The organism is Cryobacterium sp. TMT1-2-2 (assembly GCF_004403505.1).
In the GTDB taxonomy this organism is placed as follows: domain Bacteria; phylum Actinomycetota; class Actinomycetes; order Actinomycetales; family Microbacteriaceae; genus Cryobacterium; species Cryobacterium flavum.
Genome location: NZ_SOGS01000016.1, coordinates 1 through 55,554, shown reverse-complemented (window position 1 = coordinate 55,554; position 55,554 = coordinate 1). Strand labels below are relative to the sequence as shown.

General features: G+C 64.5%; 61 protein-coding genes and 1 pseudogene (1 of these 62 only partly in view). 43 read left to right on the top strand and 19 right to left on the bottom strand.

The genetic code is table 11. The annotated features are described in order from the left end of the window. Positions 1 to 598 carry the end of an NAD(P)/FAD-dependent oxidoreductase gene (locus E3T35_RS10205; protein ID WP_134378918.1) on the top strand. It extends 812 nt beyond the left edge of the window, so only the last 598 of its 1,410 coding nucleotides appear in the window; its start codon lies off the left edge, out of view; it ends in the stop codon at positions 596 to 598. A gap of 17 nt (positions 599 to 615) precedes the next feature. Here E3T35_RS10205 and E3T35_RS10200 read toward each other — a convergent pair whose 3' ends face one another. The 3 genes from E3T35_RS10200 to E3T35_RS10190 form a co-directional block, all read right to left on the bottom strand. Further along, complete coding sequence (locus tag E3T35_RS10200) at positions 616 to 1,269, bottom strand: Pr6Pr family membrane protein (protein ID WP_134345739.1); 654 nt, start codon at positions 1,267 to 1,269, stop codon at positions 616 to 618. A 72-nt stretch (positions 1,270 to 1,341) separates the two neighbouring features. After that, positions 1,342 to 1,611, bottom strand: coding sequence for an acylphosphatase (locus E3T35_RS10195; RefSeq protein ID WP_134345741.1), 270 nt, complete (start codon positions 1,609 to 1,611; stop codon positions 1,342 to 1,344). A gap of 35 nt (positions 1,612 to 1,646) precedes the next feature. After that, entirely contained in the window at positions 1,647 to 2,867 is a 1,221-nt protein-coding gene (locus E3T35_RS10190; protein ID WP_134378916.1) for a CdaR family transcriptional regulator, read from the bottom strand. A 105-nt stretch (positions 2,868 to 2,972) separates the two neighbouring features. On the opposite strand from E3T35_RS10190, the gene E3T35_RS10185 reads away from it, so the two are divergent. The 6 genes from E3T35_RS10185 to rraA all read left to right on the top strand — a co-directional run bounded on the left by E3T35_RS10185 (position 2,973) and on the right by rraA (position 8,214). Continuing rightward, entirely contained in the window at positions 2,973 to 3,839 is an 867-nt protein-coding gene (locus E3T35_RS10185) for a chorismate synthase (RefSeq protein WP_134345745.1), read from the top strand. Continuing rightward, positions 3,836 to 4,945, top strand: coding sequence for an o-succinylbenzoate synthase (menC, locus tag E3T35_RS10180; RefSeq protein ID WP_134378914.1), 1,110 nt, complete (start codon positions 3,836 to 3,838; stop codon positions 4,943 to 4,945). The genes E3T35_RS10185 and menC overlap by 4 nt, the downstream gene beginning before the upstream one ends. A 26-nt stretch (positions 4,946 to 4,971) precedes the next feature. Beyond that, positions 4,972 to 5,907 carry an ABC transporter substrate-binding protein gene (locus E3T35_RS10175; RefSeq protein WP_134378912.1) on the top strand — a complete coding sequence of 312 codons (936 nt, stop codon included), beginning with the start codon at positions 4,972 to 4,974 and terminating at the stop codon, positions 5,905 to 5,907. A 4-nt stretch (positions 5,908 to 5,911) separates the two neighbouring features. Further along, positions 5,912 to 6,883, top strand: coding sequence for an amino acid ABC transporter permease (locus tag E3T35_RS10170; protein ID WP_241987798.1), 972 nt, complete (start codon positions 5,912 to 5,914; stop codon positions 6,881 to 6,883). A gap of 62 nt (positions 6,884 to 6,945) precedes the next feature. Continuing rightward, the gene (locus tag E3T35_RS10165; RefSeq protein ID WP_134346029.1) at positions 6,946 to 7,698 is read left to right on the top strand and encodes an amino acid ABC transporter ATP-binding protein; all 753 of its coding nucleotides are present in this window, start codon (positions 6,946 to 6,948) and stop codon (positions 7,696 to 7,698) included. A 48-nt stretch (positions 7,699 to 7,746) separates the two neighbouring features. Next, the gene (gene rraA, locus E3T35_RS10160) at positions 7,747 to 8,214 is read left to right on the top strand and encodes a ribonuclease E activity regulator RraA (RefSeq protein ID WP_134345752.1); all 468 of its coding nucleotides are present in this window, start codon (positions 7,747 to 7,749) and stop codon (positions 8,212 to 8,214) included. Positions 8,215 to 8,234: 20 nt separating this feature from the next. On the opposite strand, the gene E3T35_RS10155 is transcribed toward rraA, so the two are convergent. Next, the gene (locus tag E3T35_RS10155) at positions 8,235 to 8,807 is read right to left on the bottom strand and encodes a PepSY domain-containing protein (protein ID WP_134378910.1); all 573 of its coding nucleotides are present in this window, start codon (positions 8,805 to 8,807) and stop codon (positions 8,235 to 8,237) included. Between the two features lie 154 nt (positions 8,808 to 8,961). Next, positions 8,962 to 9,840 carry a hypothetical protein gene (locus tag E3T35_RS10150; RefSeq protein ID WP_134345756.1) on the bottom strand — a complete coding sequence of 293 codons (879 nt, stop codon included), beginning with the start codon at positions 9,838 to 9,840 and terminating at the stop codon, positions 8,962 to 8,964. Between the two features lie 265 nt (positions 9,841 to 10,105). Between E3T35_RS10150 and E3T35_RS10145 the strand changes: the two genes are divergently transcribed. Beyond that, positions 10,106 to 10,906, top strand: a complete 801-nt coding sequence (locus E3T35_RS10145) for a nuclease-related domain-containing protein (RefSeq protein ID WP_166789913.1) — start codon at positions 10,106 to 10,108, stop codon at positions 10,904 to 10,906. 76 nt (positions 10,907 to 10,982) lie between these two features. Here E3T35_RS10145 and E3T35_RS10140 read toward each other — a convergent pair whose 3' ends face one another. Beyond that, the gene (locus tag E3T35_RS10140) at positions 10,983 to 11,372 is read right to left on the bottom strand and encodes a hypothetical protein (RefSeq protein WP_134378906.1); all 390 of its coding nucleotides are present in this window, start codon (positions 11,370 to 11,372) and stop codon (positions 10,983 to 10,985) included. 157 nt (positions 11,373 to 11,529) lie between these two features. On the opposite strand from E3T35_RS10140, the gene E3T35_RS10135 reads away from it, so the two are divergent. Continuing rightward, complete coding sequence (locus tag E3T35_RS10135) at positions 11,530 to 12,204, top strand: response regulator transcription factor (protein WP_134345761.1); 675 nt, start codon at positions 11,530 to 11,532, stop codon at positions 12,202 to 12,204. A gap of 76 nt (positions 12,205 to 12,280) precedes the next feature. Further along, positions 12,281 to 13,720 carry a HAMP domain-containing sensor histidine kinase gene (locus tag E3T35_RS10130; RefSeq protein ID WP_166789912.1) on the top strand — a complete coding sequence of 480 codons (1,440 nt, stop codon included), beginning with the start codon at positions 12,281 to 12,283 and terminating at the stop codon, positions 13,718 to 13,720. An 11-nt stretch (positions 13,721 to 13,731) separates the two neighbouring features. On the opposite strand, the gene E3T35_RS10125 is transcribed toward E3T35_RS10130, so the two are convergent. Further along, complete coding sequence (locus E3T35_RS10125) at positions 13,732 to 14,670, bottom strand: DUF1524 domain-containing protein (protein ID WP_134378904.1); 939 nt, start codon at positions 14,668 to 14,670, stop codon at positions 13,732 to 13,734. Positions 14,671 to 14,829: 159 nt separating this feature from the next. Here E3T35_RS10125 and E3T35_RS10120 point away from each other — a divergent pair, with 159 nt between their 5' ends. Together E3T35_RS10120 and E3T35_RS10115 are read left to right on the top strand one after the other, a co-directional pair. After that, positions 14,830 to 15,510, top strand: a complete 681-nt coding sequence (locus tag E3T35_RS10120; RefSeq protein ID WP_134345767.1) for a hypothetical protein — start codon at positions 14,830 to 14,832, stop codon at positions 15,508 to 15,510. A gap of 52 nt (positions 15,511 to 15,562) precedes the next feature. Further along, complete coding sequence (locus tag E3T35_RS10115) at positions 15,563 to 16,036, top strand: heme-degrading domain-containing protein (RefSeq protein ID WP_134345769.1); 474 nt, start codon at positions 15,563 to 15,565, stop codon at positions 16,034 to 16,036. Between the two features lie 4 nt (positions 16,037 to 16,040). Here E3T35_RS10115 and E3T35_RS10110 read toward each other — a convergent pair whose 3' ends face one another. After that, complete coding sequence (locus E3T35_RS10110) at positions 16,041 to 16,250, bottom strand: hypothetical protein (RefSeq protein ID WP_134345770.1); 210 nt, start codon at positions 16,248 to 16,250, stop codon at positions 16,041 to 16,043. Between the two features lie 265 nt (positions 16,251 to 16,515). Here E3T35_RS10110 and E3T35_RS10105 point away from each other — a divergent pair, with 265 nt between their 5' ends. Then, on the top strand, positions 16,516 to 17,334 hold the full coding sequence (locus tag E3T35_RS10105; protein WP_241988826.1) for a nuclease-related domain-containing protein: 819 nt from the start codon (positions 16,516 to 16,518) through the stop codon (positions 17,332 to 17,334). On the opposite strand, the gene E3T35_RS10100 is transcribed toward E3T35_RS10105, so the two are convergent. Then, positions 17,331 to 17,993, bottom strand: coding sequence for a hypothetical protein (locus E3T35_RS10100; RefSeq protein ID WP_134378900.1), 663 nt, complete (start codon positions 17,991 to 17,993; stop codon positions 17,331 to 17,333). The genes E3T35_RS10105 and E3T35_RS10100 overlap by 4 nt on opposite strands. Before the next feature lie 54 nt (positions 17,994 to 18,047). Beyond that, entirely contained in the window at positions 18,048 to 18,527 is a 480-nt protein-coding gene (locus E3T35_RS10095) for a 2'-5' RNA ligase family protein (protein ID WP_134378898.1), read from the bottom strand. Positions 18,528 to 18,835: 308 nt separating this feature from the next. On the opposite strand from E3T35_RS10095, the pseudogene E3T35_RS10090 reads away from it, so the two are divergent. From E3T35_RS10090 to E3T35_RS10070, 5 genes and pseudogenes are all read left to right on the top strand, one after another. Continuing rightward, positions 18,836 to 19,456: pseudogene (locus E3T35_RS10090) on the top strand (alkaline phosphatase family protein); the annotation flags it as partial. A gap of 345 nt (positions 19,457 to 19,801) precedes the next feature. Then, on the top strand, positions 19,802 to 20,962 hold the full coding sequence (locus E3T35_RS10085) for an ROK family protein (protein WP_134378896.1): 1,161 nt from the start codon (positions 19,802 to 19,804) through the stop codon (positions 20,960 to 20,962). A 135-nt stretch (positions 20,963 to 21,097) separates the two neighbouring features. Continuing rightward, positions 21,098 to 21,577: a PTS sugar transporter subunit IIA gene (locus tag E3T35_RS10080; RefSeq protein ID WP_134378894.1), complete on the top strand. Its 480-nt coding sequence runs from the start codon at positions 21,098 to 21,100 to the stop codon at positions 21,575 to 21,577. Continuing rightward, positions 21,574 to 21,846 (top strand): PTS sugar transporter subunit IIB, encoded by a 273-nt coding sequence (locus E3T35_RS10075; RefSeq protein ID WP_104089755.1) that lies wholly within the window; start codon positions 21,574 to 21,576, stop codon positions 21,844 to 21,846. Before E3T35_RS10080 ends, E3T35_RS10075 begins: the two co-directional genes overlap by 4 nt. 48 nt (positions 21,847 to 21,894) lie before the next feature. Beyond that, positions 21,895 to 23,454: a PTS ascorbate transporter subunit IIC gene (locus E3T35_RS10070; RefSeq protein ID WP_092338887.1), complete on the top strand. Its 1,560-nt coding sequence runs from the start codon at positions 21,895 to 21,897 to the stop codon at positions 23,452 to 23,454. 70 nt (positions 23,455 to 23,524) lie between these two features. On the opposite strand, the gene E3T35_RS10065 is transcribed toward E3T35_RS10070, so the two are convergent. Further along, entirely contained in the window at positions 23,525 to 24,850 is a 1,326-nt protein-coding gene (locus E3T35_RS10065) for a helix-turn-helix domain-containing protein (protein ID WP_134378892.1), read from the bottom strand. Between the two features lie 143 nt (positions 24,851 to 24,993). Here E3T35_RS10065 and E3T35_RS10060 point away from each other — a divergent pair, with 143 nt between their 5' ends. Further along, on the top strand, positions 24,994 to 26,784 hold the full coding sequence (locus tag E3T35_RS10060) for an NAD(P)/FAD-dependent oxidoreductase (protein WP_134378890.1): 1,791 nt from the start codon (positions 24,994 to 24,996) through the stop codon (positions 26,782 to 26,784). A 45-nt stretch (positions 26,785 to 26,829) separates the two neighbouring features. On the opposite strand, the gene cycA is transcribed toward E3T35_RS10060, so the two are convergent. Both cycA and ald read right to left on the bottom strand, forming a co-directional pair. After that, on the bottom strand, positions 26,830 to 28,296 hold the full coding sequence (gene cycA, locus E3T35_RS10055; protein ID WP_134378888.1) for a D-serine/D-alanine/glycine transporter: 1,467 nt from the start codon (positions 28,294 to 28,296) through the stop codon (positions 26,830 to 26,832). A gap of 103 nt (positions 28,297 to 28,399) precedes the next feature. Further along, entirely contained in the window at positions 28,400 to 29,536 is a 1,137-nt protein-coding gene (gene ald, locus E3T35_RS10050; RefSeq protein WP_134378886.1) for an alanine dehydrogenase, read from the bottom strand. 284 nt (positions 29,537 to 29,820) lie between these two features. Between ald and E3T35_RS10045 the strand changes: the two genes are divergently transcribed. After that, on the top strand, positions 29,821 to 31,029 hold the full coding sequence (locus E3T35_RS10045; RefSeq protein WP_134378884.1) for a CdaR family transcriptional regulator: 1,209 nt from the start codon (positions 29,821 to 29,823) through the stop codon (positions 31,027 to 31,029). Positions 31,030 to 31,146: 117 nt separating this feature from the next. Here the strand turns inward: E3T35_RS10045 and E3T35_RS10040 are convergent, their stop codons facing one another. The 5 genes from E3T35_RS10040 to E3T35_RS10020 all read right to left on the bottom strand — a co-directional run bounded on the left by E3T35_RS10040 (position 31,147) and on the right by E3T35_RS10020 (position 34,805). Then, the gene (locus E3T35_RS10040; RefSeq protein ID WP_134378882.1) at positions 31,147 to 32,124 is read right to left on the bottom strand and encodes an NAD(P)H-quinone oxidoreductase; all 978 of its coding nucleotides are present in this window, start codon (positions 32,122 to 32,124) and stop codon (positions 31,147 to 31,149) included. A gap of 49 nt (positions 32,125 to 32,173) precedes the next feature. Then, the gene (locus E3T35_RS10035) at positions 32,174 to 32,668 is read right to left on the bottom strand and encodes a DNA alkylation repair protein (protein ID WP_134345794.1); all 495 of its coding nucleotides are present in this window, start codon (positions 32,666 to 32,668) and stop codon (positions 32,174 to 32,176) included. Positions 32,669 to 32,672: 4 nt separating this feature from the next. Then, positions 32,673 to 33,176, bottom strand: coding sequence for a hypothetical protein (locus E3T35_RS10030; protein ID WP_241988806.1), 504 nt, complete (start codon positions 33,174 to 33,176; stop codon positions 32,673 to 32,675). 45 nt (positions 33,177 to 33,221) lie between these two features. Next, positions 33,222 to 33,845: a LysE family translocator gene (locus tag E3T35_RS10025; protein ID WP_134378880.1), complete on the bottom strand. Its 624-nt coding sequence runs from the start codon at positions 33,843 to 33,845 to the stop codon at positions 33,222 to 33,224. Positions 33,846 to 33,932: 87 nt separating this feature from the next. Beyond that, entirely contained in the window at positions 33,933 to 34,805 is an 873-nt protein-coding gene (locus E3T35_RS10020; protein WP_134378878.1) for a hypothetical protein, read from the bottom strand. Between the two features lie 1,020 nt (positions 34,806 to 35,825). Here E3T35_RS10020 and E3T35_RS10015 point away from each other — a divergent pair. The 18 genes from E3T35_RS10015 (at position 35,826) to E3T35_RS09930 (ending at position 50,574) form a co-directional block, all read left to right on the top strand. Then, the gene (locus E3T35_RS10015; protein WP_166789910.1) at positions 35,826 to 36,959 is read left to right on the top strand and encodes an HNH endonuclease signature motif containing protein; all 1,134 of its coding nucleotides are present in this window, start codon (positions 35,826 to 35,828) and stop codon (positions 36,957 to 36,959) included. Positions 36,960 to 37,223: 264 nt separating this feature from the next. Further along, complete coding sequence (locus E3T35_RS10010) at positions 37,224 to 37,478, top strand: AbrB/MazE/SpoVT family DNA-binding domain-containing protein (RefSeq protein ID WP_134378874.1); 255 nt, start codon at positions 37,224 to 37,226, stop codon at positions 37,476 to 37,478. Then, entirely contained in the window at positions 37,475 to 37,870 is a 396-nt protein-coding gene (locus E3T35_RS10005; RefSeq protein ID WP_134378872.1) for a PIN domain-containing protein, read from the top strand. The genes E3T35_RS10010 and E3T35_RS10005 overlap by 4 nt, the downstream gene beginning before the upstream one ends. 76 nt (positions 37,871 to 37,946) lie before the next feature. After that, complete coding sequence (locus E3T35_RS10000) at positions 37,947 to 38,324, top strand: hypothetical protein (RefSeq protein ID WP_166789908.1); 378 nt, start codon at positions 37,947 to 37,949, stop codon at positions 38,322 to 38,324. Positions 38,325 to 38,414: 90 nt separating this feature from the next. After that, positions 38,415 to 39,230 (top strand): nuclease-related domain-containing protein, encoded by an 816-nt coding sequence (locus tag E3T35_RS09995; protein WP_134378870.1) that lies wholly within the window; start codon positions 38,415 to 38,417, stop codon positions 39,228 to 39,230. Positions 39,231 to 39,313: 83 nt separating this feature from the next. Continuing rightward, positions 39,314 to 39,712 (top strand): (deoxy)nucleoside triphosphate pyrophosphohydrolase, encoded by a 399-nt coding sequence (locus E3T35_RS09990; RefSeq protein ID WP_134378868.1) that lies wholly within the window; start codon positions 39,314 to 39,316, stop codon positions 39,710 to 39,712. Further along, positions 39,709 to 42,627, top strand: a complete 2,919-nt coding sequence (locus E3T35_RS09985; RefSeq protein ID WP_166789907.1) for a DUF3427 domain-containing protein — start codon at positions 39,709 to 39,711, stop codon at positions 42,625 to 42,627. Before E3T35_RS09990 ends, E3T35_RS09985 begins: the two co-directional genes overlap by 4 nt. Positions 42,628 to 42,797: 170 nt before the next feature. Further along, a complete protein-coding gene (locus tag E3T35_RS09980) occupies positions 42,798 to 43,145 on the top strand; it encodes a hypothetical protein (RefSeq protein ID WP_134378866.1) in 348 nt (115 codons plus the stop codon). Continuing rightward, the gene (locus E3T35_RS09975) at positions 43,145 to 43,702 is read left to right on the top strand and encodes a hypothetical protein (protein WP_134378864.1); all 558 of its coding nucleotides are present in this window, start codon (positions 43,145 to 43,147) and stop codon (positions 43,700 to 43,702) included. Before E3T35_RS09980 ends, E3T35_RS09975 begins: the two co-directional genes overlap by 1 nt. After that, a complete protein-coding gene (locus E3T35_RS09970) occupies positions 43,680 to 45,923 on the top strand; it encodes a UvrD-helicase domain-containing protein (protein WP_134378862.1) in 2,244 nt (747 codons plus the stop codon). The genes E3T35_RS09975 and E3T35_RS09970 overlap by 23 nt, the downstream gene beginning before the upstream one ends. Positions 45,924 to 46,080: 157 nt before the next feature. After that, on the top strand, positions 46,081 to 46,317 hold the full coding sequence (locus tag E3T35_RS09965; protein ID WP_134378860.1) for a hypothetical protein: 237 nt from the start codon (positions 46,081 to 46,083) through the stop codon (positions 46,315 to 46,317). Between the two features lie 98 nt (positions 46,318 to 46,415). After that, positions 46,416 to 46,664, top strand: a complete 249-nt coding sequence (locus tag E3T35_RS09960) for a type II toxin-antitoxin system Phd/YefM family antitoxin (RefSeq protein WP_134378858.1) — start codon at positions 46,416 to 46,418, stop codon at positions 46,662 to 46,664. Continuing rightward, entirely contained in the window at positions 46,661 to 46,918 is a 258-nt protein-coding gene (locus tag E3T35_RS09955) for a type II toxin-antitoxin system RelE/ParE family toxin (protein ID WP_092338846.1), read from the top strand. The genes E3T35_RS09960 and E3T35_RS09955 overlap by 4 nt, the downstream gene beginning before the upstream one ends. Positions 46,919 to 47,239: 321 nt before the next feature. Further along, positions 47,240 to 47,662, top strand: a complete 423-nt coding sequence (locus E3T35_RS09950) for a hypothetical protein (protein WP_166789906.1) — start codon at positions 47,240 to 47,242, stop codon at positions 47,660 to 47,662. A gap of 171 nt (positions 47,663 to 47,833) precedes the next feature. After that, complete coding sequence (locus E3T35_RS09945; protein WP_134345831.1) at positions 47,834 to 48,205, top strand: PH domain-containing protein; 372 nt, start codon at positions 47,834 to 47,836, stop codon at positions 48,203 to 48,205. A gap of 375 nt (positions 48,206 to 48,580) precedes the next feature. Then, complete coding sequence (locus E3T35_RS09940) at positions 48,581 to 49,666, top strand: ThuA domain-containing protein (RefSeq protein WP_166789905.1); 1,086 nt, start codon at positions 48,581 to 48,583, stop codon at positions 49,664 to 49,666. Positions 49,667 to 49,977: 311 nt separating this feature from the next. Further along, positions 49,978 to 50,271, top strand: a complete 294-nt coding sequence (locus tag E3T35_RS09935) for a type II toxin-antitoxin system RelE/ParE family toxin (protein WP_134378852.1) — start codon at positions 49,978 to 49,980, stop codon at positions 50,269 to 50,271. A gap of 12 nt (positions 50,272 to 50,283) precedes the next feature. Further along, complete coding sequence (locus tag E3T35_RS09930; protein ID WP_370449322.1) at positions 50,284 to 50,574, top strand: HigA family addiction module antitoxin; 291 nt, start codon at positions 50,284 to 50,286, stop codon at positions 50,572 to 50,574. A 20-nt stretch (positions 50,575 to 50,594) separates the two neighbouring features. Here E3T35_RS09930 and E3T35_RS09925 read toward each other — a convergent pair whose 3' ends face one another. Beyond that, positions 50,595 to 50,969, bottom strand: a complete 375-nt coding sequence (locus E3T35_RS09925; RefSeq protein ID WP_134378848.1) for a YccF domain-containing protein — start codon at positions 50,967 to 50,969, stop codon at positions 50,595 to 50,597. A 392-nt stretch (positions 50,970 to 51,361) separates the two neighbouring features. Here E3T35_RS09925 and E3T35_RS09920 point away from each other — a divergent pair, with 392 nt between their 5' ends. From E3T35_RS09920 to E3T35_RS09900, 5 genes are all read left to right on the top strand, one after another. Continuing rightward, positions 51,362 to 51,880, top strand: a complete 519-nt coding sequence (locus E3T35_RS09920; protein WP_134378846.1) for a hypothetical protein — start codon at positions 51,362 to 51,364, stop codon at positions 51,878 to 51,880. 25 nt (positions 51,881 to 51,905) lie between these two features. Continuing rightward, on the top strand, positions 51,906 to 52,118 hold the full coding sequence (locus E3T35_RS09915) for a hypothetical protein (RefSeq protein WP_134378844.1): 213 nt from the start codon (positions 51,906 to 51,908) through the stop codon (positions 52,116 to 52,118). A 77-nt stretch (positions 52,119 to 52,195) separates the two neighbouring features. Beyond that, positions 52,196 to 52,636, top strand: a complete 441-nt coding sequence (locus E3T35_RS19575) for a hypothetical protein (RefSeq protein ID WP_198421019.1) — start codon at positions 52,196 to 52,198, stop codon at positions 52,634 to 52,636. 139 nt (positions 52,637 to 52,775) lie between these two features. Next, entirely contained in the window at positions 52,776 to 53,318 is a 543-nt protein-coding gene (locus E3T35_RS09905) for a PadR family transcriptional regulator (protein WP_134345846.1), read from the top strand. Between the two features lie 55 nt (positions 53,319 to 53,373). Further along, entirely contained in the window at positions 53,374 to 55,023 is a 1,650-nt protein-coding gene (locus E3T35_RS09900) for an AarF/ABC1/UbiB kinase family protein (protein ID WP_134379237.1), read from the top strand. The last annotated feature ends 531 nt before the right edge of the window (positions 55,024 to 55,554 follow it).

Genomic DNA, 55,554 nt, shown 5'->3' with positions numbered 1-55,554 from the left:
CGAGATCGCCACGAAACTCAAGGTTGAGACCGGGGCCACACCGAGCCAGCAATCGGCCTGGTACACGACCGACATCGCGAGTACCGACGACGACCAGCTCGTTGTGGGCGGCTACTCCACCCTGCTCGCCCGTGACGCCGAAGGCCTCGAAATGCTGCTCTCGAGCGTGGTCAATCGCGTGGCCCACGACGACGGCGGCGTGAGCCTGCGCCTAGGTACCGGCGAGTCGCTGTCCGCCGATCGGGTGATCGTGACCGTGCCACTCGGTGTGCTGAAGAACGCGGCCATCGAATTCTCGCCGGCGCTGCCATTCGCCCACCGCGGTGCCATCGGCGCGCTCGGCATGGGCGTGGTCGACAAGGTCTGGTTGCGGTTCGACGTGCCGTTCTGGGATACCTCCGCCCGCCTCTGGACCATCGTCGGCGAAGACGCCGACTTCCCGGTCTGGATCAACATGATGCCGCTGACCGGCGATCCCGTTCTAATGGGTCTGGTGGCCGCCGAAAACGCGACCCGGCTGAGCGAGCTCGACGACGACGACTTTCTCGCGGCGGCGCTCACCGCGCTCGAGCCGTTCCTGGCGGTACCCGACCCGTAGTAGTGCAGCTGAACAGCTCAGGGGCGCCAGTACGCAAGTCGGTGGTGCGGCATCCGCTTGAGCCTTGTGATCCAGGTGAGCAGGGCCGCAATGCTCGTGATGATCACCACGATGATCAGGCAGTAGAACACGGTCTCGCCGGGGCCGCTCACCTGGCGGGCGTCGAGAAAGAAGTACGGGTACCAGCCCACGATGGGCCCGCGTAACAGGGTGAAGACCAGCCAGAACACCGGAAAGACGATGGCCCAGCCGAGATATCTCCACGGCAGGCGGGCCTTGAACGGGTCGACGATCCAGTCGATGAGGGCCAAGACCGGAATAACGAAGTGCAGCAGCTGGCTCGACCAGGGCACCTCGATGGAATAGTTCGCGCTCGAGGACTGCCAGACGATGATGCCGTAGACGACTCCGGAGACCAGAATGTAGGTCGTCACCATCGCTCGCAACATGTCGAGCCAGGCCGGGTCGGTCGATCGCCGCAATGCGACGACGGCGGCCGCCACGAAGACGAAAATCGACGCTATGGCGCTCTGCACCGTGAAGTAGCTGAAGAAATTCGCAATGGCGAAGGTAGTCACGCCGAGGGTGTACTGAAAGTAGCCGATCAAGGCCACGAGTTCGACCGCGGTCAGGCCGAGGCGCGCCACACCGAACGCGGTGCGCGCTCTCATTCCCGTACCCCGGCGGGGCTCGTGCGCGCGGTCATAGGCTAACGCTACGCCAGCGCCGGGCAGCCCCCGACCTCAACCGGTGATCTGAAACTCGCTCTCGCTGGTTGCCGCGACGTCACTCACCTCGAGGGCGGTCACGACGGCATACCGCGGGCCGGTTTCCAGCCAGTGCAGCATGCGCGCAACGGATGCCTCCCGCCCCTCGATTTCGAGTTCCACCGACCCGTCCGGCCGGTTCCGAACGTACCCGACCAGCCCCAGGTGCAGCGCTTGGGCCCGGGCATGGTACCGAAACCCGACGCCCTGCACCTCGCCGCGGGCGAGCACTCGTTTGCGAATCACCTGACTATTGTGCCCCGGGTGCGCTGGCACAACAGCTAGTCGGCCACGCGCAGGCTCAACCACAGCGTCAGGGTGTCGTCGGCGTTGTCGAGGTCGATGGTGAATAGGTCACGCACCCGGCGCAACCGGTAGCGCAGCGTGTTCTGGTGCACCGAGAGCAGGCCGGCCGTGCGAGCTGAGTCCCGCCCGCAGTCGAGGTAGGTACGCAGGGTGAGCGCGTACTCGGTGCCCGAACGCTCATCCAGGTCGAGCACCGCGCGCGCCTGGGACGAGAACAACCGCGGGGTGTCCCGCAGCACTTGCCCGAGTTCGAGCAGGCTCAGCCGACTGCCCACATTGCGCGCACTTACGACCGGGCCAGCCGGGTCCGTCAGCAACAGAACAAGATCGGCATCCCGCCGTGACCGGGCGATTGTGTCGACACGGCTCACCCGCGATCCAACGGATGCCCGCAGCGCGATCCGCATCGCAATGGTCGCCCGTGCGACCAGGCGGGCGGCCATCGCTTCGATGCTGACCAACTGTGCGTCATTCAGCTGCTGGCCGAAGAACAGTGCATATACAGTCGTGCCGATGGCGACACACTCGGTGCCGCTCTGGTGCGCCTCGCAGGCCATCGCCACGAGGTCGACCAGCCGGTTCATTCGCAGTTCATCGCCGGCGGAGCCGAACTGTGGTTGAAAAGCGAGGGCCACGTACTGACTGCCCGGGTCGAGGCCGAGCTGGGCGGCGACGAGGCGGGCATCCGTGTCACCGTCGAGCAGTCGGCGCAGCAGCACTGCGCGTTGCGCCCGGGCCAAATCGGCGGCGCTGCGGGCACGCAGAATATGCATCGCGGCGATGTCCGCTGCGCGTTCCAGTTCGGCGGCGGCAGCGGCGTCCAGCTCCCCAGTGGCGTCGACCACCCAGATCGATCCGAGCGGCTCGGTGCCCGCCCGCACGGCGACCGCCAGCCGAGCCAATCCCACCGGTACTGCCGGTTCACCGGGCAGATTCGGTGTCATGGCTCCGGGCAGCCGCACGGCGCCGCGCGCCCGAAACAGCGAGGCGTAGGCCTCGTCATTGTCGGGCAGGTCCGGCACCTGGCGGCCCAGAATGCCATCGCGCCGGGTATCATCGATCGGCTGGTCGGGCAATGTCGAATAGGCCAGCACGCGGGTCTGCACGTCTTCGATCGCGGTCGCTCCGCCGACCATCGCCGCGATGGCGTTGGCCAGCGCGAACAGGTCGCCGACCGGTAGTCCCAGGGAAGTCATCCGTCCACGGTAGCGAACCCGCACTGTGCTGGACAACCATAATTTACTGAGTTATTCGTGCTGAGCGCTAAAGATCGCGGCCTGCGACCCGGCCACACTGGGCAGATGTCGCCCTCACTCACCCTCGCCGCCGTCACGGAACAGGCTCAGGGCGCAGCCCGGGTGGCGGCCGAATCAGCCGGCGTGCGGGTGAGCGACGAAAACAGCCTTGCCGGCTTTCTCGAGATTGAGGCCCTGTTCAACCGGGTCTGGCTCCTGCCGCCCGGCGAGAGCGCAATCCCCTCCGAACTGCTGCGCAGCATCAGCCACGCCGGCTGTAACGTGACCGCTGCCCGCGACCCGGCCGGCCGGCTAGTCGGTGCCGCCGCGGCCATCGTCACGCCGCAATCGACATCGATGTATTCCCTGATCGCCGGTGTTCTCCCTGGAATCAGCGACCGCGGCGTTGGATTCGCCCTCAAACAGCACCAGCGTGCCTGGGGCCTGGCCCGCGACCTCACCGAGATGACCTGGACCTTCGACCCCCTGGTCAGCCGCAACGCCCGCTTCAACCTCACCAAACTCGGCGCTTACGCCAGCGGGTACGCCGTCGATTTCTATGGCCCTATGCAGGGCGAGATGAATGCCAACGATGAGAGTGACCGCCTGGTGGCCGTCTGGCCGCTCACCAGCGACGAGTCAGCGGCCTGCAGCGAAGACCGCCCGATCGCGGTCGAACGTCCTGACTTCGCCCCGAACGACGTGCTGAAACTCGGCCCAGACGGTGACCCCGTGCTCGTGGCAGCCGACGGCGACCTGTGGTGCCGGGTTCCCGCCGACATCGTGGCATTGCGCGGGCAGAACCCGCAGCTCGCGGCCGAGTGGCGGCGTAGCATCCGCTCTATTTTTACCGACATATTCGCTTCCGGGCATATAGCCCGCGGGGTCAGCCGTGACGGCTGGTACCGACTTCCACCAGGAGGAACAGCATGAAAATCGAGACCATCGAGCTACGCCGCGTGCACATGCCGCTGGTGCGGCCGTTCCGCACCTCGTTTGGCACGTCCACCGAGCGGGAAGTCACCGTGGTGCGAGTGATCACAGCGGATGCCGATGGCTGGGCCGAGTGCGCCGCCGACGCTCACCCGCTCTACAGCTCCGAATTTCTGGACGCGAGCGACCTGGTCATTCGCGACCACCTCGTGCCCCGGCTGCAGGCACTCGGCGACAGGCTCAGCGCCGAACTGGTCGCGACCGCGCTCGAACCGGTCAAGGGCCACATGATGAGCAAGGCCGTGCTCGAAACGGCTATCCTCGACGCGCAGCTCAAAACCACCGGCGTCTCCTTCGGCAGCCACCTCGGCGCTGTGCGCGACACCGTACCGGCCGGTGTCTCGGTCGGCATCATGGACTCGATCTCCGAACTGCTCGACGCTGTCGCCGGCTACCTCGCCGAGGGCTACCTGCGCATCAAACTGAAGATCGAACCCGGCTGGGACGTCGAACCGGTGCGGGCCGTGCGCGAGAAGTTCGGACCTGACCTGCTGCTGCAGGTCGACGCCAACACCGCATATACCCTTGCGGATGCCCGTCACCTCGCGCTGCTCGACCCCTTCGACCTGCTCCTGATGGAGCAGCCGATGAAGGAAGACGACATACTCGGCCACGCCAACCTAGCCAAGCTCATCAAGACCCCGATCTGTCTCGATGAGTCGATTGAATCGGCCCGCGACGCCGCGACCGCGATCGCCCTCGGTGCCTGCAGCATCATCAACGTGAAACCGGCCCGGGTCGGCGGCTACCTCGAGGCCCGGCGCATCCACGATGTCGCTGCCGCCCACGGTGTTCCGGTCTGGTGCGGCGGCATGCTCGAAACCGGCATCGGCAGGGCCGCGAATGTGGCCCTCGCCGCCCTGCCAAACTTCGTGCTGCCTGGCGATACCTCGGCCTCCAGCCGGTACTTCGCCCAGGACCTCACCGCACCGTTCGAGCTCGAGAACGGTCACCTGCGGGTGCCCACCGGCCCCGGCATCGGCGTAGAGGTACTGCCCGACGTCTTGGCCAGCGTCACCGCCAGCACCGACAGCATCCGTTTCTAGCCTTTCCACAACCAGAGGAGACCGCCATGACCCTGCACCTGAACACAGTTTCGCCCCGCCCGCGCTGGCAGCTGCTCGCGTCGGTCGGCCTCGTCGCCGGTCTGGCGCTGAGCGGATGCTCCGCCGCCGTTGACAGCGAAGAACCCGCCGCGGTGACCGGCGACGTCGACCCGGACGCGGCCGCCGCACTTCCCGAGTCGATCAAATCGGCCGGAATCATCAAGGCCGCCTCGGACATTCCCTACCCGCCGATGGAAATGTACGACGCCGAACAGAACATCACCGGCTTCGACCACGACCTCGCCGCCGCCCTCGGCGTGAAACTCGGCGTGCGGTTCGAACTGCAGAAGCAGGCCTTCGCCACCGCGATTCCGTCGCTGCAGGCCGGCAAGAACGACGTGATCATGTCGGGCATGAACGACACCAAGGAACGCCAGGGCACCCTCGACTTCGTCGACTACTTCCGCGCCGGCTTCTCAATTCTCGTGCTGGCCGGCAACCCCGAAGGCATCACCGGGGTGCTCGACCTGTGCGGCAAGGAGGTCGCCGTGCCCAAAGCCACCGTGCAGGCCGATATTCTGCGCAGTTACGACGAGGAATGCACGGCGGCCGGCCCCGGCCCGGTGGTCATCTCCGAGCTGCCCGGTGAGACCGAGGTGCAGACCGCGGTGCGGTCCGGCCGCGCGGTCGCTGAAGTCGTCGACTCGGCCGTCGCGGCGTACACCGCACAGACCGCCGGTGACGGAGAGATGTTCGAGGTGGTCACCGATGAGGCGAACCCGAACGGGTACAGCCCGGTCTACAGCGGAATCGGCATTCTCAAGGAGAACAGCGAACTGAGCGAAGCCATCCGCCTCGCCTTGGTAGCGACTATCGCCGACGGCACCTATGCCAAGATTCTGGCCACGTACGACCTCAGCAATTACGGGCTCGACGAGGCCGGCTTCAACCTCGGGTCGTGACCCGGTGCCGAATCTTCCGCTCGTGCGGCCCGGCGCGGAAGCGCAGCAGCGGCTGAACCGACCTGAAAACGAACGCGACCCCGACGACATCGACGCGGTGCCACTCCGGCACCCGTGGCGCTGGGTCATCGCGATGCTGCTCCTCGTCGTCTTCGCTGCAGTGGCCGTCTCGCTCTGGCAGAACGACAACGTGAACCATCCCACGATCAGCGAGTTCATCTTCGACCGGCGCATTCTCGACGGCGTCGTGCTCACCCTCGTGCTCACGATCGTGTCGATGGCCGTGTCGACCGTGCTCGCGGTGCTGCTGGCGGTCATGCGGCTCTCCAACAACCCGGTGATGAACGCCCTGTCCTGGCTCTACATCTGGGCCTTTCGCGGCACGCCGCTGCTGATCCAGATTGTCTTCTGGGGCTACCTCGGGCTGCTCTACGCGCAGATCACCCTCGGCGTTCCATTCACCGATTTCAGCCTGTTCTCCATGGACACCAACACACTCATTCCGGCATTCACCGCGGGACTGCTCGCCCTCACCCTGAACCAGGCTGCGTATTCGGCCGAAATTGTGCGGGCCGGCATGCTCTCGGTAGATGAGGGGCAGTATGAGGCCGCCTACTCGGTGGGGATGAGCCCCACCTTCACCCTGTTCAAGGTGGTGCTTCCGCAGGCGATGCGGGTGATCATCCCGCCGATGGGCAACGAGACCATTTCGATGCTCAAGAACACCTCGCTGCTCTCGGTCATCGCGGTGCTCGAGGTCTACACGGTCGCCACCCAGATCTCCTCGCAAAACCTGCGCCAGGTGGAACTGCTCGTCGTGGTCAGCTGCTGGTATCTGCTGCTCACCTCGGTGCTGTCGATTCCGCAGTACTACCTGGAACGCCACTACGGCCGCGGCAACGCCCGCACGCTGCCACCGACCCCGCTCGCCCGGGTCTGGGCGCTACTTCGCACCCAGAGAACGGATGCCCCGTGACCGACTCCACGCGCGTAACTGTCACGTCGGCATCCGCTGCCGGCACCGCAGCGGCACCGGCCCTGCTGAGTGCCCGCAAAGTGCGTAAGAGCTTTGGCGGCGTCGAGGTGCTCAAGGGCATCTCCCTCGACGTTGCGGCCGGTCAGGTTATGTGTCTGCTCGGGCCGTCGGGCTCGGGCAAGAGCACGTTTCTGCGCTGCATCAACCACCTGGAACGTATCGACGGCGGTCGCATCTCCGTCGACGGCGAACTCGTCGGTTACGCCGCTCGGCACGGCCGCATCTTCGAGATGAACCGCCGCGAGGTCGCCAAACAACGCCGGGGTATTGGCATGGTCTTTCAACGCTTCAACCTGTTTCCGCACATGACCGCCCTCGAGAACATTACGGCGGCACCGATTGGAGTGCGCGGGTTGCCCAAGCCCGCTGCCCGTGACCGTGGACGGGAGCTGCTCGACCGGGTCGGCCTGGCCGATCTGGCACAGTCCTATCCCGCGCAGCTGTCGGGTGGTCAGCAGCAGCGGGTCGCGATCGCCCGCGCCCTCGCGATGGATCCGAAGCTGCTCTTGTTCGACGAGCCGACCAGCGCCCTCGACCCCGAACTGGTCGGTGATGTGCTCGACGTCATGCGCGCCCTCGCGGCCGACGGCATGACGATGGTCGTGGTCACCCACGAGATCGGCTTCGCCCGCGGCGCCGCCGACGAGGTCGTCTTCATAGACGCCGGAATCGTTGTGGAGAGCGGCCCTCCGGCCAGGGTGCTCGACAATCCACAGAACCCGCGCACCCAGGCCTTCCTCGACAGCGTCATGTAGGCCGCCCGCCCGGGCCTACTCTGGAAGCAACGAAACCCTGGAGGAACAATGACCGTATTGACCGCCGATTTGTACGACGAGCGTGGCGACGAGCTGCAATCCGTACCCCTGCAGTTTCAGACAATCGGCGGGCGAGCCCGCTTCAGCGGCCCGATCCGCACGGTCACCTGCTTCGAAGACAACGCCCTGCTCAAGTCCATCCTGTCCACGCCCGGTGACGGTGCCGTGCTCGTCATCGATGGCGGCGGCTCCCTCAACTCGGCCCTCATGGGTGACTTGATCGCCGACCTTGCGGTCGCGAACGGCTGGTCCGGCGCCATCATCAACGGCGCGGTGCGTGACCGGGTCGCCATCGGCGCCCTCGACCTCGGCGTGAAAGCCCTCGGCAGCAATCCGCGCAAGAGTTCCAAGACCGGCTCGGGCACAGCGGATACCGTGGTCGAGTTCGCCGGTGTGACCTTCACGCCCGGGCGCACCGTCTACTGCGACGAAGACGGGATTCTGGTCGAACGCTAACCGTTGATCGAGTGCGGCTGTTACTGCTGAACGTCGTCGATGCGCACGACGACGAAGTTGGCGTCGAGCTCGACGTCGCGGTCGCTGCCGTTGTCGAGGGTGACCTCAACCTCGTAGACGTGGTCCCAGTCGTCGTCCCGGTCGAAGTCGGTCACGCGCCCGCTGCCGATCGCAGCGAGGGCTGCGGCTTCGGCGCTCGCGCGCTCGCTGGCAGCCTGGTCGGCGGCGCTCGTGTCGGTCGCCGCGCTCGGTGCCGACGAGCTGTTGTTCGACGAGTTGTTCGAGTTGTCATTGTCGAAGTCGCCGACCCAGACCACGTCGAAGGCGTCGTTGAGTTCCACGTCGACCGTGGTGCCGTTCTCGAGGCGCACCTCGAGGTCGTAGGCGCTGCCGCCGTCATCGTTGCGCTCCGCGCTCGTCACGGTGCCGGGGCCAACTTCGGCCAGGGCTGCGTTGCTGGCACGATCGAGCGTCTCGCCGGAGAGGGGCCCATCGTTATCGCCGATATCGCTGAGGGCCAGGGCGATACCGGCGCCGCCCAACACGAGTACGACACCGATGGCGCTGGCGATGAGAATATTCTTCTTGTTCATGGTACAGGTGCCTTACGTCGGTGCCCCCAGGCGAAGGGGGACCGAAAAGGCCATGCCTAAGTTGCTTAGCTTCAGCATATTCGAAGGAATATACGTCCCCTAATGGTCGCGCGCACGCTCAGGTAATTCACTGGTTGAGAGAGCGACCGATCGGTCAGAGGCGATTCAACGCATCCGTTGCGGCAAACTGATCGAGAACGGCCCGCACCTGGATCGACGCCTCGGTGCGCCCCGATCGTACGTCGGGAATGCGCAGAGCCGGCAGTTCGCTCGGCGTCGGAAAATTCGTGTAGGAGTCGCGCATGAACTGGTCGAGGCGCTCGCCCACCTTCGGATCCTCGGTCCACAACCGTGGCAGCCGGGCCGGGTCGGTGAGGGGATCGAACCCGAGCAGGGCCACCCGGTTAGCGAATCCGGCTGTTAGATCGGAGTCGTCGGTGGGTAGCGGGCGAGCCATTCGTGCTCCGGCGAAGACCACTCCGGCACCGAGCAGGAGCCAGGCGACGGGCAGAATAGCCTGCATGCTGACTTCACCGCCGGTGAGCAGAACAAAGAAGTAGGCGAAGACCCAGACCACGGGCGACAGCAACATGAGGGCAATTCCGCCTCGACGAATGGATCGCGAGCGCTTCGACCGGAGCGTGGTTGTGCCGGCCTGGCTGGCGGCGAAGGCCTCCTGCTCTGCCGGCGAGATAACTTGGCTGGCATCAAACCGCCAGGCGGCCAGGATGGCCTCGTCGCGAGCTGCGATAGCCTGGCTCAGCAGGGACGCCCGCGGGGCCCAATCGCAGTATCTCTGACCGTCTGGTGATTGCACCCACAACCGATAGTTGATGTGGCGTTGCTCACTGACACCTTGCCAGGTGGCATAGGACGTTGCCGAAGCCGCTGCGGTCGCCCGAGCAGTCGTTGTAAACGGAGTTTGGAGTCCCTCCGGCTGTTCCGGGGAGGTACTGGCATTGAATGCGGCGACGGCGGCCGTCGCCGCGGCCTGCGTATTGGTGACCGCGCGCGACAGATCATTGTCGATCATGAATTTCCCCCGGTCATTTCTACGACCAACGGCAACATGCCGGGCTGGTCGTGCCGTGGGGTTGCTGTCGAACAACCGGGCAATGTCATCGTGACACAACTCATTCGGTAAAAGTCCAGCCGAGCCGATGCCGCCCCCGTACTGGGGTGAACAAAGTCGTCCTCGTGCGATAAATCAGGCATCTGACCCGCGCGCAAGCTCCCGATCGGGGGCTGCTGGGACTGGCCGTCCGACGGCTAAGTTCAAAAACCCGGAGAGGAGAACCGTGACCATCGATGCTTCCATAATGAGACAGCGTTGCCCTGCGCAGTCGATCATAGAAGTGCTCCTGCTGGAGCAACACCTGGTTGCGCCCCGCAGCCCGGTGCAACGCCTGGTCGGTCGGTCGCCGCTCGGCGCGGACAGCGCGCGCTGCTTCGACGCCGCTCGCGCTGAAATTGCCGTGGGGCTGGCTCTGGCCGAACTGCCCCGGGAATGGATCGTCTTCCACTCCCTGCCGGTGGGTGAGCGCGGCGCCGACGTCGATCACCTCGTGATCGGGCCGGGCGGGGTATTTGCCCTGCACTCCGACCGTCAGGCGCGCAAGTCGGTACTGGTCGCCGGGCGCAGTGTGCTGGTCGGTGCCCGCAAGATTCCCTATATAAGGGAGGCCGAATTCGAGGCGGTCAGCCTCACCACTCTGCTGTCCGAGCGGATGCCGCGCGCCGCGTCGGTGCACGGAGTGGTCGTGCTCGTCGATACCAAGAGCGTGACGGTGAAGGCCCAACCGTCGCGGGTAAAGGTGATCGAGGCGGCCGATCTGTGCGCCTGGCTGCAGGGGCTCCCTCCGGTGCTTGCCCCCCTCGATCGGTTGGAAATTGCCGGGTTCGTCGAGAACCCCGCGCTCTGGCAGGCCCTCGTAGCGTTGGAACCGGCTGAGATTCTGCAGCGCTTCGGCGAGCTTGAGTCAAAAGTGGCGCGGGCGCGTCGTACCCGCCTGCTGTGGTTGCCGCTCGGAATGGTTCTCACGACGCTCGGGGCCCTGGAAATGCTGCTGACGTTGCCGCGGCTCGTCAGCGCGCTCTAACCCGCGCGGCGCGGTACGGCAGAAGCCGCTCGGCGCCGCGCAATGCACGGCTTCGAGCGGCTTCTGCTCGTGCTGGTTAGGAGGTCGGTGCGGTCGGGGCATCCGTCGGCGGGGTCGGTGCGACGGGTGCGGTGCCGTCATTGGTTCCCTGCGGGCCGCCCTGGGCCGGGCCGCGTCCGGGACCGTCCTCGCCGCCGGGGCGGCCCGCTCCGGGCTCCGTGGCCGAGTCGCCATCGGCTTCGGCGCCGGGACCGTTGGAGATGCTGGAGTTATTCGAGGCCAATTCGGTGTTCGAACCCACGCTGGTGCCAATGCCGAAACCGATCCCGGCGCCAACGAGGAGCAGCGCAGCCGCGGCGACGCTTCCGATGAGAACGGGTTTGCGGTACCAGGAGCCTCCCGTCTTTTTCTTCGGGGCGGCCGGGTCGTTCGGGTCGGTGGGCTGGGAATCGTTGGTGCGGGTCATAATGTCTCCTACGCGTGAGCTAGTGGGTGCCCACTCGGGGCTTCTCTCTTTTTCAGCCTCGGGGGCGAATCTGAAGACGAACTGAATCTTGCCGGGGGTCGCCAAACGGTCAGCAGGCGCATAGCAAACGCTCAGCTTGGCCCCGCACTGTTAGAGCGTGCCCACCGAACCTGCCCGCGTTCTCGTCGTCGAAGACGAGGAGACGCTGCGCAGTACGATCGGCCAGGCGCTCGTTCAGGCCGGTTTTGTCGTCGATACCGCGCCCGACGGTGAGAACTTCGCCGAGCGCATCGCCAGATTCCGGCCCGATGCAGCGGTGCTCGACATTATGCTGCCCGGCGAGAATGGGCTGCACCTGGCCCAGCGGCTGCGGGCTGCCGGCAACACACCCGTGCTCTTCGTGACCGCGCGCGACGCGGTCGACGATCGGCTTGCCGCGTTTCAGGCCGGCGCCGACGACTACATCATGAAGCCCTTCGTACTGGCCGAGCTCGTGGCACGGGTGACCGCCGTGCTCCGCCGCACCGGACGCCTGGTCTCCCCGACCATGCAGGTCGGCGACCTCGTCATTGACGAAGAGGCCGCGACCGCCACACGAGCGGGTGTGCTGGTCGACCTGACCGCCACGGAGCGCCGCCTGCTCACCTACCTCGCCCACAACCGCGGACGAACCCTCTCCAAGACCCAGATCCTCACCCAGGTCTGGGGTTACGACGATTACGACCCCAACCTGGTCGAGGCCTACGTGAGCACCCTCCGCCGAAAACTCGACGCCAACGGTCCGCGCCTCATCCACACCGTGCGGGGGATCGGCTACCGCCTCACCGCCTGACCGGCACCGATACCAGCGGATGCCGTCCGCTCGCCGCGCACGCGGCATCCGTTTCCCTTCTACGAAAGTACGCCCGATGCGCACCACCTCACTGCGACTGCGAGTCGTCGCCGCAGTTCTGGCGATGCTCACGATTGTGCTGGTGACGGTCGGTATTCTGATCAACCTCGTGCTCGGCGGTCAGCTGCGCGCCGACCTGCAGCAGCGGCTGATCGACCGGGCCGGGTACGCGCAGATTCTGGCCGAGCAGGGCCTGGAGGCGCAGAGCCTGGCGAACCGGCTCACCGGCGACGACGTCACCGTGACCTACTCGGTCGGCGGCGACACGGTCTACGGGCGGGCCGACCCCACTCCCGGCGCCGACCGTGGCCCTGGCGCGCCGCCGCACGCCGAATCGGTGCCGGGCGCCGTCGTCACGCAGAGCGGCGACCGCCTCTCGGTCACCCAGACGGTCGCCGGCGGAACCCTCACCCTCAGCTCGAGTGAGGCCGGCATCGACGCGGTGCTGGTGCAGCTGCGCACGATCGAGGTCGTGGCTGGCCTGCTCACCATCGTCGTGACCGGGCTGTTGCTGACCGGTGTGGTCGGAGTCGCGCTGCGTCCACTCACTCGCATGACCGCGCTCGCGCTCGCCATCACCCAGGGTGGTCGCGGCGGGAGGCTGCGTCCGAGCAATCCGCGCACCGAAATCGGGCGCACCGCCGGCGCCATCGACGACATGTTGCAGGCACTCGAAACCGCCGAGAATACGTCGCGTGAGGCCGTGGCCGATGCGCAGGCCGCCGAAGCGACGGCCCGCGAGGCCGCGCAGGTGGCAGCCGCCGCCGAAGAGCGGATGCGCCAGCTGCTCGCCGACGTCTCGCACGAACTGCGCACCCCCGTCGCCGGCCTGCAGGCCAGCGCGGAAACCCTGCTGCGCGACAATCCGCCTCGCGCCGAACGGGAGAGCCTCACCGTCGGCATGATCCAGCAGACCCAGCGGGCCGCCCGACTGGTCGACGACCTGCTGCTGATGACCCGGCTCGACCAGGGCGACCAGGGAACGGCCTTCGAGCGGGTCGACCTGTCGGAACTCGTCAGTGGTGTCGTGGCCGAGCAGCGGATGCTGGGCGCCAGCCGCGAGTTCGACCTCGCGGTCGATCCCGGAATCTGGGTGAGCGGTGACGCGCAGCGACTGGCGCAGATTGCGACCAACCTGCTCGGGAACGCGCGCAACGCGACCGCGGTGGGCGGCATCATCCGCACCGATCTGGCCGTTGGTGACGGCGCGGTGCAGCTGACGGTCAGCGACTCTGGAGCCGGTGTGCCCGAGGCCGACCGCGAGCGCATCTTCGAACGTTTTGTGCGCCTCGACCCGTCGCGGGCGAGTAACCGCGGTGGTTCCGGCCTCGGTCTGTCGATTGCCCGAGCTCTCGCCAGGGCGCACGGCGGAACCCTCGAGTGCCTGGGCCCGATCGCCACCCCTGGCGCGCTGCCCGGTGCTCGTTTCGCATTGACGCTGCCGCGCGCCGACTGAGCAGACTCGGCCTATTCGCAGCCGGTTCCGTCGCCGTCGCGGTCGAGATGGCGGCCGTAGCCGGGCTCGCCAACGTGCACCGGGGCCGCGCCGGCCTCCCGCGCGGCGGTGCAGTTCTGAAAGAAGACGTCACTCGGCGGGTCGGCCACCGGGGCCGGCGCCGGTGCGACGACGGGGTCGGTGGCCGTCGCGACCTCGTTCGGGCAGTCCGACAGGATGCGCGTCATCGCATCGTGTTCAGCCGTCGTCACCCACAGCGCATAGGTCGCCTTCACCGAAATCTGCCGAGCCACATAGGCACACCGATAGCTTTTCAGCGGCGGCAGCCAGGTGGCCGTGTCGCCATCCCCCTTGCGCGAATTGATGACGCCGTCGACGGCGAGCAGGTTGAGCGGATCGTTGGCCAGCGCCACCCGCTGCTCCTGCGACAGCTGCTGCGCTCCGGTCTGCCAGGCGTTTGACAGAGCGACGACGTGGTCGATCTGCACGAGCGACGAGGTCGTCTGGCCGCGCACGAAGTCGATGCTCAGTCCGGTGTACGGACCGAGCAGGACCCCGCTCTGCACCTCACAATCAGTGGCCACTACGAGCACGGTCAGGTCGCGGGCCAGGATATCGTTTCGGGTGTCGCATCCGTTTTGGTCCAGGTCCTGCCAGGCCGAACCGAAGCTTCCCTCACGGTCGTAGCCGGTCTTGGGCGCGCACCCCTTCACCGGCAGGGTCGCCAGCACGGCCAAGGCCGCGGTGTCGGGCCCGGGCGGCGGCGCGGTTGTTGCCGTTACCGTCGGCCTGGGCTCGACGGTCGCCGTCGGTGCCCCGCTGCTGGTTGGGTCGGCCAGATTCGACGAAACGGATGACCCCGCCACCGACGTTCCCACCAGGATCGCCGCGAGCACCCCCACGATCAACCCAATTAGCAGGAACGATCGGGTCGGGCGTCGAACGGTCATGGGGCTCCTTCTGGCCGCGCGGCACGACCCTTCGAATATACGTGGTGCGACCCGGTCGCCTCGAGACGTGGCGGCATCCGCTTGGTGAAAAGTCACCCATTCTGGGGGTCTTGCGGCGGGGGCGGCACTGGCAAGATATAGAACCCGGTGAGGAGCCCGATGACTCACATACTCTCCACGCGGCGGCGTCTGTCGACGCCCCCGGTACTGCCCGAATCGACGCGCACCGGAGCGCCTCGAATATCAACCGGCCCAACCTGGCTGCTCGGCCGCGCGTCCCGCCCCGCGGCGACGCCAACCGACTTGGCGCTGGCTCGCGCGCGGGTTGAATCCGCCGTCGACAGGCTGCTCGCGACGCTGCCCGAACACTGGGCCGCATTCACGTTGCCCACACTCGATGCTGATGGCCCGAGCGCGATGCGCCTGCTGGTCGGCCCCGGCGGGGTTCTCGCCCTGCACGCGCAGCTCTGCGACGGTCAGATTGCCTGGGTGCATCGCCAGAGCGTGCTCGTGGCCGGGCGGCGCTCGCCGGATCTCGCGGCGGCACAGGCCGACGCGAATCAGCTCACCACGCTGATTCGCGGGCGGCTGCCGCTGCGCACCGCGGTGCAGCCGGCGCTGGTGCTGCTGGGCGCCCGCGTAATGTGGGTCACCGGCCGTTCGGGAAGAATGACCCCAGTGCCGGTGCTCGGGGCGGCGACGCTCGGCGACTGGCTGGCCGCGCGCCCGCAGGTGTTGCGCCCGATCGAACGCATGGAACTCGCCGCCGTGATCGACAACCCGCTCACCTGGGGTCGTCGCCCGACTATTCTGCCCCGGCCCGGTAGCGTGGGGGACTAGCCACCCGGCGACCGCGGTGGCACGGCAATGACGCCCCCGGATTGGACCCTCGATGCACACCGACGACCTCGCCCAGCTGCAGATTCTGCTCGACCAGGAACGCACCCTGCAGTTCGACGCGTTCAGTCACGACGATGCGTGGGCGCTCGGCACCCGCCTCCGCACGATCGCCGCCGCCCAGGCGTTGCCGGTCGCGATCTCGATCGTGCTGGGTGACCAGCGGGTGTTCCAGGTGGGCCTGGCGGGAGCATCCGCTGATAATGACGGCTGGCTGGAGCGCAAGTTCGCCGTCGTGCGCCGCTACGGGCACTCATCGCTCGCCGTCGGCGTGGAATTTCGCAGCCGCGGTGTCGACTTCGACGTTGATGCCCGACTTGATCCCATGCGTTTCGCGGCGCACGGGGGAGCGTTTCCGCTGTTCGTGCGTGGGTCGATGGTGGGCGTGGTCGGCGTCTCCGGGCTGCCACAGCTCGACGATCATGCCCTCGTCGTCGAGGCGCTGCGGGCGCAGTTGGCGGCGGCCTGACCCGTTAACGTTTGGCTGGCCGGTGACCCTTGGCCGAGAGCAGTCGGGCCCGCACCGAGAACGCGCCGCCGATCACGAGCGACACCACGGCCGCCGGCAGAATGACGTCGACGAACTGGTTGCCCGAGAGCAAGTTGGCCAGCAGCAACAGAACGGCCAGACCGCTGAACGCGAGCCCTGAGATCGCGCAGACGTTGAAGGTCAGGTGTGACACGAGTGAATCCAATCAGTGGGGTGGCTCTCAGGTTAGCCGACGTTGCCCGGCTGAGTGGGGGAGGCCGTCGCCTCCGCAACACGAATGAGCATTACTTATTAATTGCTAACCAATGTTGCGACCCTGCCGATTGTTAACACTGAATCGACAGGTGCCGATGGCACGATAGTACGGGGGCGAACCCGTGGTGAGGCAAGTGAACGTGGCTATGACAACTCTTAGGCCTGGACTACCGTCTCGTGATCACGAGCCGGCTGCTTCAGTGATGCCCATCGCAACCCTGGTCCCGGCTGCTCCCGGTGGGTTTGCCGGGCAGTCCGTCGTCGAAGAACTGCTCCGCCAGCACGCCGATCGGCCGGCACGTTCTCGGATCGCGCGCACCCTGGGAGCCTCGCCGCTTGACGCGAACGAGCTCAGCTGGTTGCGCGCCGCGCAGGCCGAGATGATCGTCGGCGATATTCTCGGTCGGCTCCCTGGGGGCTACAGCGTTTACCATTCCCTGCCCATTCGCAATACCGCGTTCTGGGTCGACCACCTCGTCGTGGGCCCGGGTGGAATCTTCGCGATCAATTCCAAGACGCACTGGGATCGCGACCTGACCGGGGCGTTGCGCTCGATTCCGATCAATGATCACGCCATGCCGTACCTGCGCGATGCCCGGTTTGAATCGGCCCAGATCACCGCACTGCTCGGTGCTGTGCTGCCGGCCGCGACCGTGGTTCAGCCCGTTATTGTGCTGGTCAATCCGCACAAAATTCTGCTGGCTCGCAAGCCGGATGCCGTGACGGTCATCGATTCTCCGCGCCTGCGCCGGTGGCTTGTGGCTCGCCCGCGGGTGTTCAGCGCCAAGCAGCAGGCCGCGCTCACCGCCGCCATCGACGACCCGGCGACCTGGCGCGCAGCGGCCCAGCCGCTCGCTCCGGCGCACCTGCACGCACGATTCACCGCACTCGAACAGCAGGTTGCCGCAGCCCGCACCCGACGCACCACGTTCGCGGTGCTCGCCGGTGCGGCTGCTGCGACGGTGCTGGCTGTCGCCACCTTACCCCTGATCGCCGCCGTCGAGTATCTCGCGGTGCGCTAGGCGAGGCGCTCGAGAACCGTGCCCTCGCGCATCCGCTCGACGCGTACGACGTGGTCGCGCAGGTCGCGCACCCCGCGCGGTATGGCGAGTTCGGCGATATCCTGCCCCTTGGTCACCGCGTGCGACCGGGTCGGATGCTTGTAGTCCTCGATCGACTGAAAGGTGTCGCGCCCCCGCGGCTCCTTGCTGTGCCGCTGCGCGAAGCCGGAGTTGAGCGCGCTCAGCTCGATCTCGTTTTCGTGCGCGGCGACCAGACTCTTGGTGCTGAGGGTGATCACGGTGTGGGCGTCGTCCCGATAGGAGCGGGCGTTCAGCAGGTCGCGCAGCAGCCGCGGCTGCAGGTGAAAGAACACCCGGTCGTTCAGGGCTGCGTACCATTCGGCGAGGGTCATATCGTCGAGGGCGTCCTCGAGCGACGGCTCATGAATGGCCTTCTGATGACGGATGACCGCGAGACCGAATTCCGCATGCTCCAGCACGCGTGACTCACCTCGTCGCTTGCCGAGAATTGCCGCCTGAGGTGCACCCTGCTTGACGCCCCAGCGGGTCACGAGCGCGGCCGGACTGAGTAGCCCGTGCCGCTCGATGGCGGGCCAGCTGCCGTCGGCGGCCACGTGGTAGAGCTCGGGGTACAGACGAATCAGATCGCGGGACAGCACGGTTTCGAGCGTACTCGCCGCTGGAGTGGCCGCGAGCCAGACCGCCCGTTCAGGTCAGCTGCCGAGCTTGAGCGTCGCGAGCACCGTGCGGCCGCTCGATGACGCGCGCGGCACCATGTCCACAAGCGCGATCTGGGTCAGCCTGAGCGCGTCGCCCGCGTGCACTCGACCCTGCGACTTCACGGTGACGTGCGCCCGAAAATCCGGCCCGGAAAACGCCGGCTCGGCCGGAGACGTGGCGAGAAGCCGCAGCACGGCGACGAGCAGGTCGTGCAGCCTGGTCAACGCGGCGTTCTCGTCGATCAGCGTCACGGCAATGTCATGGTGCCGACCAAACAGCTCGTCCTGCCCGGCGACCACGGTGATAGCAGGGAATCCGGCCAGCGCGGCGGCGGTGACGCGTGCGATCTCGTCTGGGGAGGCATCCGTTTCAAAGGGCGCGAGCACGGTGATGTGCAGCGGCCAGGCGGCGACGAAGAAGCTCGCTCCGGTTTCGAGCGGCGTAAGCGGCAGAACGACAACAAGGCGGGGCATGCGCCGAGTCTAAACGGGCCGATGTGGTCGACTCGTCGTTCACAACTGCGGAGATCTCGACCAGACCTACGTGCTGCAGTGAAAATTTTGCCTGATTCTGGTGATCTATCCGCAGTTCTGCACGCCGGCCCAGCTTCGGGAAGCGGTTCTCCTAAGCGAATGCCCGCCGAGCCAGCGCGATGACGGCAGTCATGCCCGCCAGAAGAGCCAGGAGTGCGCCGGCTAGTGGCAGCGCGGGGTCGGAATGACTTCGATAGTGATCGATGTGCTCACTCCGTTGAGGGTCGCCGTGATGATATGCGGGGAAGATCTTTGATGATCACGACATTCGCGACGACTGGAACACGTCCCTGGCCTGGAAGCGCGACATGGAGGCGACGTCGTAGTGGCACGGCCGCATCGTGGCGGGGCTGGCCTCCTACTGGGTGTACCAGCATCTCGGCAACATGTCGCCGGCGGAACGCGCCGCCGACGAGATCTGGCGGGAGATCGCGGCCCACACCGCTGAGACCGAACTCGATCTCACCGCCCGGCTCGACGAGCGGATGCGCGGCGGCTTTCGGCACCTGCTGGTCGGCACCTCACTGCCCTTTCTCCTGCCGCCCGGCCTTCACCACCTCGAATCGTGGGATGAAGCAGTCTCCACAGGAGCGTGGGGCAGGCCCGCGGCCCGGGTAGGCGAGCGCCTGCGCCGGCTCGTCGATCTGGAGCATTGGGCCGCGTTTGAGCGCAGTTTTCGCCAGCTGGCACGAATGGCCACCGAGGTGGCCGACGGCCGCCGCGGCCCGGCTCCGCAGACCGTTACAGTCCTGTCAGACGACGTGCACGACTCAACGGTCTCCGAGGTTCAGCGCGCGACGGGGAGTCGCATCGTGCAGGCCGTCTGCTCGCCGATCCGCAATCCGCTGCCCATAATCAAGCGCTCGTTTGAGAATCGCGGCCATGGCGTGCTCGCGAATACCGAAATGAATGAAATCCCCGCCGGGGTTGGTCGCCGAAACGGCCGTGCCCGGAACGGTCACGTTGATGGAGCCGCTCAGGTCGGCCGATCCGCCCCAGAGCGTCAGCGCTGGCGTCAGCGCCTGAATGACCTGGCCGTTGGTCTTGCGACCTGCAGGCAGCCGTCGCCGGCCACCGCCCAAACGGTGCATCAGCAACCGCCCGAGCTTCAGCGGAGCGATCAACATCGGCATCGATGGTGACAGAACGAGAATTCTCAGTCATACTTTACACATTGGTATATAAATATACTTAAGTCAATCGAAGGAGCTGCGGTGGCCCACGCCATGTCGACCGGGTCCGGTGTCGTGCTCGATCTCATTCGCGCGGGCTGGGCGACCACTCGCCCGGCACTGATCGACGAGCTCGGCTGGTCGCGCATCACCCTCGCCCGCCGGCTCGACGAACTGCTCGCGGCCGGCATCATCATTGTCGCCGGCCAGAGTGATTCCCGTGGTGGCCGCCCCGCCGAAAGCTTCGCGATCAACACAGACGCCGGCCTGCTGCTCAGCGTCGACATCGGCGGCTCGCACACCCGCGTGGCGGTGACCGATCTGGTCTCCACGATTCTCATTGAAGATCAGGCTGATATCGGCCTCTGGGAAGGCCCGGACACCGTCTTCACCTGGGCCAACCAGGTGTTCGACTACCTGTTGCGCCAGCTCGGCAAGACCCGCGCTGACGTGCGGGGGATCGGCGTGGGCGTTCCCGGTCCAGTGGATGCCGCGACCGGCCGGCTCGCCGCCCCCCAGATCGACGCGCAGTGGAACGACGTGCTCGTGCAGGACTATTTTTCGGCCGACTACACCGCCATTTTCGCCGTCGACCGTGACGTGAACATCATGGCGGTCGCGGAATCCCGGCTCGGCTGGCCGGAGCATCGGGACCTCACCGTGCTCAAGGTTGGCCTCGGCATCGGCTGCGCGCTCGTGCTCGACGGCCGGGTCTACCGCGGTGCCCGCGGCGGTGCCGGCGACTTCTCCCACAGCTTTCGCTACGGCGACGAGCTATGCAGCTGCGGGCAGCGCGGCTGCCTCGAGGCCGTCGCGAGCGGTTACGCCATTCGCCGCGAGCTCAACGCTCTCGGCTACCGCATTCGCACCACCGGCGACATCGTTGCCTTGTCGCGCATGGGCTCACCCGATGCCGTGCGGCTGCTCGCTGCCGCCGGCGCCGAGATCGGGAACGCCCTCGTCGATGTCGCCGGGCTGCTGAACCCCGCCATGATCGTCATCGGCGGCCAGCTCGCCGAGGCCGGCGACCCCTACCTGTCGTCGTTGCGCGAGGCCCTCCTCGCGCACGTGCGCGCCTTCTCCGGCACCGGCCTCACCGTGGAGCCGAGCCGGCTCGGCAACAAGGCCGGCGTTCTCGGTGCCTCGCTCATCGCGCAGGATGCCCTGTTCGAGGCCGACCGCATCAGTCACCTCACGCGCTAAGGACTTTCGTCTCGACTTTAGATCACTTATAGACGAAAGTTCCGAATGCGCATTAGGCTCGGAGACACGGCACCAAACATTTTGGGGCAGACGACGTGGTCTTGCAGTTTGAGGGCCAGAACCAAGGAGTCAGGCATGGCAGTCAATCTCGCAGACGAACTCGACCAGGCCTCCATTCGCACCCACGTCGTCGCCGCCGACTGGCAGGCCGCGATCACCCTGGCCGGCGACGCGCTCGTGGCCGGTGGCGTCACGACCGACGACTACACGGCCGAGATGATCGCTGCGGTTGACAAGCTCGGCCCCTACATCGTCATCGCGCCCGGCCTGGCCATCGCTCACTCCCGCCCATCTCCCGCCGTGCTGCGCGCCGGTCTCAGCTGGGTCACCCTCGACGAGCCAGTGAAGTTCGGCCACAAGAAAAACGACCCGGTGTCGCTCGTTATCGGCTTGGCCGCCCCCGACCACGAAGGCCACCTCGAGATGATGCAGGCCCTCGCCGGGGTGCTGATGAACGCCGACCTGCTCATCGCGCTCAAGGCGGCCGATTCGCCGGCCGAGGTTCTCGCGATCATGTCCAGCCCCCAACTGCTCACAGAAAAGGCACTCTCATGAAGATCATCGCGGTCTGCGGGATGGGGATCGGCACATCCGTTCTCTTGAAAATGAACACCGAGAAGGTACTGCGCACACTCGGCATCGACGCCGACGTTGAGGCCGCTGACATCGGCGTGGCTCGCGGCATGGCGCGTGACGCTGAGATCGTGCTCACGAGCGAAGAGCTCGCCGAGGAGATCGGCGACGTCGAGGCCCAGGTCATCGTCATCGACAACTTCTTCGACCTTGAAGAAATCACCCAGAAACTCACCGACGCACTCGAATAATCCTGCTTCATCAACCGCACGTCTGAGTAAGAGAGGGAGCACCCCGACATGGAGTGGTTCTTAGTCATTCTGGATTTCATCGGCCAGCAGATTTTGAATGTGCCGGCCTACCTGGTGGGCATCATCACGGCCGTCGGGCTCATCGCCCTGCGCCGCCCGGTCGGAACCATCATCGGCGGCAGCCTCAAGGCAGCCCTCGGCTTTCTCATTCTCGGTGCCGGTGCCGGTGTGGTTGTCGCCTCACTCACCCCGCTCGGCGACCTGATTCTCAAGGTCACCGGCGCGCAGGGCGTGATTCCGACCAACGAGGTCATCACGGCCCTCGCCGCCGAGGAATTCGGAGCGACCAGCGCCTACGTGCTCGTCGTCGGATTCATCGTCATGCTGCTTCTGGCACGATTCACCCCACTCAAGTACGTGTTCCTCACCGGGCACCACATGGTCTTCATGGCCATGATGCTCGCGGTCGTGCTCTCGGTCGGCTTCGGTTCTGAGCTCAGCTGGCTCGTCGTCGTCATTGGCGGTGGCCTGCTCGGCGTGATCATGGTGGTCATGCCGGCCTTCGCCCAGCCGTGGACCAAGCGCATCACCGGCGACGACACGATCGCCATCGGCCACTTCGGAACCCTCGGCTACATCGCTGCCGGCGCCGTCGGCCAGGCCGTCGGCAAGCGCAGCAAGAGCACCGAGCACATCAACTTTCCGCAGAACCTGCGCTTTCTGCGCGACTCCATGGTGGCTACCTCGGTCTCGATGGTCGCCATCTACATGGTCTTCGCCATCTGGGGCCTCATCGCGCTTCCCCGAGCGGATGCCCTCGCTATTTTCGGCTCCGTCGACGGCGGCGCGTTCATCATGGCCGCCTTCGCCCAGGCGCTGCAGTTCGGCGTGGGTGTGGCCATCATCCTCTACGGTGTGCGCACCATCCTCGGCGAGCTCGTCCCAGCGTTCCAGGGCATCGCCGAAAAGGTCGTGCCTGGTGCCCGCCCCGCGCTCGACATTCCGATCGTCTTTCCGTTCGCGGCCAACGCCGTGCTCATCGGATTCCTGGCGTCCTTCGCTGGTGGCTTGATCAGCCTCGGTGTGCTGGCCATCTGGCTCGGACCGGTGTTTGGTCTCGCCCTAATTCTGCCCGGCATGGTGCCGCACTTCTTCACTGGCGGTGGCGCCGGTGTCTACGGCAACGCCACCGGTGGTCGTATCGGTGCCATGGTCGGTGGTTTCGTCAACGGAATCCTGATCACCATCCTGCCGGCCATTCTGCTGCTCGTACTCGGCAACTTCGGCTTCGCCAACAGCACCTTCGGTGACGCGGACTTCGGCTGGTTTGGCACGCTCATCGGCGTGAGCCTGCTCGGCGACAACACCGCCATCGGCGTGATGCTCACCGTGCTCATCGGCGTGGTGTTGGTCGTCGCTGCGATCATCTTCCAGGTCAAGGTCACCAACAAGGGCTGGATGCCCGGCGCCAAGCACACCGCTTTCGTCGACGCTATCGAAGCCGACGTCAAGGCGGCCGCTGCGGCAGCAAAGGCCGAGGCCAGGGCAGCACGCCTGGCCGCAGCCGAGACCGCGAAGACCGCCGAGCCGGCCGACAAACCAGCGTAACTTCGGCACGCAGGGGCCGCGCCGGTCGGAGCGGCCCCTGCGGGCATAACGCTCAGCGCAGGCGCCCCGGTTAGAGGCCGAGCTCGCTGTCGATGCGGCTGAGGCGAGCCAGTGACGACACATAGGCGGCATCGGCCTGGCCGGCTAGCAGCCCGAGGGCGTGTACGGCGGCGCGATCATCGCTGCCCATCTCGGTCGCGCACCACCGGCGCAGCAGCTCGGCATCTCCGCTGGCCCGAACGGATGCCCCGACCGCGCTCGTGATCTCGGCCCGCAGCGGTTCAATCGCCCGGGCGGTTGAGCGGGAGAGGAACGGGGCCGTATAGGCGGCGAGTGCTGCCGATACCTGTCCCTGGCGCACCAGGTGCAAGACCCGCGCCGCGTCAGACGTGCCGCGCAGGCCGGGGGCCAGGCGATACGGCGTTGACTGCAGCGCATCGCCGAGAACCTGCCGAATACGGTGCATTTCGATGCGGATGGTTGCCGCAGAACCGGTCTCACCGTGAATGGAGTAGGCGAGTTCGTCGGCCGTCCAGCCGCGATCCCGCGACTCCAACAGGGCCAGAATTTCCGCGCGCCGCGGCGAGAGGAGTACTCGGTGGCCGTCGGCGGTGAGAACCGCCGGGTGCTCACCCAATAAGTCGAGGGAGACCGCTGACGAGTGCCCGGCTGTCAGATTAACCGTGACCGCACCCACGGTTCTGGTTGTGCGGTCGTTCACCCGTTGTGCGGTCCGCAACAACTCCTCGGCAACGCGCACCCCACACTTGACCATGCGCACGCTGTCTGCCGTGACCGTATGGAGAGGCCCGGACACGGTGAGTACCCCCAGCACCACTCCGGTCTGCGGGTCTCGGATCGGCGAGGCCGTGCACGCCCAGGCATGATGCGAGCGCACGAGGTGCTCCGCCGAGAACAGCTGGGCCGCTCGGCCGCTGAGGACAGCTTCACTGATGGCGTTCGTGCCCACACCCGCCTCGGACCAGTCGGCCCCCTCCACGAACTCCAGCCGATCGGCCTGCCGCAAGGCCGCCCGGCTGCCGACTCGCCACAAAACCTCACCGTGGGCATCGGCCAGCACGAGCAGATGCTGACCCTGAGAGCTCTCATCAGCGAGAAGCTCACTGAGGGCCGGCATCACCGTCTGCAGCGCATGTCCGCGGCGGAGCGCCACGGCATCCGCTACCTCATGCAGGTGCCGGGGCAGATGGCGGTCGGGGTCAATGCCGGCGGCGAGTGAGCGCTGCCAGGAGTTCCACACGTCGCCGGTGATCGCGGGCGGTGGTGCACCGTCGCGGGTGTGATCGTGGGCAGCGCGGAGCATCCGCTCGTATTTGCGGGGCGAAGAAAAACGCAGGCCAGCAACGAGAACCGCGCCGCTGGGCTCTGTGGACATGCGCTGTCTCCCTCATTGGATACGACGATGAGGCCGAGCAGAGACCAGGTGTAACGCCTGTGCAACCCCTGCGGCCGTGTACTTGAACATACAGGTCGCGCCCGACAATGGGCCGATTCTTCGCTGGTTCACAAAGGAGTGACATGCCCGATACACCAATTACTATCGCCGAGAACTGGCTCGCCCGGTTCGATACCGCCCTGCAGCACCGTGACCTCGAGGGCGCCCTCGCGCTCTTCGCTGACGACTGCTACTGGCGGGATTTCATCTCGTTCACGTGGAATTTGAAAACCCTTGAGGGTAAGGACGACATAGAACGGATGCTCGCCGCCACCCTCGACCAGGTAAATCCGCATCGCTGGGCGCTCGCCGAACCGGCAACCGGTGTAGCCGGTGCCGTGGAGGCCTGGGTTACGTTCGAAACCGGTAGTGCTCGCGGATACGCCCACCTCCGGTTGAACGACGGATTGTGCTACACCCTGCTCACCACGATGCAGGAGCTCAAGGGTTTTGAGGAGAAGAAGGGGCGCACCCGGGAGCAGGGCGTGTCGCACGAAATCACGAAAGGACGCACCTCGTGGCTCGAGAAGAAGACGGCCCAGGAGGCTCGGCTCGGTTATGAGGAGCAGCCGTATTGCGTGATCGTGGGCGGGGGCCAGGGCGGCATCGGCCTGGCAGCCCGCATGAAGCGGCTCGGTGTTCCCACGATCGTGATCGAGAAGAACGCCAAGGCGGGTGACTCCTGGCGAAATCGCTACAAATCCCTGCATTTGCACGACCCGGTCTGGTACGACCACCTGCCATACCTCAAGTTTCCCGAGGACTGGCCCGTCTTTGCCTCGAAAGACAAGATCGGTGACTGGCTCGAGCACTACACCAGCATCATGGAACTCAACTATTGGTCGAGCACTGAATGCACCAAAGCGACTTTCGACGACGACGCCCAGGAGTGGCTGGTACAGGTCGTGCGTGACGGCACACCGGTCACCCTGAGACCCAAGCAGCTGGTCTTCGCACTCGGCGTCTCCGGGTATCCGAATACGCCGGTCTTCGCCGGCGCGGAGTCGTTCGCAGGGGAGCAGCATCACTCATCGCAGCACGGCGGCGGCGGTGACTACACCGGCAAAAAGGCCGTCGTGATCGGGTCGAACAACTCGGCCCACGATATCTGCGCCGACCTGTGGGAGCACGGAGCAGACGTCACCATGGTGCAGCGCTCGTCGACGCACATTTCACGCAGCGATTCGCTCATGGAGCTCGCACTCGGTGGGCTTTACTCCGAGCAGGCGCTCGCCAACGGGGTGACCACCGAAAAGGCTGACTTGCTCTTCGCGTCGTTGCCTTACCGCCTCCTGCCCGCCGCGCAGATTCCGGTGTTCGAACAGATGGCGCAGCGCGACGCCGAGTTCTACTCCCAACTCACCGCCGCAGGCTTCGACCTCGACTTTGGCACGGATGGTTCGGGCCTGTTCCTGAAATACCTGCGACGCGGCTCCGGCTATTACATCGATGTGGGAGCCTCGCAGCTGCTTATCGACGGTCGCGTCGCGGTGAAGTCGGGGCAGGTCGACCGCATCACGCCCGAGTCGGTGGTGCTCGCCGACGGTGCCGAACTCGATGCTGATCTCATCGTTTATGCCACCGGGTATGGCTCTATGAACGGATGGCTTGCCGATCTGGTCTCACCGGAGGTCGCCGACCAGGTGGGGCGCTGCTGGGGATACGGGTCCGACACGCCAAAGGATCCGGGGCCGTGGGAGGGTGAACTACGCAACATGTGGAAGCCCACGAACGTTCCTCAACTCTGGATTCACGGCGGCAACCTGCACCAGAGCCGGCACTACTCCAACTACCTTGCGCTGCAGATCAAAGCCCGCATGGAGGGGCTTAATACCCCGGTGTACGAGCTGCAGGAGTCTCACTACACGCGCTGAAGGCGCTGAGCCCGAAAGCGGCTTACTGGCGGCCGGTCACGGATATCAGCGGCGGAAGGCGAGTGCCGCGGCCCGATCGGCCTGCACATTTGCCCGGTGAAGTTCGTGGTGGGCGGCCAGTTCCGGGCGGCGGCGAATGATGAACCACACCGTGGCGAGCCCGATGAACCACACCGGCGTCACGAGCAGCGCCTGCAGGGTATCGGCCTTCTGGGTGAGCGCCCAGATCAGGAAGACGAAGAACGCGAGCAGGACATAACACATGTAGACGCTGCCGGGCATTTTGAACTTGGAGGCCGCGTGCAGTGCCGGGCGACGCTTGCGGTACACGATGTAGCTCACCACGATGATGGACCACACGAAGATGAACAGTACCGATGCCATGGTCGTCACCACGGTGAACACGGCGATGATCGACGAGCTCGCATACAGCAGAACAGCGGATACGAGCAAAAACATGCAGGAGAACAACAGCGCGTTGGCCGGCACCCGGTGGCGGCTCAGGCGTTGAAAACGCCCCGGTGCCGTACCCTCGACCGACAGCCCGAAGAGCATTCTCGATGTGGAATACAGCCCGGAATTCGCGGAGGATGTCGCGCTCGTGAGCACGACGAAATTGATCACGGCTGCGGCCGCGCCGAGCCCCGCGAGGGCGAACATCGCCACGAACGGGCTCACATCGGCGGTGACCTCACGCCACGGAGTGACCGCCATGATCACGATTAGGGCCAGCACGTAGAACAGCATGATGCGAATGGGGATCGAGTTGATGGCCTTGGGAAGGTTCTTCTCCGGGTGCTGCGCTTCAGCGGCCGTCGTGCCCACGAGCTCGACCCCGAGGAACGCGAACACAGAGAGCTGGAAGCCGGCGATGAACCCCATCGGACCGGTCGGAAACATCCCGCCGTCGTTCCACAGATTCGTGAGGCTTGCCGGGGAGCCGCCGGGGGACTGGAACTTTGTGAACACCATCACGAGCCCCACGATGATGAGCGTGACGATCGCGACGATCTTGATCAGCGCGAACCAGAACTCGGTCTCGCCGAACGCCTTGACGCTCGCGAGGTTGAAGCCAAGCAGAATCAACACGGCACCGAGGGCCGGAATCCACAGCGGCAGATCGGGCCACCAGAAGCTCGTATACAGCGCGATCGCGATCAGCTCGGCGATGGCGGTCACGATCCAGCAGAGCCAATACGTCCAGCTCGTGAAGAAGCCGGCCCACGGCCCCAGCAGGTCACCGGCGAAGTCGCTGAACGACTTGTATTCGAGGTTGGAGAGCAGCAACTCGCCCATGGCCCGCATCACGAAGAACAGCATGAAGCCGATGATCATGTAGACGAAGATCACCGACGGTCCTGCCAGCGAGATGGTCTTGCCGGATCCCATGAACAGGCCCGTTCCGATCGCCCCGCCGATGGCGATGAGCTGGATATGACGATTCGACAGTGAGCGTGCCAGGTGCGGCTGCGCGCTGGGCGCAGATCGAGTGCTGGGTTTCAATTGCGACATCGGAGATACTTCCTTGTAGTCCAGGCGATTGGCACGGGGAGAACACGGTAAGGAATGCCGGGGGCCGGTGAAATCGGCCGACCCCGGCATCCGTTACCAACGACTACACGAGGGTGAGCTCGGCCTCTGTCACGAGGTCGGTCCAGTCCGCGAGCGGCAGGTTGAGAGCAACGCTGACCGAACGGTTCGCGATCTTGCCCGCGGCGATGTTGAGCCCGCCAGCGAGGGCGGCGTCACGCTCGAACGCTGCTCGCACGCCACGGTCGGCGATCGACAGGGCGTAGGGCAGCGTGACGTTGGTCAGCGCGAGGGTCGATGTCTGCGGCACGGCGCCGGGCATGTTGGCCACGCAGTAGAAGATCGAGCCGTGCACGGCGAAGGTGGGGTTCTCGTGCGTGGTGGCGTGGGTGCCTTCGAAGCAGCCGCCCTGGTCAACCGCGATGTCGACGAGCACGGAGCCCGGCTTCATACGGGAGACGAGCTCGTTGGTGACGAGCTTGGGGGCCTTGGCACCCGGAATCAGCACTGAGCCGATCACGAGGTCGGCCTCGGTCACCGACTGGTCGATGTTGTAGGCGTTCGAGGCTATGGTCTTGAGGCGTCCGGCGTACTGGGCGTCGAGTTCGCGCAGGCGATCGATGTTGATGTCGAGAATCGTGACGTCCGCGCCCATGCCGATGGCCATTGCGGCGGCGTTGGAGCCGGCCACACCGGCGCCGATCACGGTCACCTTGGCGGCACGTACTCCGGGTACGCCGCCCATCAGAATTCCGGGGCCGCCGCCGGGGCGGGTCATCGACGCGGAGCCGACCTGAACGGCGAGGCGCCCGGCGACCTCGCTCATCGGGGCGAGTAACGGCAGCGAGCGATCGGCTTTCTGCACGGTCTCGTAGGCGATGGCGGTGATGCCGGCCTCAAGCAGGGCGGTGGCGAGTTCGGGCTCAGCGGCCAGGTGCAGATAGGTGAAGAGAATCAGGCCCTGACGAAAATGCACGTACTCGGCGGTGATCGGCTCTTTCACCTTGAGGATCATGTCGGCGCTCGCCCACACCTCGAAGGCGGTTTCGACGATCGCGGCGCCGGCGGCCGCGTAATCGGCGTCGGAGAACCCGGAGGCGATTCCGGCTCCGGCCTGCACGAGCACGGTGTGGCCGTGCAGCTTGGCTTCGTGGACTCCGGCGGCGGTGATCGCCACACGGTATTCGTTGTTCTTCACTTCGGTCGGAACACCAATGATCATGGGGAACTCCTACTTCTTCAGGGCGCGTCGCCGATCGACTTTGGTCAGCATAGAAACGATAAGCCCGCGTTTTGAGGGCTGTCGCGGCAGGGCCCTGCTGATAGCGGATGCCGCGGGCTGGCCCCCGCACGTCTCACCGCCCCGGAATTAGCACTTGTCCGGGAGTTTTATTCCCGGAGATGCGCCGCATGGCCCGAGCCTCGGGCGGGCCTGGTTCGACATCTGTAGCGCCACGCCGCGTCGATTGTCGCCTGGCGTTCACACGCTTGCGTAAGATTAAACCCATGAACGCGGCCGATATCGACCGGGCGGTGGCCTTCATCGCCGCGCGCCTTGGCCGCGCCCTCTCCCTGGAAGACCTCGACGGCGGCCTGCTCGCGTACAGCGCGCATCAGGCTACGGCCGACCGCGTGCGCACGAACTTTCTGCTGAGCAAGCTCGTTCCGCCCGATGTCAGCGTCTGGCAGCTCAGCCACGGCATCGCCAGGGCCGTCAAGCCTGTTCCGGTTCCGGCGAATGCCGAGCTCGGCATGTTGGGCCGGGTGTGCGTGCCGCTGCTTGCCCGGGGATTCCGAGTGGGGTATCTCTGGGTGCTGCAGCAGGATGACGAACTCGAACCCGATTCCATCGTGCAGGAACTGCGGATCATTCGCCCCGAGCTGGACGTACTCGCCGAGATGCTGCTCAATCGCACGAGCGCGGATTCCGATGGCCGTCGTGCCCGCGAGGCGCAATTTCTCGCCGCCTGCTTCGGCGACCGCGACGCCGTCGTGTCCGTGGGCGGCTGGCCGGGAGTGCACGGGCGCGGGCCGTGGCGACTGGCCACCCTGCTCGACCGGGGCAACAACGCCCGGCGCACTTCCGCCGAGAGCAACCTGCTGCAGCGGCTCTCTGCCCTGTATGCCACGCTCGGAATCAACACAGTGCTGTTCTCCGCAGGCACCGAAACGCACGCTGTTTTGCTCCTGCAAGACGTGATCGACTGCATCGACGAGTCCGAGATTCTGCGTCGGTTCGGGCTGGAAGTTTCGCGCCGCGGTGGGCAGCCGGCCGCGCCGGCCCTGCTCGGCCTGAGCGAGCCCTTTGCCGACCTGCGCCGGCTGCCCGGAGCCTACGCCGAGGCGCGTAGCGCCGTGCAGGCAGCGTGGGTGGACGCCCAGTTGGGGGCTCTGGTGTCGTTTCGCGCCATCGGGGTGTACCAGTTCCTGGCGGTTGAGGGGCGGGACGTGTCGCCGGGGGAGTCGACCCTCTACACCGAGCTGCGCGAACTCGACCCCAACGGGGAGCTGCTGCCGGTACTCGAGCTGATGTATGACAAGGACGGTTCGGTGGCCGAGGTCGCCGAGCAGTTGCACCTGCACCGCACGAGTATTTACAACCGGCTCGGGCGCATCCGTTCGCTCATCGGCGTCGATCCGCTGGGCGGTCAGGCTCGCCTTGAGCTGCATCTGGCCCTCAAGGCCGAACGCTGGGCCGGGCGCCCCCGGCTCTAGCGCTATGCGAGCGAGCAGGCCCGCGAACTCGGTGACTTGGCTGCACAACTTGCACTGACCGAATAACCCACGGCAGTGTGCGGCGGTCGCACCGTTTGTGACCCGTGTCGTGCTCGGTCAGGGCACCAGCACGATCTTGCCGACGTGAGCGGATGATTCCAGCCGGCTATGGGCATCCGCTGCGTTCTCGAAAGAGAACCTCCCGTCGATCACCGGGCGAAACTCGCCCGACGCTATCCACGGCCAGATCGCCGATTCGAGAGCGCGCACGATATCGATTCTCTCGGCGAGGGAGCGAGCACGCAGCGTGGTAGCCCAGTAGCGTGCACGTTTTTGCATGAGGCGGGCCGGATCGAAGGTGGCCGGTTCGTTGCTCTGGTTGGCAATCACCATGATGCGACCGTTGATCGCGACCGCCTCGATGTTGCGCGCCGCGTAGGCGCCGCCCATGATGTCGAGAATCACGTTGGCACCGCGCCCATCGGTAGCGGCCTTGATCTCGGTCACAAAGTCCTGCTCGCGATAGTTGATGAGCGTCTCGGCCCCGAGGCTGGCGCACATGGCGAGCTTCTCGGCGGAGCCGGCCGTCACGGCCACGCGGGCATCCAGGAGGCGGGCCAACTGAATGGCGGTGGTGCCGATTCCGCTGCCGCCACCGTGCACGAGCAGGGTCTCGCCGGGCGCGAGTTCGGCGCTCATGAACACGTTAGACCACACCGTGGCTAGGGCTTCGGGCAGGGCGGCGGCGTCTACGAGGTCCATCGAGAGCGGCACCAGCAGCGCCAGGCCTTCGTGCACCACCACTTCGGTGGCATACCCACCGCCGGGAAGCAGCGCGCAGACCCGGTCGCCCACGCCGAAGCGGGTCACGTCATCGCCTACCTCGGTGACCACGCCCGACACCTCGAGCCCCGGCCATTCCGGGGCGCCGGGAGGTGACGGGTAGCGGCCCTCGCGTTGCATGATGTCGGCGCGGTTGACGCCCGCTGCGGCCACCTCCACCCGAATGTCGTGGGCGCCGACCTCGAGGTCGGGCACGGTTTGCATGGTCAGGGCTTCGGGCCCGCCGGGAGAGTTCACGATGATTGCGCGCATGCCCGCAGCCTACGCGACGCCCTCACGGCGGATGCCGCCGCTCGCCCCGCTACTCGCTCGCGATCCGTGCGTGCACACCGCGTGCAGCGCGGAGCAGCCAGGGGTCGCCGTCTCGCGCCCACCGCGCCAGCGCTCCATCCGCTCTGGCGCGATTCGCGCCGGTCAGTCGCTGCACGAGCGGCAGCACCACGTCGACCGTGAGCGGATCCGCGAGCTCGGGCACAGCCGCACCGCGCAGAAACCCTTCGATGCGGGTGAGGTCGTTGTTGTCGAGCCGGGTCACGTTCGCCTGCAGCAGCACGATCGCGGCGAGGCGGCGCTCAAAGACCGGAACGCTCCACAGCTCGGAACTGAGCGCGGTCACCTCGTCGTGGGTCATGCTCTTATGTCGACGGGCCAGGTCGCGGATGGTGCCACGCACGGCGCCCACCGAGGCGCCGTAGACCTCGAGCTCGGCGCCCAGCTGCGCCTGCCACTCGGCTGCCCGCTCCCAGGTCGCTTCGTACTGCAGCGTGCGATCTACGAAGTCGCCGGCGTCGGTCATTCGTCTATTCTGCGCCGGCCGAGACCGCGCGAGCGGCCCGAATGATCACCACGATCAGGGCAAGCAGGGCAGCCGCACTCACCAGGTACAAGACCATGCCCCACGGGGTGTGATCGGCACCCGAAATTAGGAACGTGTCGGCGAGCGACATACCGGGGCCGAACGAGACGAAGAAATGTCCGGGAGCAGCAAACACCAGCAGCACGAGATAGGCCGCGATGACCGGCCACACCCGACTGGTGCGGCGCATGGTCGCGACCAGCAGGATCACCCCGGCCAGCAGCAGCCCGATGCCAGCCCAGGTGACGACTCCGTTTGCGCTGAGGCTTTCACCAGCGAGGGCCATTTCGGCACGAATCTGCCCGAGCGTTGCGCCCGGCACCGCCGCGAGCGGATTCCACACCAGAATCTGCAGCGCCCCGGCAATTGCATACAGCATAACGACTGCGAAGCCCACGATCCCCGTTAGTACGGCCGGACGCGGTGGTCGTGTTTCGGTGGTACTCATCAAGCAAGCGTACCGAGCATCCGTTCAGAAGCGGATGCCGGCATCTCAATGCACCAGCACCAGCAGCAGCGCGACGGCCACGAACAGCACGCCGAACGTGCGGTTGAGAATTAGCTGACCACGAGCGGTGTTCGTGAAGCGCTGAAACGACTTCGCCGCCACCGCGAAGAACAGCCACATCACGATCACGTCGATCAGCACCACGGTGACCGTCAGCACAAGGTACTGCGGCAGCAGCGGCTGCTCGGGCCGAATGAACTGCGGCATGAACGCGAGAAAGAACACGAGCGCCTTGGGGTTCAGCAGGTTCACCCACAGACCGCGGCGAAACATCGACCCGGCCGGTTCGCGCGTGCGCGGCGCGCCCAAGTCCCGCGTCGGATCAGGCTTCTGCACCAACAGACGGATGCCCAGAAACACCAGGTAGGCCGCCCCCGCATACCGAATCACATTGAACAGCACGGGAGAATTGGCCACGAGCACGCCCACGCCGAGCGCCACCACGGCCACGTGCACCACAAGTGCCGCCTGCTGCCCGAGGATTCCCCAGATCGAGCGACGAAACCCGCTGGTCAGCGAGTTGTTCATGGTGTTGATCGCTCCCGCGCCCGGGGTGAAGCTGATCAGCACGCCGGCGCCGACGAGGGCCAGCCAGAGGGAAAGTTGCACAAGTCAGCGTAGCGCGGGCGCCCGCACGCCGGTGGCGACAGAGACTCCGGCGGAGCCGAGGCGGGCTGCCAGCTTTGTCGGAACTCTCTAGTTACGGCCAAACAGGTTGCCGAGAGCAGAGAGGCCGGGGATCTCGAAGTTCGCCCCGAGTTCTTTCACCTGCTCGCCCAATCCGGTCGCATACTCGCCGGCGCCGTCGGCGACGCCCTGGGTGACTCCCTCAAGACCGCCGGTGAGTCCCTCGACATCGACGCCCTGGGTGATTCCCTCGAGACCGCCGGTAAGGCTCTCGACATCGACGCCCTGGGTGATTCCCTCAAGACCGCCGGCGAGGCTCTCGAAATCGACGCCGAGGCCGGCCGCCTGTTCCAGGAGGGGCCCGGCCACATTGCTGAGAACTGCGCCACCGGCGACAGCGGCGAGTAGCCCGCCGGCACCGAGCCCGAGCGCGGCGACACCCGCTCCGGCAAGTGCGCCGCCGGCTCCTCGGCCGGACGACCGGGCAAACAGCTTCTTCAGGAAGCCGGGGTTCTGGGCTTCGCCGCGGGTGGCCGACCGGGCCAGGTCCTCCGGGCTGGTCGATGCCGGATATTCGTTGGCCGGCAGCTCTGTGCGCAGCTGAGCGTTGACCTCGTCGCGTTGCACCGGCGTGAGGCGCGCGAAGGCATCGCGGTGAACCTGCTCAAGCTGCTGGGGCTGCGCGGTCTGCAGCAGGTAGTCGTAACGGGCGATGGCCGCGCGGTCTTCGGCGCTCACCGCCGGCGCCGGTTTCGCAGCTACGACGGGAGTGGCACTTCTCTGCACGTTGTTCGCCGTGGGCCTGCTGTCCCCGGTGACCTTGTCGGCTGCGGTGCGCACCATCTCGCGCCAATCCGTCTTGCCTGACCCAGCGGAGGACGGCTGTCCCTTCTTATCAAGGGCCTTGGATGCCATGCGCAGAATGCGCTGGAGGTTGCTCATTGGGGGCCTTTCGGTTTGGCTGGGTTTCCATTGTGCCCAGCCGCACCTGAGCAAAGCCTCCCAGTCGCTTCCATCCGGCGACGAGGGCATGAGTGATGTGGCATCAAGCCGCACTTTCTCACGTGCGGGTGCGGGCTGTGCCTTCGCAGTCCGAGCCCACGGCATCCGCTGTGCGAACACTCGCCGGTCCCGAAAACGCGACAGTCCGTGCGAATTCAGCTTCGCACGGATATCTCAAAATATGTGAGAATGGGTCGACTTCTGGGGTTGGGCTTGGTACACTTGTTCTATGAGCCAGAGCGGCGACACCCCCCAGCCGGGCCTCGTCGATCCATTCTTCGCTTGTCACGGCTACCCGCCTTCCACTCCCGAGGAGCGCGCCGAGTTCGAGGCGTTCTGGGCGCAGTGCCAGGCCGATTGGCGGGTCGAGATCGCCGAGGGGCTCGAAGAATTCACCCCGGACGATGCCCCCGTACCGGTCCGCCCGGAACCCGTCAACCCGAAATCGGTGAGCCCGATGGCTAACCGTCCGGTGCTGATTGACGGTCCACCGATTCCGATCGGCCTGGACCTGACCGAGGTGTTCGCTGCGGTGCCGCCCGAGCATCTGTTCGATGGGGAGCTCCGTGAGGAGATCCTCTACGCTGAGTATCTCGCGGCCAATTTCCTCCCGGATTTCCTCTCGGATGAGGGCGCCACTGACGAGCTCCGGGCTCATCCCGCTGCCGCTGACCAATCAGATTCAGCCGCCGCTGACCCGGACCAATTCGACCCGGCCGACAGCAGCCCGGGCGGCGTCTTAAGTCCGTTTCAGCGGCATCAGGCGCAGTTCGTTGACCGGGTGCTCTACCTGGAGAAGATCATCGCCTGGGCCCAGGCGAGCAAGGCTGAGGTTCTCACCGAAGCATGGGACTACACCACCAACACCGCCGAAACCGGCCGCCCCCTGTCCGGGCCGGGCCATGAGCACGACTGGGACACCACCTTCGCCGCGCAGCAAGGCCTCGTGGCGGAGATGGCGTGCGCGCTGCGCATCCCGAACGGCACCGCGTCCGGCCTCCTCCAGGAGAGCCGCCAACTGGTGGTCGAGCGGCCCGATACTCTCACCGCCCTCCGCACCGGGGACATCTCCCTCCGCCACGCCCGCCGCCTGCTCGACCAGCTCGTCTCCGTGCCGCGGCCCGCCCGCGCCGCACTGGAGGCGGTGCTGCTGCCGCACGCCAAACGCCTCACTCCCACCNACGCCTCACTCCCACCCAGTTCGAGGGCAAGGCCCGCAAACTGCGGGAACGGTTCCACCCCGACAGCATCACCGTGCGCCGCGCCAAGTGCCTCTCCGACCGCAAGGTGCTGTTCTTCCCCGATAAAGACGGCATGGCCACCCTCTGGCTGCGCGGTGCAGGTGACGACTTGCAGGGCATCTACACCCGCGTCACCGACGCCGCCATCAGCCTGCAGGGCCCGGGCGAAGAGCGCACCCTCAGCCAGCTCCGCGCCGATGTCGCCGTCGACCTGCTCCAGCAGGGCGTCACCGGCAGCGGCCTCGGCGCCGGACTCACCGCCAACGTCAACATCACCGTCCCGGTGCTCACCCTCATGGGCAAAAGCGAAGAACCCGCCGACCTTGAAGGGTACGGGCCGATCGACCCGGAGACCGCCCGCCGCCTGGCCGGCACGGCGACGAGTTTCCTGCGCATCCTCACCCACCCCCACACCGGAATCGTGATCGACGTCAGCCAAGACCCCTTCCGCGTGCCGGCCAGCTTGAAGAAGTACCTGCGACTGCGCGATGGAACCTGCCGGTTCCCCGGCTGCAACCGCTCCGCCGGGCACAGCGACCTCGACCACACCATCGACAAACAATTCGGCGGCCCCACCACCGCCACCAACCTGCACTTTCTCTCCCCGGCGCACCACAACCTGAAGCACTTCAGCGAGTGGAAAGCCGTCGCCGACCCCGACGGCACCCTGCACTGGACCAGCCCCGCCGGCAAACACTATGCCACCGACCCCGCCACACGCATCAGCCCCCACCTACAACACACCGCGCCAGCACCACCCCCGCCGACTATTCCAGCACCACCCGTGCCCAACCCATGGACCTCCGTCTGGAACACCGACAACGCCGACAACCCCGACCCGCAACCTTTCTAGGATCGATCCTGCTGGCGCTGCTGCCCGGTAATCTTGTGGTGATCGGCGTCGTGACCGTGCTCTGCTACCGTCTGCCAATTGTCGACATCGTCGTGCGGCTGACGCAGCTCGCCTGACCCAGCTGAAATTCCAGACCGGATGCTGACACAGACTTTCAATCAAATCTGGATCGCGCCGGACAAGTTTCGGAATCAGCTCAGTGAGCCGGCGTGGTTGAGCAAATGACTCTCGCCGTGCTGCCTTACGCCACCTAAAATGTAAGCCATGAAGGCCATCGTCACCCTGAGCAGCAAGGGCCAACTAACGCTTCCCGCAGCAGTGCGCAAAGCCCTACAGCTTGAACGCGGTGATCGTCTGGAAATCTCGATCGACGAAGCCAACGGCACGATCAACATAGCGCCGGTGGCGCACATCGAAGCCCTCAGTGCACGAATCTCCAGCTACGCGACGATCGTCGAGCCCGTCACAGACGTCGACGCCTACTACCAGGAACACCGTAACGACGAGAGCGCACATTGAGCGCATCCTTGGACGCAAATGTCGTTCTTCGATTGCTGCTCAACGATGTACCCGAACAGCACGCCGCCGCGGTGGCGCTGCTTCAAACGGGAGGCACCTTTGTCATGTCGGATATCGCACTCGTCGAGACAGTGTTCGTGTTGGGGCGCGCGTACGGGCTCAATCGTGAGCAGCAGCGAGAAGCAATCCAGGGTCTCGTGAATCTGCCCCAAATCGTCGCCAATGCCGCTCTGTTCGATCGAGTACTGGCTTTGTTCGTTGGGCACCCCAAACTTTCTTTTGAGGACTGCTACCTCGTGACGTCGGCAGAGCTGACATCGAATCAACCGATGTACACCTTCGACCGCAAACTAGCCAGCCAAACGGATGCTCGTCTGCTGGTGACCGACTAGCAACCCGCGCGTCAGTCTGGCGGCCCAATCACCCGGGTACCTTCGACAACCGCGGCAACCCGGGTACGGTCACCCCATGACCCGACGCATGAAAGAACCCGCCTACCTCGCTGAGCAGTTGCAGCATCGCTTTGATTCGCACATCAAGCCGATCAACGACTACGTCGACGAGATCAGCACGCCAGACCTCTGGGTTCCCTACGTCGCACCGATCCACGGTGGCATTGACGCTCGCGTACTCTCCGTGCAGGTCGTGCTGCTCCAGGGCGGCGATGCCCGCAAATCCTGGCGCCGGGTGCTGCGGCGTTCGCCGAATATCGCCAACGACCTCACCGTCATTTCGACGTATCATCCGGGAGCTCAGGCGCTCTGGCACAAAGACCTCGCCGAACGCATCCGGCGCGTAACTCATCAAGCGGATGCCTACCAGCAGCTCGCCGCAGCGCTCGCCTAGCGCAGACGGAATGGTACCGAGCTGCTTGCACTCGGACTGCCGATATGCAGGCCAGGTTCGGTAAGTTGGCACTAAACCATCGGGGGATGCATGACAACACAGCTACCGGGCATGAGCGATCAGATCGCCGCCCAATCGGTCATCGGGGAGTTACTCCGCCAGCAACTGTCGATGCCCCAGCGCACGCGTTTCGCCCGGTTCTGGGGAATCTCCCCGCTGGCCGCCGACAGCGTCGCCTGGTACCGCGGCGCCCTAGGCGAGATCGAGTTAGGCAAGATTCTCAGCCGGCTCCCGCCCGATTGGCGAGTCTTCCACGCCCTCCCCATCGGCACAGCCGGCGCCGACATCGACCATCTCGTGATCGGCCCCGGCGGAATCTTCACCATCAACACCAAGCACCATCGTGGCAAGAAGATCTGGATCGCCGAACGGGCGTTCCTGATCAGCGGCCAAAAGCAGCCCTACCTGCGAAACTCCAAATTCGAGGCCACGCGCGTCACCAAAATCCTTCACGAGCGGATGCCGCAGCTCCCGCCCGCGCAGGCCGTAATCGCGCTGGTCAGCCCCGGGTCGATCACTGTGCGGAAGAAGCCTGATGGCATTGATGTTCTGGATGCCGTCAATTTGCGCCGGTGGCTTCTGAAACGGCCGGTGGCTCTGACCAAATCCGAGCTGGTGGAGGTTGCTTCCATTGTCGACGCTCCGGCGACGTGGTCTGAACCCACCTCGCCACCGATCCCCAACCTGCTGGCGCAATTCGCTGTGATCGACAGTGCAGTAAAAACCGCGCGGGTGCGGCGCGTCACGTGGACCCTGCTCAGCTTCGCGGCGGTGGCCACGCTCGTCGTCTTCGTCGGCCTGCCCCTCTACAACAAGTTGGTCCTAGGATTCATCAGCGGTCTCTAACGCCTGGGGCGACTTTCGGCACCCAGGAATCGCGCTGGCTAAGCTGGCGTTACGGATTGACGGCTAGGCATCGGAGTACACCTGTGAAAAAGAGAATCAATGTCGTCGGCGCCGTACTCACGCGCGGCCAGACAATTCTCGCAGCGCGTCGTAGTTCGACAATGTCGCTGCCCGATATGTGGGAGTTTCCCGGGGGCAAGATTGAGGCGAACGAATCACCTGAGCAGGCTTTGCTCCGCGAACTCGACGAAGAGTTGCTTTGCTCGGCCGAGATCGGCGCGCTGGTCGAAACGACTGAGCACGAGTACGACTTTGGGGTCGTTGTCCTGACGACTTACTACTGCTCTCTCATTGGCGAAGAGCCCCGACTTACAGAGCACTCAGAAATTCGTTGGGTGCAGGCGGCAGAGCTGGACCAGCTCGATTGGGCACCTGCTGATATTCCTGCAGTCGTGCGAGTAATGAAAGACTTTCGCGAGTGAGCGCGACCACCCGTCAACTGACCTTTGATAACAACTTTGGATTTCTAAACTCGCAAGTCAAAGCCGATCAGGTCTTCAATCCGACCCTCGTCTCGAATTCCGACGGCAACACCATGCTCCGAGCGATTCGTGAGGAGCTCAAGCGCTCGCGTCGCTTCGTCTTCTCGGTTGCCTTCGTCACACCTAGCGCGATAGCCCTGCTCAAGCAGGCGATTATCGACTTTCGCGGCGTGGGCACGATCATCACCTCCACATACTTGGGGTTCAACTCGCCCGCGGCTTTTCGGGAACTTCTCAATCTCGACGGCATCAACGTTTTGGTACATCCAGATTCCTCTGCTGGCTTCCATGCCAAGGGATATGTTTTCGAGCAGGAGTCGAGCACTACGGCGATCGTAGGTAGTTCAAACCTGACGGATCGCGCGCTCCTGAACAACCACGAGTGGAATCTACGGTTTTCCGCCCTCCCTGACGGGGACATTGTTCAGCAGCTCAATCGCGCTGCGGAGGCTCATATTGATGCGTCCATTCCCCTAACCGAGAGCTGGATTAATCAGTACGAGCTGACGTGGACGGAGCCCGTAAGCGAGTCTTCCCCCAGAATGGCCCTGATTGAGCCGGATACTGGTCTACCTCTCAGCGGCGTGATTCAGCCCAACGCAATGCAGGTCGAGGCGCTTGCTGAGATTGCGGCACTGCGAGACACCGGGGAAAGGCGCGCAGTCGTCATTTCTGCAACCGGAACTGGAAAGACGATCCTTTCGGCACTCGACGTGCGCGCTTACGCACCGAAACGGATGCTGTTCATAGTGCACCGCGAGCAGATCGTGGACCGCGCAATACACGAATTCAAGCGCGTACTGGGAGCCCCGGACGGTGATTTTGGCAAGTTTGTGGGAGTAAAGAGAGAGCTCGATCGTCGCTATGTGTTCGCCTCGATTCAGTCACTTTCGAGGCCAGCGAACCTCGCGGCGATTGAACCCGATGCGTTTGACTACGTTCTGATCGACGAAGTCCACCGAGCGGGCGCCGCGACCTACAGAGGTGTGATCGACCACCTCAAGCCGGCCTTCCTGCTCGGAATGACAGCGACGCCAGAGCGAAGCGACGATTTCAACGTATTTGAACTTTTTGACTTCAATGTGCCGTACGAAATCCGATTGCAGAAGGCGCTGGAAGCAGACATGCTTGCTCCGTTTCACTACTACGGCGTGACTGACTATGTCAAAGACGGGGAGGTCATTGACCAACTCGCGGATCTTGGTCGGCTCGTCGCTTCTGAGCGCGTAGACCACCTCGTGTCAACAATTGAAAAGTATGGGCATGCCGGCGCGGCCGTACGGGGCCTGATCTTCTGCAGCAAGAATGATGAAGCCGCTAAGCTCTCGGCACTTCTCAACCAGCGCAAAGTCCATGGCCGGCAGCTGCGAACCCGCGCATTAAGTGGCTCGGACCCCGTCCCTGAACGCGAGTTGGCAGTTCAAATGCTGGAGCGTGGGGAACTGGACTACATAGCCACCGTCGACATTTTCAACGAAGGTATCGACATCCCGTCGGTCAATCAAGTAGTGATGCTCAGGCAGACACTATCGAGCATTGTATTTACCCAGCAGCTCGGGCGGGGACTACGCAAGGCAGCGGGTAAGGACCACCTGGTGGTGATTGACTTCATCGGCAATTATGACAACAACTACCTGATTCCCATCGCGCTCTTTGGAGACAGCAGCCTCAACAAGGATTCGATTCGCAAGAAGATCATTGACGCACAAGAGGCCGGTGCCATAGCCGGCCTTTCCAGCGTCAACTTTGACGTGATTGCCCGAGACCGAATTTTCGCTTCCCTTGCGACCACAAATCTTGACAGCATGACGAACCTCAAGAAATCGTTTCTCGAATTGCAGAACCGCCTGGGCCAGGCTCCCTTACTGATCGACTTCGCCCGTTTTGACCTGGTCGACCCCACCGTCATGGCAACAAAGCAAAAGAACTATTGGCGGTTTCTCAAAAAAGTCGGTGCCGTTGAGTCTCGACCTGGCGTGTACGAAGATGCGATTTTGACGTTTCTGTCTGGAGAGCTACTCAACGGCAAAAGGCCTCATGAGCTCCTTCTCCTTAAAGAACTTTTGTCGAGCGCAGGTGGCCTGGAAATCCAAGACTTCACGCACTTGCTTGAGAAGAATGATCTGGTTTCTGATCCAGCGACTCTCACTTCCGTGCTGGGCATCCTGAGCCTTGAATTCTTCACCGCAGCAGAAGCCCTGAAATACGGCGGCGAACCGATCGTCACGCTTCACGATGGCGTATACGACATCAGTGAGACGTTCGCCAATGCGTGGCATGACGATCCAATGTTCCAAGAGCAGGTGAACGACGTTGTCGAGACAGGGCTGTACCTCGCGCGCCATAGTCACAACTGGACCGGGGGCCTTGAGGTGGGTCAACGCTATTCCCGCAAGGACGTTTGCCGCCTCCTGAACTGGAAGTCGAACGAGCAAAGCACCATTTACGGCTACAAAGTCGACTTCTTCTCAAACTCTTGCCCCATCTTCGTCACGTACCACAAGGGCGCTGAAGTGTCCGAGAGTACCAAGTACGAAGACGAGTTTCTCAACCCGTCGACCTTGACCTGGTTCACCCGCAGCAGGCGCACCCTCGCGAGCGGAGAGGTGAAAGCAATTGTGGATAACACCCTTCCCCTCCACGTGTTCGCCAAGAAGGATGATGCAGAAGGCACCGACTTCTTTTACCTCGGTCAAGCGACGTCTCAGGATGCCCGTCAGACAAAAATGTCGGGAGAGGGTGGACACGATGTTGTGTCTATGACCCTGGGTCTCGAAACGCCTATTGATTCAAGCCTCTACGAATACTTTGCCGCTCAAGCTTTGGGTGCTTCAACGCTCGGCAGAGTTCGATAGACCGCCCCATCTGAGGGCCGCGGGAAAACACGATGTGTCGCTACAGTTCGGTGTGCGTGCTGACATTTAAGCCTTGGGGTGGCTGCTAGAAGTTCAAGGCGTGTCTGGCGCGCACCATAGACATCTGTCGTGCCTATGTGACTGGTCGACCCGAGGAAGAGGACTTGTCCATGAGCCTGAGTATCATCACGGCTGCGCTTACGTCCCAGCTCGCAGCAATGGCGGCGGTTCTTGTGTTGGCTGGAATTCTGCCGTTCGTGGCGTCGCTGTTCCTCGACGGAGTCGTGCAAGTGCTGCGTAGCAATGGGTTGAAGGTCTTCGGGATTGCACTTGCATTGACTCTCCTTGTGGCGGGAGCCGGCTTTTTTGTTTTGCAATACGGACTGAGCGTTCCCGGAATCCCCGCGAATTCGACGTCGGCCATGAATTCCTTGGCTCAAACCATTCTGACATTTACCTTTCCGCTTGCCTTGGTCGCGTTCGTTGTTCGCACCATCAAGAACCTGGCCACTGCTTGATGACTAATAACACAACCTCGACCTGGCAGCCCACCGCCTGGGGTAAGGCCCTTACCGGCTCGGGAGACTGGCAACTCGCGCTCCACGACGACATAGTGACGGTGACAATGGGCGGTGCCATCGCGACGGCCGTCGCGGACATCGCGACCGTGGGCGTCACCCGCGGCATGTTCTGGAGCCTGATCGAGCTGCAGGTGGGGGAGCGGGTGAACCGGCTCGGTGGCATCGGCTCGAAAGATGCTGCTGTCTTCGAGCAGGCTTTCGCCGCGTCGCGACAGTCTTTGCAACTGCGCCAGCTCATTGCGGAGTTCGACGCGGTGGCCCACCAGGCGACGCTCTGGCTAGACAGCTTCACTGCCGCGCTCACCGAACACCTGCGCACCAAGGGCTGGATCACCAGGGAATTCAGCACCGAGTGGGCGGCCCGCAAGGCTGCCGTCGGCTTCAGCCACCTGCTCGACGAGAAGTCCTTGCGCCCGCACATTGCAGCCCGGCCCACCGATCGCCAACACGATTGCTCACTGGTCGGAAGACGTGCAAGCCGTCATCGCGCGTGAAAATCAGAACCACCTCGAGCAGGAGACGGACGAGTGCCGGGAGTTCTTCGACAACGTGGAATCGTCGCCGCTTACCCCCGAGCAGACGCGCGCCGTGATCTGCTTCGACAACCGCATGCTCGTCGTCGCCTCTGCTGGCTCCGGTAAGACCTCCACGATGGTCGCCAAAGCCGGCTACGCGCTGCATCGCAAGCTCATTCCGGCCGACAAAATACTCATGCTCGCCTTCAACTCGGCTGCAGCCAAACAGCTGCAGCAGCGCACTCGCGACCGGCTCACCCCGCTAGGGCTTGACGCAGACAAGGTCGTTGCCCGCACGTTTCACGCCTTCGGCCTCGACATCATCGGTCAGGCCACCGGTAAGAAGCCGTCGCTGGCGCCGTGGCTTGAGGGTGGCAAGGACATTGAGCAACTCGGTCGGATCGTTGACCGGCTTCGGGCTACTGATGTCATGTTCCGCTCGGAGTGGGACTTCTTTCGCGCGGTGCTAGCACGTGACTACCCTGACGATAACGGGGAGAGGGTGGACGCGAGCGAGGGGTTTCAGACATCGCGCGGCGAAACCGTCAAGAGCGCTGGCGAGCGGATGATCGCTGACTGGCTGTTCTTCAACGGCGTCGACTACATCTACGAGAAGCGCTATGAAGTTGAGACCGCTGACCCCACGCACGGGCAGTACCACCCTGATTTCTTCTACCCGGCGATCAACGTTTACCACGAGCATTGGGCGATTGATGCGGATGGCTCGTCGCCCTTCGAAGGCTATCTCGAGGGCGTTGCATGGAAGCGCAAAATCCACCGCAAAAACGGCACCACTCTCCTCGAGACCACGACGTCGGAGCTGTGGGGTGGACGAGACCTTACCCGCCTGGGCGGCGAGCTCACCGAACGGGGTATCTCCCTGCAGCCTGACGCCGATCGGCTCGCCGTCGGCCAGAAGCCGGTCGAGAACGCACTGCTATTGGGCACCTTTCGCACCTTCCTCATCCACGCCAAAAGCAATTGCCTCACCGAAGAGCAGCTGAGCGAGAACCTCGCAGCGCTCGCCCACGGTCCCGTGCGCTACCGCGACGCGTCGTTCTTGAGACTGTTTACGGCCATCCGTCGGGAATGGAATGAGCAGCTGACGGCTGACGACTGCATCGACTTCGAGGACATGCTGACGCTGTCGGCGCAGCACCTTGAAGATGGCGACTGGCTAAGCCCGTATGACCTCGTAATGGTCGACGAGTTTCAAGACGCAAGCTTTGCCCGCGCCCGACTGGCTCGTGCGCTCGTGAATGCACCTGGGCGCTATCTGTTCGCCGTCGGCGACGACTGGCAGAGCATCAATCGCTTCGCTGGCGCTGATGTCTCGGTCATGACCGGCTTCGAGAACTGGTTCGGCTCGAGTGAGACCATGCGTCTCGAGCGCACCTTTCGTTTTCCACAATCAATAGCGGATGTCTCGAGCGCCTTCGTCATGCAGAACCCTGGGCAGATCGCGAAGAGCGTCGTTTCGTCGACCGCCGAGTATGCCCCAACGGTGGACATAATGACGGTCGACACGGAGACTGCCGTGGCAGCAGCCGTACGTCATCGATTGACGACTTTGCATTCCCGCGTGGCGAGTGGCGAGGTCCCCAGCGTCCAGGGGCGCAAGCTGTCGGTGCTCGTACTCGGCCGGTATCGCCACCAGAGCAGTTACTTGGAGGGCTGCAAGCCCCTCGCGGACCTGCTGGACATCTCGTTCATGACGATCCACGCGTCGAAAGGAGGAGAGGCCGACTACATCGTGATACCCGGCATGGTGTCGGGAAAATGGGGATTTCCGAGCACCATTCCGAACGACCCGGTGTTGCGGCTCGCTATGCCGGCTGCCGAGGAATTTCCGAAGGCTGAGGAACGCCGCCTGTTCTACGTGGCGCTGACCCGCGCCCGCCGCAGCGTGCTTTTAGTCACCATCAATAAACGCGAATCGCGCTTCGTAATGGAACTCATCCGTGATCAGGCCGTGTTGCGCACGAATGCGATCGGCGAGGTGCTGCACTCGGTCGTCTGCCCGCGCTGCGGCCGCGGGTTCATGGTCGAGCGCACCAGCAAACGCGGCCCGTTCCTCGGCTGCGCCCGCTTTCCGCGCTGCAAGGCGACACTGGCGCTCGACGGCAGCCCGTCGTTGCCCGTGGCCAAGCCGGCAAGCGGATACCGCAAACCGTTCACGCCGCACCGTCGCAACCGCTGACCCCGTTTAACCAGCGACATTGTCGTTCGCGAACGGTTATGACCCACTGCTTGAGGCGGCCGCCTGCCCTCTGGTGGGCGCGGCCGCAAGGAACCGTTCTCGATGGTCGTAGTTCGTTGGCTCCCTGTTTCTCGGGCCGCTCGCCACGTTCCTCATCGTGGTGTGGGAGCCTGCGACCGAACCGTCACTGGAGCCGCTGCATCCGCTCAGAAAACTGGACGACCGCTACCTCACGCTCGCCTTTCTGGTCTTCGTGCTCACGGCGGTTCTGCTGTTTCTCGCCTTGCGGGGCAACGATTGGTACATGTGGACCGCCAGCGGTGTCGGTGCCGCAGCCCTCGTGGCACTTCTCCTGCTCTTTCAACGCGCCCGTGCAAAGCGGATGGCGGCGTGAGCGCACGCCGCCTGGCCCTTGCCGTGCGCCCGACTGCAGTCAGCAGTAAACCGACACTGCACATGTACATTGCGATCACGCTGATGTACATTTGAGGCATGTCGAAGTCAAGCGTCACCGACGCCAGGGCGCGCCTACCCGAGTTGATTGCCCAGGCCAGCTCAGAGGCCGTCTTCTTGGAGCGTCGCGGAAAAGTCGCTGCTGTGCTGGTGAGCCCCGAGCAGTACGCGCGCATGCAAAAAGCGCTTGAGGATGCTGAGGATGTCGCGGCGTTTGATGTGGCGATGGCCGACGAGGGCGACAACATTCCCTGGGAGCAGGTCAAAGCGGATCTAGGCTGGATGTGAGCAAATACCGGATCGAATTGCGCCCGGCAGCGGTCAAGGCCCTGCGACGCATTGATCCGCAGGACCGCGGTCGGGTACAAGGCGCCATCGCCCTGCTGGGCGAAGACCCTCGCCCGCCCGGGGCGAGAGCGCTGCAAGGACGGGACGGCTATCGGGTGCGCGTGGGCAGCTATCGGATTATCTACACCATCCGCAACGACATCCTTGTGGTGGTCGTGGTCACTGTCGGCCATCGCCGGGACGTGTACGAGTAGCGCGTGGTGCTGCTCGACGGCTGCGTTATCGTGGCCCACAACGCCGCCTTCGACGTCAAAGTAGGACTACCTCGCGCTGCTCGACCGCTGTCTGCTCGACCGGCAGCTCTCCACCCACGAAGCCGAGGCGCTCTGATGCGCCAGAACCTCCCTAAATCAGCCCTGTCCGAGGGCCGCGGGTCGGCTACGTGTTGGCTAGAGTGCGGAGTGCGGATTGAAGCCCGCCCCGCGTATTCAGGACGATTGTTGGAATGCACGACCATTCAGCCGTTCGCCCTGCAACGGGATCGAACTCGTCGAGCTAGCGAGAGGACAGCCAGCATGCCGCCGACTTGGCAGCCATCCGCCTGGGGCAAGGTCCTCACCAGCTCCGGCGACTGGAAACTCGCACTCCACGGCGACAGCATCACGGTCACCCTGGGCGGCGTCGATATCGTGACCGCGGTCGAGGACGTCGAGATTGTCGCAGTCACCCGCGGCCTGTTCTGGAGCCGGATCGAGCTGCACGTGGGGGAGTGGGTGAGCCGGCTCTACGGCATCCGCTCGAAGGACGCTGCCGCGTTTGAACGAGCCTTCGCCGCGTCACTTAAGGTGCAGCAACTTCGGCAGCGCACCGTGGAGTCTGATGCGGCGGCCCACCGAGCTACGCCGAGGTCTCTGCCGAAGAATTCCCCGCAGACAAAGTTGCGTCGGTCGTATGGCGATCTCGGCGCGCTCGATCAGCGGAATGGTGAGGTTGCTTAGGTGACGGAGCCGGTCGCCGGCTGACCCGCGTCGCGAGCGGTTGCTGGCCGCCTGCTCCCCGTGATTTCATGCCGGAGCGGGCGGCATCCGCTTCGCTGGCTGAAGTTGGGAGACCGCTAGGGTTGTGCAAACGGCTGTATTTACGTCGAAAACGAAAGTGAAAAAGTAAACATGGAAACAGCCGCGATCACTGCTTGGACGTTTGTCGCCGAAGTAGAAATCCCCGCCGATATTCACCCACTGCTGGTAGCTGGCGAACAGCCGATTGCGGCCTACAAGACATTTCGAGATAGCGCGGTCTTCACGACTAAGCGCTTGATCGTGCGCGATGCCCAGGGCATTACCGGCAAAAAAGTTGAGCTCTATTCCCTGCCGTATTCCAGCATTAATATGTGGTCATCTGAGAATGCCGGCACACTTGATTTCAATGCCGAAATCGAGTTGTGGACACGCGCCGGGCACATCAAGATCAATGTCGGCAAGAAGATTGATGTTCGCAGGCTCGACAAATTGATAGCCGAAGTCGTGCTGAACGGGAATTGATCTGACGCACAGGCATCGATTCACGCAGACTACCCGCGAGCGGTTGCTCGCGCGAGCCGCGCAGGTGTCAGTCATGGCACCAGACCCAGTCACGTTGGTCGTATGGCGATCTCGACAGGCTCGATCAGCGGAATGGTGCGGTTGCGCAGGCGGGTTACGTAGGTCCTAGGGGATATCGACGAGGCGGGTCAGTGCCCCTGGCCCGCACCGGACGGTGCCGCCGTCGCACTGGCGGTCATGTATTGATGCAATCGCGTTGACTTTCTCGCCGATGTTCCCATACGCTATCGACGAAGGTATATGTCGTTGCGCGCAACATATTACGCGGCGGCGGAAAGCAACCACGTCAGGTTGCACTCAATGAGGAGTACACCGATGAAGATGCATGTGAAACGAATGGCGACCGGGATCGCGGCGGTGGGGCTGATGCTCAGCCTCGGCGCCGTCGCCGCACCGGCAACTGCCGACGACGACGAGTACAAGGTGCTGGTGGTCGGGGAAACCCTCGGGTTTCGACACTCGCACATCGATGACACAACGCTCGCGGTGGCGAAGCTGGGCCAGGAGAACGGTTTCACCGTGGATGTGTGGGATTCGCGTCAGCCAGCCCTGACCCTGGCGTCCACTCCGTTCACCACGGCCGAGGACCTCTCGCAATACGCGACCATCATCTTCGCGTCACCGGTGGACGCTACGAACAACCTCGACCCACTGCGTCCGCGGCTCCTCGACGACGCGGAGTTGTCGGCGTTCCAGGGCTACATCCGAGGCGGTGGCGGCTTTGTCGGTCTGCACGCCGCGACGGATTCGATGCACACCGTGCCCTGGTACAGCGAGCTCACCGGGGGCGGCGCCCGCTTCCTCGGCCACCCGGCACAACAGACGGCCACAATGCATGTCGAGAGCCCGAATCATCCGTCGACGTCGATGCTGCCGGCAGCATGGGAGCTCTTCGATGAGTGGTACAACTTCACGTCCAACCCCCGCGACAGCGTGCACGTGTTGATCACCCTCGACGAGTCAACGTACAACCCGGGTAGCGGCGCGATGGGCGCCGACCACCCCCTCTCCTGGTGCCAGAACTTCGAGGGCGGACGCTCCTGGTACGAAGGCGCTGGACACGTCGACGCGAACTACTCCGACCCGATGTTCCTCGCCCACATTCTCGGCGGCATCGAATGGACGGCCGGCGTCGTCAGCGGCGGCGGCGACTGCGTCACGTTCGGTGAGGTCGAGGAGGTTCTGGCCGGGTTGGATGACGGCTCCCAGAAGTACACGAAGCTCTCCGCTCAGCTGGCGAACTACCTGGACGACGCCGAGATCGCAGCGGATGCCGGCGACCACGCCGGTGCAGCGGCGACGCTCCGCAAGGCCCAGGCCAAGGCGCACGGGCTTCAGGACGACGTGCTGGTCTCGAAGCTCGGTAACCTCGTGACGTGGCAGGAAGGCTTGGGTTCCTAAACCCACGACGCGGCGATTCGAGGGCTCGCCCATCATGCTGATCCACGCGGGCGAGCCCTCCACGAAGTATTGCCAGGCGCGGTGAGAACAGCAACCGAGACCGTGTGGCTCGCCACCTGGAATGGGCCGGCATCCTCCTGGTGGGCCTGTCGAGAAAGGGTGCCGGGTTCGCCGTCGCCTTCGACGGCAGGGTTCTCTGGCCAATATTGTCGCCTGCTCCAGTGGATTTGAGACGGGCGAGCGCCGCGTGTTTAGCCTAGTTTGTTCCGTACGCTCTTGCTATACGTATAGCGTGAGATTACGCTGAGGATGTGATCAAGTCTTTTCGACACAAGGGGCTCGCACGGTTCTACGTGTCGGGCAGTAAGTCGGGAATCCGACCGGACCACGCTGCAAAGCTACAGCGCCAACTCGCCGTGCTCGACAATGCCGTGTCGGTAGACGACATACCGCGCTCGTGGCGACCACATGTCCTTTATGGGGATGGCGAATCGGGTCACGACGTGCACGGGCACTACGCGATCTGGGTTTCAGGAAATTGGCGTCTGACCTTTGCCTTTGAGGGCGTTGACGTCGTGCTCCTCGACTATGTGGACTACCACTGAACCGGTTCGAAAATGAAAGGAATGAAGATGGCTGCAATGCACAACCCGCCTCACCCGGGGCTGCTCTTCGAAGACTATCTCGGAGACGTGAGTCTGGCGGAGGCCGCACGGCGCCTCGGAGTCACTCGTGCAACACTGTCGCGAATTCGGCATGGTCATTCCGCTGTAACCGCCGAGATGGCCGTGCGCCTGGGCCTGCTGCTAGGGACGAGCGCGGAACTCTGGCTGGGAATGCAGACTGCATACGACCTGTGGATCGAAAAGCAGAAGCCACGGCCTGAGGTTCTCCCGCTCGCAGGATAGGCGGCATCCGCTTTAAGTGGTTAGGGCGTGTCGACGATCTGCTTGCCAAGCGGCATGAGCGCGACCGGGATCAGCTTGAAGTTGGCAATGCCGAAGGGGATGCCGATGATCGTCACGCAAAGAGCTATGCCGGAGAGTAAATGTTCGAGGGCGATCCACCAGCCGGCCAGAATCACCCAGACGACATTGCCGAGCAACGAGGCGACGCCGGCGTTCGGAGTGTCGACCACGGTCTTGCCGAACGGCCAGAGCGCGTAGACGCCGATGCGCGCCGCCGCGATTCCCCACGGAATTGTCACGATGAAAATGCACATGATTACGGCAGCCAGCATATAGCCGAGGAACAGCCAGAAGCCCGAAAGCACGAGCCAGATGATGTTGAGGAGGGTCTTCATGATGGTTCTATTCTCTCAGGTCGCTCCCGCCGGGTCGCCGAGATTCTCGACCTGGGCCACTGCGTGACATCGCCCTATCGCGACTCGATTTTGGGTGCGGCCTTGCCGGCGGCGGACAGCACCGCTTGTCGTGCGGGCCCGGGATTAAAGACGATTTGACCCAATAGATGAAAGTCGGCGAGGGACGACAGCGTACGGATGTGCTCGCTACTGCATCGCGAGGGTTCGGTGCAGCTCCGGCGCGGGCAAGCATGCAACTTTCTGATTTTTGCTAAACACTGCGGGCGTGACCTTGACACTGGGCTTGTGTGCTGCCAATGTCGGTGCCACACGTGCCTGGCAGGCAGTACCGGAACAAGGACGTTCCAAACCACATCACGGAAGGCAATCCGATGAAACCATACGAGGATGTCAATTTCGGGTGGCCCAGAAAGCGGCTGTTGCGGACATCGGTCGGGGCGGTGATGACGGTTGTTCTCGTGGCGGTGCTTACCGCATGTGGAGGAGCGCGAACGGGCGCGCAATTGCTCGACGACGTGGCGAGAGCCTTGGGCCGGAGCCCGTCCGAGGTCAGCGTGCTGGTAAAGGCTCAAACGACAGCGGCGGAATCCAGCGATGACATTTTGCGGCGTTGGGCCGCGCCTTTGCGTGAGCCGGGTGCCCTGAGGGACGACGCGTTGACAGTCTCATGCCAGACGGTGATTGATCTTTCGACGTCGGATGAGCCCCTCGACGAGAAATCACTTCTGATCCTGGTCAACAATATCGCAGGGCTGGACCCGACCACAGCCAGCATGCTGGAAGTGAAAGAACTGAGTGATGCCGCCTTCAAACAACTCGGGGGAAAGAGCAATGCCCTGAGCATTCAGGTGCAATTGGATCGCTTCAAAGACGCTGTTTGCACGGGATAGGTAAGTAGGCCCCTGCATTCTGAGTGTGGTCAGGGCTCGATCCGCAGCCTTCACGCGCCACGGACACGGGCGCAGACCGAGGACAGGAGCGATCGACGAACTGCGCCTGCATATCGCGACGGCGGTGCTGGGTGCCGGCGAGCCGTTGTTGACAGGGCGGGATGACCTCAACCTGGAACAGGTCAGCGCCGTTCAGCGGGAACTGGTCGCCCACGTCACCTATCGGGTGGTGCGCTGAACTGTATTGCACGGCCAGGTCGCGTCCGCTGTTCGTATTGCATCAGCGCGCTGCCGCCATTCGTGGGAGCATGACGCATGCACAACTTCGTGAGCGACATCGTCTATCAGGCACCGCAGCAAGGTAACTGGTGGCTCAATGGCGGCGGCTGGTTCGTGCTGGCCCTGGTGAATGCGGGCCTGGCCGAGCAGAAGAACCGCTCCCGCTGGAACTGGTTCGTGGTCTCGCTGTTTCTCGGGCCCGTCGCCACGTTCTTCGTCGTGGTGTGGGAGCCGGTGACCGAGCCGCCACTCGAGGTGCGGAATCCGTTCGAGAAGGCCGACGGACGCTATCTCACCCTTGCCCTAATGATCCTGGTGCTCACGATCGGTGCGGTGCTCGTCGCCCTGGCCGGGCAGGCCTGGTACATGTGGCTGGCCAGTGCCGTCGGTGCCGCGGCCGTCGTGGTCTTTCTCCTGCTCTTTCGACGCGCACGTGCAAAGCAAATGCTGGCGCGAGCGCACGCGCGCAGAGTCTGAGACAGGGTCGCGCGTGACGGCTGGCCTGTCTGGGAGCCAGCCCTGAGCATCCGTTTTGGGTGTATCGCTCGCGGCCATCGCTAGGTATCGTTGGCCTATCGCTGTATATCGTTAGCACTTCATGCCGAGGAGGCAAATCATGGGCAATTCATTCCCCACCGGCGGGTTCAACGCTGGCAACATGGACGGCATCTGGCAGGCCATGGAACAGTTCCGCTCGCGGTTCGAGAAGCAAACCGGCACCCGCGCCGGCCGCGGTGAGGTGCGCACCGCGGTGCTCGCGCTGCTCGCCGAGCAGCCGATGCACGGCTACCAGATCATTCACGAGATCGAGGAGCGCAGCGGCGGCAGTTGGAAGCCCAGCGCCGGCTCGGTCTACCCGACCCTGCAGCTGCTGGCCGACGAAGGCCTGATCAGCGCCGAGGAGAGCAACGGTCGCAAGATCTACTCGCTCACCGACGAGGGTCGCGAGGCTGTCGCTGACGCCGATACGAGCGCACCGTGGGAAGCCACGGCGTCGACTTCTGGCCACGGCCATGCGGCCCTGCCCAAAGCAGGAATCGAACTCGCCCAGGCGGCCGCCCAGGTCGGGCGCACTGGCTCGCCGGAGCAGATCAAAGAGGCCGTCACGGTGCTCGACGACGCGCGTCGCAAGCTCTACTCGATCCTCGCCCAGGACTGACGGGGTGCCACTGGTTCGACGAGGTAGCTACGATTCGACTTCGGGCGCGGGCAACATGCGCGCCCGCTACCGCCGCATTCTGCGTTTTGCCAGCTGGTATCTGGCGATCACGTGGTGGTTCGAGTTGTTCCTGCCTCGCATCGGGCTGGTGAAAATAGCTGAACGCACACGCTCCAAGCGGATGCGACGCTTCGCCCAGGGTTTCCACGTGCTCGCGGCCGACCTCGGCGGTCTCATGATCAAGGTCGGGCAGTTCATGTCCTCGCGCCTCGACGTGCTGCCGCCCGAGATCACCAAGGAGCTCGAGGGACTGCAAGACGAGGTGGCCCCCGTGCCATTCGGAGCCATTCGCGCCGCCGCCGAGGCGGAGCTCGGTATGCCGCTCGAGCGCGCGTTCACCATGGTCGACGAGACGCCGGTGGCCGCGGCTTCCCTCGGGCAGGCGCACCGGGCGCGGCTGAACCCCATCGATGCCGCCGACACCGGTCTCGACACGGTCATCGTGAAGATTCAGCGACCGGGCATCGACGAGATCATCGATGTCGACCTGGCGGCCCTGCGCAAGGTGGGCGGCTGGCTCAGTCACGTGAAGCTGGTCTCCCGGCGGGTCGACATGCCGGCGCTGGTGGAGGAGTTCGCGCTCACCAGCCTCGAGGAGATCGACTACCTGCACGAGGCCGCGAGCTCCGTGCGCTTTGCCGAGGCCTTCACCGACGACGACCGGGTGGGTGTGCCCAGCGTGGTCTGGGAACGCACCACCCGCCGGGTGCTCACCCTCGAAGACGTCACGGCGATCAAGATCACCGATGTTGAGGCCCTCGTGGCTGCGGGCATTGACCCGGTGGAGGTGGCCCCGCTCTTCGCGGCGGTCATGTTCGACCAGCTGTTTACGAAGGGGTTTTTTCACGCCGATCCGCACCCCGGCAACATCTTCGTAACGCCTGATGCTGAGGGCGGGTGGAAGCTGACCTTCATCGACTTCGGCATGATGGGCGAAGTACCCACCAGCACCCGCAGCGGCCTGCGCAAGCTGCTGATCGCCGCCGCGTCGCGTGACGGCCGCGGCCTGGTCAATGCCATGCGCGACGTCGGCGTACTGTTGCCCTCGGCCGAGACCAGCGAGCTCGAGCGGGCGATGACGACCCTGTTCGCCCGGTTCGGCGGCATGGGATTCGCCGAGCTGCGCGAGGTCGACCCTCGGGAGTTCCGCGATTTCGCGGTGCAGTTCGGCGACGTTGTGCGCTCACTGCCGTTCCAGCTGCCCGAGAACTTTCTGCTCATCATTCGGGCGATGTCACTCACGTCCGGGGTGTCCAGCGCACTCAACCCCGCGTTCAACCTCTGGGACTCGGTCGAGCCCTACGCCGCGCAGCTGCTGCGCGACGAGAGCGGCAACCTCGTGCAGGACTTCGCGAAGCAGGCCATGGAGACCGTCGGCATTGCCGTTCGTCTGCCGAAGCGACTCGACGAGCTCATCACCCAGTTCGAGGACGGCTCCATTACTGTCGCTACGCCGAGTCTCGAGAAACGCATCACCCGGCTCGAGCGCACCGCACGGCAAACCGTGTCGGCGCTGTTGTTCGGCGCCCTGCTCATTGCCGGAGTACTACTGCGAGCGGATGACGCGGTACTGGGCACCGTACTCATAGTCGCGTCGGTCCCGCCCCTGTTGCACGCGCTGTTCGCCGGGCGTCGCGGGTTCTGAGCGGGCGGGGTCAGCTTTCGCAGCCGTCGCCGTCGCCGTCCCGGCCGAGGTGATCTCCGTAGCCCACTAATCGGGGCAGCCCGCGAGAGTGCGGTTCATCGCGTCGTGCTTCGCTGGCGTTGCCCACAATCCGCAGGTTGCCTTGCCCGAAATCTGGCGCGCCACGCAGGCGCACCGGTGTGACATCTTGCGGTGGCAACCATCCGCGCGGCATTTCTCACAACGCAGGGGGTCGCGTTTTGCTGGCGCTTCTTAGAAAAAAATTCTGAACCTGCGTCAATTTAATTATGAGATTCTCTCGCCTTTAGGGGCGATTTGGTCTATAATTGTGGGTGAAGGAGGCACCGACGCCATGACCCTCACCGCTCCGCCCGCCGCAGCCGGTTCGATGCCGCAGGGTTCTCGCGTTGAGGCGGTGGCTCAGGCCGGTGCCATTCTGGCGGCAGCGTTTGACGATGTGCGGTTCGGTCACCTCGACGATGCTGAAGCTGTTGCGGTTCTCGCGGCGTTGGAGGGGCTCGGCCGCAAGGT

Excerpts from the sequence above, each read along its gene's own strand:
- rraA (WP_134345752.1), top strand. The coding sequence starts at position 7,747 with ATGACCGTATTGACCGCCGATTTGTACGACGAGCGTGGCGACGAGCTG.
- E3T35_RS10080 (WP_134378894.1), top strand. The coding sequence starts at position 21,098 with ATGGCAGTCAATCTCGCAGACGAACTCGACCAGGCCTCCATTCGCACC.
- E3T35_RS10125 (WP_134378904.1), bottom strand. The coding sequence starts at position 14,670 with ATGACCGTTCGACGCCCGACCCGATCGTTCCTGCTAATTGGGTTGATC.
- menC (WP_134378914.1), top strand. The coding sequence starts at position 3,836 with ATGAAAATCGAGACCATCGAGCTACGCCGCGTGCACATGCCGCTGGTG.
- E3T35_RS10190 (WP_134378916.1), bottom strand. The coding sequence starts at position 2,867 with ATGACTTCCCTGGGACTACCGGTCGGCGACCTGTTCGCGCTGGCCAAC.
- E3T35_RS10155 (WP_134378910.1), bottom strand. The coding sequence starts at position 8,807 with ATGAACAAGAAGAATATTCTCATCGCCAGCGCCATCGGTGTCGTACTC.
- E3T35_RS10000 (WP_166789908.1), top strand. The coding sequence starts at position 37,947 with ATGACCCGACGCATGAAAGAACCCGCCTACCTCGCTGAGCAGTTGCAG.
- E3T35_RS10115 (WP_134345769.1), top strand. The coding sequence starts at position 15,563 with ATGCACACCGACGACCTCGCCCAGCTGCAGATTCTGCTCGACCAGGAA.
- E3T35_RS10150 (WP_134345756.1), bottom strand. The coding sequence starts at position 9,840 with ATGATCGACAATGATCTGTCGCGCGCGGTCACCAATACGCAGGCCGCG.
- E3T35_RS09980 (WP_134378866.1), top strand. The coding sequence starts at position 42,798 with ATGAGCCTGAGTATCATCACGGCTGCGCTTACGTCCCAGCTCGCAGCA.
- E3T35_RS09905 (WP_134345846.1), top strand. The coding sequence starts at position 52,776 with ATGGGCAATTCATTCCCCACCGGCGGGTTCAACGCTGGCAACATGGAC.
- E3T35_RS10140 (WP_134378906.1), bottom strand. The coding sequence starts at position 11,372 with ATGACCCGCACCAACGATTCCCAGCCCACCGACCCGAACGACCCGGCC.
- E3T35_RS09995 (WP_134378870.1), top strand. The coding sequence starts at position 38,415 with ATGACAACACAGCTACCGGGCATGAGCGATCAGATCGCCGCCCAATCG.
- E3T35_RS10065 (WP_134378892.1), bottom strand. The coding sequence starts at position 24,850 with ATGTCCACAGAGCCCAGCGGCGCGGTTCTCGTTGCTGGCCTGCGTTTT.
- E3T35_RS10020 (WP_134378878.1), bottom strand. The coding sequence starts at position 34,805 with ATGAGCAACCTCCAGCGCATTCTGCGCATGGCATCCAAGGCCCTTGAT.
- E3T35_RS10185 (WP_134345745.1), top strand. The coding sequence starts at position 2,973 with ATGTCGCCCTCACTCACCCTCGCCGCCGTCACGGAACAGGCTCAGGGC.
- E3T35_RS10105 (WP_241988826.1), top strand. The coding sequence starts at position 16,516 with ATGCCCATCGCAACCCTGGTCCCGGCTGCTCCCGGTGGGTTTGCCGGG.
- E3T35_RS10060 (WP_134378890.1), top strand. The coding sequence starts at position 24,994 with ATGCCCGATACACCAATTACTATCGCCGAGAACTGGCTCGCCCGGTTC.
- E3T35_RS10070 (WP_092338887.1), top strand. The coding sequence starts at position 21,895 with ATGGAGTGGTTCTTAGTCATTCTGGATTTCATCGGCCAGCAGATTTTG.
- E3T35_RS10075 (WP_104089755.1), top strand. The coding sequence starts at position 21,574 with ATGAAGATCATCGCGGTCTGCGGGATGGGGATCGGCACATCCGTTCTC.
- ald (WP_134378886.1), bottom strand. The coding sequence starts at position 29,536 with ATGATCATTGGTGTTCCGACCGAAGTGAAGAACAACGAATACCGTGTG.
- E3T35_RS10045 (WP_134378884.1), top strand. The coding sequence starts at position 29,821 with ATGAACGCGGCCGATATCGACCGGGCGGTGGCCTTCATCGCCGCGCGC.
- E3T35_RS10200 (WP_134345739.1), bottom strand. The coding sequence starts at position 1,269 with ATGAGAGCGCGCACCGCGTTCGGTGTGGCGCGCCTCGGCCTGACCGCG.
- E3T35_RS09945 (WP_134345831.1), top strand. The coding sequence starts at position 47,834 with ATGGAAACAGCCGCGATCACTGCTTGGACGTTTGTCGCCGAAGTAGAA.
- E3T35_RS10035 (WP_134345794.1), bottom strand. The coding sequence starts at position 32,668 with ATGACCGACGCCGGCGACTTCGTAGATCGCACGCTGCAGTACGAAGCG.
- E3T35_RS09920 (WP_134378846.1), top strand. The coding sequence starts at position 51,362 with ATGAAACCATACGAGGATGTCAATTTCGGGTGGCCCAGAAAGCGGCTG.
- E3T35_RS09975 (WP_134378864.1), top strand. The coding sequence starts at position 43,145 with ATGACTAATAACACAACCTCGACCTGGCAGCCCACCGCCTGGGGTAAG.
- E3T35_RS09960 (WP_134378858.1), top strand. The coding sequence starts at position 46,416 with ATGTCGAAGTCAAGCGTCACCGACGCCAGGGCGCGCCTACCCGAGTTG.
- E3T35_RS10120 (WP_134345767.1), top strand. The coding sequence starts at position 14,830 with ATGACTCACATACTCTCCACGCGGCGGCGTCTGTCGACGCCCCCGGTA.
- E3T35_RS10040 (WP_134378882.1), bottom strand. The coding sequence starts at position 32,124 with ATGCGCGCAATCATCGTGAACTCTCCCGGCGGGCCCGAAGCCCTGACC.
- E3T35_RS09950 (WP_166789906.1), top strand. The coding sequence starts at position 47,240 with ATGCCGCCGACTTGGCAGCCATCCGCCTGGGGCAAGGTCCTCACCAGC.
- E3T35_RS10175 (WP_134378912.1), top strand. The coding sequence starts at position 4,972 with ATGACCCTGCACCTGAACACAGTTTCGCCCCGCCCGCGCTGGCAGCTG.
- cycA (WP_134378888.1), bottom strand. The coding sequence starts at position 28,296 with ATGTCGCAATTGAAACCCAGCACTCGATCTGCGCCCAGCGCGCAGCCG.
- E3T35_RS10010 (WP_134378874.1), top strand. The coding sequence starts at position 37,224 with ATGAAGGCCATCGTCACCCTGAGCAGCAAGGGCCAACTAACGCTTCCC.
- E3T35_RS10130 (WP_166789912.1), top strand. The coding sequence starts at position 12,281 with ATGCGCACCACCTCACTGCGACTGCGAGTCGTCGCCGCAGTTCTGGCG.
- E3T35_RS10030 (WP_241988806.1), bottom strand. The coding sequence starts at position 33,176 with ATGAGTACCACCGAAACACGACCACCGCGTCCGGCCGTACTAACGGGG.
- E3T35_RS09930 (WP_370449322.1), top strand. The coding sequence starts at position 50,284 with ATGAAAGGAATGAAGATGGCTGCAATGCACAACCCGCCTCACCCGGGG.
- E3T35_RS09940 (WP_166789905.1), top strand. The coding sequence starts at position 48,581 with ATGAAGATGCATGTGAAACGAATGGCGACCGGGATCGCGGCGGTGGGG.
- E3T35_RS19575 (WP_198421019.1), top strand. The coding sequence starts at position 52,196 with ATGCACAACTTCGTGAGCGACATCGTCTATCAGGCACCGCAGCAAGGT.
- E3T35_RS09900 (WP_134379237.1), top strand. The coding sequence starts at position 53,374 with ATGCGCGCCCGCTACCGCCGCATTCTGCGTTTTGCCAGCTGGTATCTG.
- E3T35_RS09925 (WP_134378848.1), bottom strand. The coding sequence starts at position 50,969 with ATGAAGACCCTCCTCAACATCATCTGGCTCGTGCTTTCGGGCTTCTGG.
- E3T35_RS10095 (WP_134378898.1), bottom strand. The coding sequence starts at position 18,527 with ATGCCCCGCCTTGTTGTCGTTCTGCCGCTTACGCCGCTCGAAACCGGA.